The following is a 57671-nucleotide window of genomic DNA, read 5'->3' as shown; positions in this document are numbered from 1 at the left end:
GTAATGAAATTGTGGCATAGTCTTACCTTGAAGCCGTCGTTGAATTAGTTTACCTACATACTCTCCTTGTTGTTTAGCTACGGGTGCAACACCAGGTAAAGGTTTAGCATCTTGATGGGAGAAGTTGGCTAAATCTCCAATTACGAAAATGTTGTCATAACCCTCGATAGACAAGTCAGGTTCTACAATTACACGTCCGGAGAAATCGCGCTCTACACCTGTAGTTTCTGCTAAGACTTTCCCCATTGGGGAACCTTGAACACCTGCTGCCCACAAGATAGTTTTTGAGGCAATTTCTGTAAATTCATTGTCTTGCTTGAAAGTAACAATATCACCTTCAATATTTGTCACCCTGGTGTGAGTGTGGAGTTCTACACCCAACGTTTGCAAAGATACTGCTGCTGATGCAGATAATTCTGGCACCATGTGTGGGAGGATGCGAGGGCCCCCTTGTAATAGTAAAATTTTTGTTTCTGAAGTGTCGATGCTGCGGAAATCTTCTTTGAGAGTTTTGTATGCCAATTCTGCGATCGCACCTGCTAATTCTACACCAGTCGGGCCACCCCCCACAATCACAAAACTCAGCCAAGCACGGCGTTTTTCAGGATCAGTTTCTTTTTCTGCTGCTTCAAATGCGCCAAATATCCGGCGACGCATTTCTATGGCATCTTCCACAGTTTTCAAACCAGGAGCAACTTCTTCCCAGTGATCTTTACCAAAATAGGAATGGTTAGCACCTGTGGCGACAATTAAAGTATCATAAGGTACTACTTCATCGCCCAAAATAACTTGTTGCGCTTTTGGATCGATCTCATTTACTTCTCCCAACAACACCTTTGTATTCTTGCTTTTCTTAAATACAGATCGCAATGGTGCAGAGATATCAGAAGGTGATAGCGTACCTGTGGCAACTTGATATAAAAGCGGCTGAAATAGGTGAAAGTTGCGTTTATCAATGAGAGTAACATTTACATTCGCTGCATTCAGACCCTTTGCTGCATACAGTCCACCAAAACCACCACCAATAATAACAACCTGATGTGGTGCATTCTTATTAATTCCAACTGCCATAAGAAATATGCCCTTGTGTTAAGAAGCTGTAACTATTCTTAACAAAGATGTAACAGCATTATGATGTGGGTTGCTGTTTATTTAGAACAATTGAAAAAATCATAAAAGTAGCCAAAGTTAGTTCTTATATCGGTTCTCGATAAGCGTGAAGTACAATTTTGACCTCACTTCCATTCCTCTCTCCTTTTAGGAGCTACGGTGTACACACAAGTCTAATTACCCCCCTTAATCCCCCCTTGCCAAGCAAGGGGGGAAATAGAAAATCTAGTTCCCTCCCCAATGCATCGGGGAGGGTTAGGGTGGGGTAATTCGAGGACTGGTAGTGATTCGATAACTTGTGTATACACCGTAGCCTTAAAAAGGGGGGGGCAAAAAATTCTCAAAGTCCCCCTTTTTAAGGGGGATTTAGGGGGATCTTACTATGTTTTGCATTGTGTATAAAGATATGTGTAAACGGTAGCTCCCCAAGCGGGGAAACAAGAAAATCAAATCGGATTCCTATATTTACAAAAGTACAATGCTTTCCTTAAAAACATCTATATAATAAGATATTCACTATGAGCGATAACTATATTTGGAAACGTATACATACATACAGACAGCAAATCCTAAAAGAAAATAAAGAAACCTGTCGTTCGCCTATTCAAATAATAAGATACTAATAGTAATAGGAGATACAGAATATTGATTTTTAGTCTCATCTAAATCATATTTGAGTGCATCTGAGTACAGCTTAATATATTGCAAAATATCTTGATAAAATCTTAGCAAAAGCTTACGGGTAAAGTTTCTTGTAGCGTGAACAGAAATTCTTAAACCCTGCCCCAAAAATACTAGTACCCCCATCATTAAACACTAGTGCCCCTACCCCAAGATAAATTTTAAGTTTATCTAGAGTCGGGGTTTTGGCGTTTGAGTACAACCTTAATCAATCCAATAAATCCAATCAGCATTGAGTTTTGTATCGAGTTGGATGTCACCTGATATAAGCATAAAAATAGCAGATGACTCTTTTACCAGATAGACATTACCGATGCAACAGTCTTTAGACAGTATTAGCAATCCCCCAAGTACCAAAACGCAGGATTCTGCCCATACATCCATGCTGAGAAATCTTCTCTCTGGCGTTTTTTTTGAGCCATTATTGAGTGATTTTCGCATTATTTTTGAGCGCGATCCAGCCGCCCGGAATTGGCTAGAAGTGGTGTTTTGCTACCCTGGATTGCACGCGCTATCTTTGCATCGTCTTGCTCACTGGTTACATGGTCGAGGAGTCGGTTTTATTCCCCGCTTAATTTCTCACTTGGGGCGATTTTTGACCGGTATTGAAATTCACCCAGGTGCAGAGATTGGACACGGCGTGTTTATCGACCACGGAATGGGAGTAGTCATTGGCGAAACTGCGATCGTGGGCGACTACACACTGATTTACCAGGGCGTCACCCTTGGCGGAACTGGTAAAGAAACTGGTAAGCGTCATCCCACAGTGGGCAAAAATGCAGTGATTGGGGCGGGTGCGAAAGTTTTGGGTAATCTGCAAATTGGCGATCGCGTCCGTATTGGTGCAGGTTCCATTGTCTTGCAAAATGTCCCCAGTGACTCCACAGTGGTGGGAATCCCCGGCCGAATTATTTCCCGCAACGAAAGCGGCGTCAGCCTTTCTCCCTTAGAACATGGAAAGCTACCCGATGTGGAAGCAACCGTGATTCGTTCTTTGCTCTCGCGCATCGAAGAACTCGAAAAACAACTGCAAATTTTAAGAGAAGAGTCATTAGTCATTAGTCATCGGTCATTAGCAAAGGACAAATGACAAAGGACAAATGACAACTGACAAAGGACAAATGACAAATGACAAATCACGTTTTGCAGATTCCTTTGAGCGATCGCTGGCGAATCTATCACCGATTGCAAGAGTTAAAAATTAATTGCTCTTGTCCCCCTGATGGTTCTTTACGGGTGCAAGTGAACAATTTGCTCGAAGTAATTCTAATTCGCAGTACAGTTATGCAACTTCTTGCTTCTCGTCACGAATTATTAGAATGGCTAGAGCGTTGCTGGCATTACAGTGATGAGTCATGATTATTTCAAAAAGACCTAATTTAGAGATGATTAATCTTGAATTCATGACGCAAGTACTGGACTTTATCCTTTTTGTCCATAGATGCACAAAGCTCAAATAGGTTTAGAGTTTGAAGCTACTGTCCGCTAGCAGAATTTGTTGCAGACTGAGATGGATTAGATGGGGTTTAGATTTTGTTGGGTCTACTAAATCTGAAATTCCCCTGACATATAGCAACAATTAGAAAGGCGAAATTCTCAAATATAAATTGAGATTTCTGATTTTTAATTTTTTCCCAAATTAAGAAATTGAAAGTTCAATCAATTATGGCGATTCGGAACAGAGATATAAAACTACTCAATTTTTTGCACAATGAACTTGAACTTTCAAATGCCGATATTGCTGTAGCTCTGCGACACCGTGAATTAGAAAATGGCCCACTACCGATGCTCCTCTGGCAGTATGGTTTCGTTGATTTGGAGCAGCTAGGAAAAATATTTGATTGGCTAGCAGACCACAGTTAGCTAGTTTGAACCCCTTAGCTTTAAGTAGCATTATCTGCCTAAATTACACCCAAATGCACTAGAAAAGATGAGGTTACGAAGATGATTACATCCTTAATTGCTGGATTTTGTGTATTACTTTGTTCGGGATTTGCTAATAGTTATATTAGCTCATTGCTACTCGAAGACATTTCAACTGACATCGGTAAAAACGATTAGTAATTTATACATTGATTTAGTTCCTTGCCATACAGATGTGATGCTAATAATGGGGCAATAATTAAGGATCATGTATCCTACATTATGAATTGTGATATTTTTAGCATTTACCATCACGAGGGATTGTAGAGGGAAAGGATATTAAGAATACTTCCAAGAGAGGGATATTTGCAATGAATCAAATCATAATTAATGACACTACACTACGTGATGGTGAACAAGCAGCAGGTGTTGTTTTTACCCTAGAAGAAAAAGTAGCGATCGCTAAATTTCTCGATGCTATTGGTATACCGGAATTAGAAGTGGGTATACCGGCAATGGGCGACGAAGAAACCCGTGCGATCGCTGCAATTTCTGACTTGGGTTTACAAGCAAAACTCTTGGGCTGGAACCGCGCTGTCATCTCAGATATCAAGGCTTCCATCGCCTGTGGTCTGAACAGGGTGCATATTGCCATTCCCGTCTCTGGTATCCAAATTGCCACTAAATTTCATGGTCAGTGGCGAGTAAGTTTGCAAAAACTCAAAGACTCAATCCACTTCGCCCTCGATCAAGGTCTTTGGGTAGCAGTTGGTGGAGAAGATTCTTCCAGGGCTGATGAAAACTTCCTCTTAGATGTAGCACTTTATGCCCAAGAATGGGGTGCATCCCGCTTCCGCTTCTGCGACACCGTGGGAGTTCTCGACCCCTTCACCACCTACACTAAAGTCCAAAGGCTGGTTTCCGCGTTGACGATTCCCCTAGAAATCCACACGCATAATGATTTTGGTCTGGCAACTGCCAACGCTCTTGCGGGTATCAAAGCCGGAGCCTCATCAGTGAATACCACAGTCAACGGATTGGGTGAAAGGGCAGGAAATGCAGCATTAGAAGAAGTTGTCATGGCGATCAAACGCATCTACGGCGTTGATTTGGGCATTGACACACCAAGTTTGCTGGAACTGTCTCAACTAGTTGCAGCCGCATCAGGAGCCGATGTACCACCTTGGAAAGCGATCGTTGGCGAAAACACTTTTGCTCACGAATCAGGCATCCATGCTCACGGGGTATTGCAAAATCCCATTACCTACGAACCATTTGCACCCGAAGAAGTCGGTTGGGAACGGCGTTTAGTAGTAGGTAAACATTCTGGACGGCATTTGGTTGCTAACTTGCTAGAACAGCATGGAATTTTCTTGAACTCCCAAGAAACCCAATCTGTTTTAGATGCAGTACGCCATCAATCGGTACAGAAAAAACGCAGTTTGACGACAGAAGAATTGTTGAATTTGGTCAGAGAACAGAGGTACTCTCATGCAACGCGATGAATTAGAACTAAACTTGCCACCCGCTTTTGAAATTGGTGAAAAAGTCAGAGTTCGTAAACTGCTAAAAAACGATGGTACCTTTCCTGGTAAGGAAGTCGGCCAAGTTTTAGTGAACAAGGGAGATATCGGTTACATAGCGAGTATAGGCACATATTTGCAGACTTCCTATATATATGCTGTGCATTTCTTAGAGACAGGGTTTGTCGTCGGCTGCAAGAAAAAAGAACTAGAATCGGTTGAGGAATCTCATGAAAGTAATGCTACGGATGAATGATGCCGGCACTTTAGTAGTTTACGTTGCTAAAAAAGACCTGGAAGAAGAAGTCGTCAAACAAACCGATGGAAACGATGGCAAGATTCTCACCCTAGCAAATGGTTGGGAATTAGAATTTCGTGAATTGCCAGACACAGCAAATTTACCTCAAACAGTAGAAGCTAAACGCCTAGCTTAAAAAAACGGGGAGTGGGAATTTTAGATTTTAGATTTTGGATTTTGGATTAAATTTCAATCTAAAATCTAAAATTGAATTGACCCATTCCCCATGCCCAATGCCCAATGCCCAATTCCCAATAACTTTTTATCAATCATGGGTAACAAGTATTTGACGTTATCAGAATTGAACCTTGAGGGACAGTTACTAGGTTTTCTTGGTGGTGAACCAGGAAAATATAAATACTTGCAATTGGCAGTTCCATCGGGAAATGTAGACATTAAACTGCCTAAAGAGTTGCGTCGTTTAATAAGTTCATCCTTAGTTCCTGGTCAGCAACTTCGCATTTGTGGCCATAGTAAGGTAGACTCGCGCACAAGTAAAATAAAAATCAAAGCCTATCGGGTGACACCAATTGATGCGTGTCCAAAGCAAGATTTACCACCTCAACCCAAAGCGAGGATTATGGTATGTCAAAAGAGCGGTTGCCTAAAACGTGGTGGTAAAGGATTATTATCAGATTTAGAAAAAACTTTGTGCGATCGCGGTTTGTCAGACAAAGTTACTATTGAATATACTGGTTGCCAAAAATGCTGTGGCAGCGCTCCCAACTGTGTTTTGCAGCTTGGTAAAAAGAAATACAAGAATATTCATCCTGATGCGATCGCATCTTTGCTAGAAAGTCACTTAACTCAATATTAGTAAACTTCTCTAGCGATTCTTAAAATAATACACAACTTTGTAGGGGTAAAATTTTACCCCTATTTGTTGTAAGTATCGTGTAGTAATCTTGTCAAACTGCGATCGGCTAAGTTATAACTGCTGCAACGTTAGTAATACTGGATACAAACATAACTTATAAAAATTTTCAGTAGTCTTGTTCAAGCTGGATTACAACTTTCATTATTGTGTATAAATTTCCGCAAATATCTTAAATAGCTAAAAATCAATGTCTTTGTTTAGCAATTTACTCAACCTACATTCAGGAAGCAAGCCGCTTGAAGATTTTTTTACAGAGATTGTCGCTTATTTTTTATCCCTGAATAACGATATTTTAATTGATTGGCTAAAATATCACTCAATTATTAGTGATGATAATTATTCCAGCATCAAGATTTCAACCCAACAAGAACACAAAGGACTTGAAAGCCATACTGAAGATAGTAGATTAGACATTGTAGTTGAACTATCAGATGGTTTAAATACAGATGTAATATTTATTGAATCAAAAGTTGGCTCTCGTGATGGCAACCATGCGTTAAAAAAATATGCTGAAATTTTGAGTAAATTACCAAATGCCAGATATCGAATTTTAATTTACATCACCCGTGATTATGATCCAAAAGACGAAATCAAAACTCTAGCATCTAATTTAGAGGCAAAGGTAAATTTTTATCAATTGAGGTGGCATCAATTCTATGCCCATTTACAACAACACGCGACTGATATATTAGCCAAAGAAATACTAATTTTAATGAGGGGAAATGGAATGTCTGCCACAAATCAATTTTCATCAGTTGACTTATTGACAATGGTGAATTTTAACAAAACTCTCAAGCTCATGGAATCAACCCTCAATGATGAAATACAGCAGGAATTCAAACTAGCTTTTGGAGGTGTTATCAAAGGCGCAGCAAGTAGGACTCAATGGAAATGGGACGAGAGATATATTATCTACACCCACTTTTCTCCTTCAGTATGGGACTTATGGTGTGGTCTTGGATACTTCGATTTAAATCCGATTAATTTAACTGATTATCCATATTTAGGTATATTTTTGCAAGTTTCCCATAGATTTGGACAACGCACAAAAATTATTGAATCTATGCAGAAAATAATTAATGATAAGCCTAATATATGGACTCCTGTTAATTTAAAAGTTTTGCCAGCATGGTCAGGTATATTCTATCGAAAAAGTCTACAAGAATTTTTATCTGAAAAAGACCAGATATCTACTATTAAATTATTTTTCCAAGAGTCAATAAAGGAATTGAAAGCGGTTCAGGAACAATATTTTGATTTTCCTTGGAAGGGTGTAGGTATAGAAGCAACTACAGAAATAGAGAATGAAGAAGACCCAAACACCTCACTATCTCTCATCGTAGAAGTTTAATCAGTTAGAGCTATATTAAGATAAAAGTAACTCTGCATTCTCGTAGCTGTTATGAGCCTTACTACTGCTAAACGCTTTACTATAGCTGAATATCACCGTCTAGCTGAACTTGGCTTCTTTAAGGAGAATGACCGAGTTGAGCTAATTAAGGGTGAAATAATACAGATGGCAGCAAAAGGTACACCGCACTCTGTTTGTAGCACCCGCTTATATCGGGAGTTGTTCAAGCTGGTTCTAGAAGAGGCGATTCTTCGAGGACAAGAACCAATTATTATACCTGATGATAGCGAACCAGAACCCGATCTAGTCATTGTGCGAAATCGTCCTGATGACTATTTAGAAGCTCATCCTAGCCCATCTGATGTATTGTTGGTAATTGAAATTTCTAATTCTACTTTGAAATATGACCAAGATGTAAAATTATCTGTTTATGCAGAAGCTGGTATTTCCGACTATTGGATATTTAATTTAGTAGATAACCATCTAGAATATTACAGCGAACCTTATAAAGATTTACAGGGTAAATATGGTTATCGCCGCAAGTTAATTTTTCTGCAAAATGAATCAGTTAGTCTGCCATATTTTCCTGATTTAGTTCTGGATTTATCTAAAGTATTTCCAGGTTAATATATGAGAAGTTATGTCTAATGACAAGCCACTGTGGATATACGGGTATAGCTTCTATCTGCTGGAGACTTCCCAAGGATTAATAATAGAAATACCACACCCTTCAAAGTCAGAGAAATTGCGTGTTGCTATGGTTGCTGCATGAGTGTGACAAATAGCTGCAATCTGAGCATCGGCTTGGGAAATAGGATTACCATTGTGTCTTCTTTGAGACGCAATATTAGCAAAAGCTACAGCAGCAGCTTGATCAAAAGGAAGAACACGCCCAGCAAAATCTTCTGAGAACATCAGATGTGCTGCTTGACTAAGAGGATGTTTTAAAAGTCGAAGCGAGTCAAAAATTATGCCAGTCGCCTGACCATAATCCGGATCATCGCAATGTAAATAAAAGTCTCAGAGGTTTCTGGTAGTCGTTCATAATCTTTACTTAAACGCCGACACCAGTTAAGCCAACCAAAAGTTCGCTCAACAACCCAGCGCTTTGGTAAATGGACAAAACCTTTCTTTTCCAAGGGTCGAAGCACAATTTCCACAATCCAGCGAAACATATCCATCACCCAACGCATAAATTCTTCGCCTCGGTATCCTCCATCCATCCAAATAGTGTGCAACCGCTTTACCTGATTTCCCGTATCATGAACTCGTTTGAGGACTTGTTTAGCTCCTTGGCGCTCTGGAAGGCTTGCAGAGGTAACTAACACTCGTAAAACTAGTCCTAGTAAATCTACACTCAGATGTCGTTTCCGACCGTGTATTTTTTTGCCTGCATCATAACCTACCTCTTGGGATATCATGGTTGCTGTTTCCACCGATTGACTATCGACTGCTGCTTCTGACGGGCTAGGTTCACGTCCTGCTGCCACGCGAGTCCATTGGTATAATTTGTCGTGAATTTTTAACCAAGTTCCATCTTGGCTCCATCTCCAAAAATAACCATAAACAGTAGACCATGCAGGAAAATCCCCTGGTAATCCTCTCCAAGTACATCCTTCACAAAGTACGTAGAGAATAGCATTGACAACGGTGTATATAGCTATCCTACGAGGCCGACCCCCTGCTTTCGGTAAGGGAAACTCTTTTTCAATCAATTCCCACTGTTCCCAACTCAGGTTACTACGATATGCTTTAGTCATTTGCTCACAAGGTGCTGATGCTTATAATTTCAGCTTAAGCCTTGTGAGCTTTCTTACAATTGCCCCCCACTTTTAAAACATCCTCTAAGTTCATCTCGCCGTTTTCCCGCAGGGAGTAAGGCGATACCGTAGAGAATTTCTGCTTGAGTGATTGTTGTGGTAAACAGACTCATTAACGATTGTTGAGCAGCTCAACTACGAACTATTTCAGATTTTTTAGGCTTCATTAATTCTGATAAAACGTTTGTATCAAGAATAATCATTCTTCAAATGTTGATACGGTGCGAATAGGTTCTCTAGGAATTTCCGGTAATTCAAAGTTCTCCAAATTCGCAAAACGTTCCTCAAGTATATTAGCTAAGTTTAAGGAATGTTCCTGATTTTCTGTTAGAGCCATACGAATAATTTCTCTGGCTTCTTCTTCAAGGGAACGACCATGTTTTTCGGCTCGTTTTTGTAGACGATACTTGATGTCATCATCAAGGTTAGATATAGTAATATTGTTCACAATTAACTCCTAATCTTATTTTTCAAATCAATCCTTCCAGCGCGTGTTGCAAATCGTTTGTCACATCAGCAACAGCTTGTCTAGCACCTAACCGATTTTCCTTATAAGCTGGGTAACGCTCAGAAATTGATATGGGTTCACCCACAGTTATTTTAACTTTTTGCTTACCCAATTGCGGACGCTGTGCAGATTTATTTCCTTTGATTTTAGCAATCATTTGCCATAAAATTAAAGTTGTTTCAGCAAACCTTTCTACCGTTGGATTTTCACGAATATAATTACCAGAAACAGCCACGAAACTTTCTACTAAACGCATGTGCCACATCCGGGCATTGGCTTCTTCTGCAACGCGATCGCCTAAAGCTCTTTCAACCGCAGATATTCCTTTTACATCCTTAAATTCTTCTCTAAATATATAATTCCAACCTGCTTGTTCTACTCGCCGGCAACGATCGCTCAAACTACCTTTTGACTGCAAATTAAAATACTGTTCTGAGATTAACAACGCTGCATTCAACAACGCTTGTAGACGAACTGCTAACGCTTCGTTTCTATCGGGAATTTGCCCGTTGACAATCTTCGCATCTGGCAATTTTTGATGATAAAACCGCGTGTAAAATTCTTCCATTAGCAAAAGTAAATGTTCTGCCAAAGCCAACAACCGGGGATAAAGCGACTCTATAGAAGCATTTTCTGCTGAATTTACAGGTAAACCACTAGCCGCTTCCAATTCACTTAAAAGATTCGCGATCGCATCCCAAGGAGCATCAACGTAACTATATTTAATCCCAACTGGTACAATTAGAACCTGTTCGGGGCGTTCAGCTTTGTGCAAATCTTCAGCACACCAAAAGCCCAATTGGGCAATACCAGGTTCCAGGGGGCTAATATTCTCCGATAAACCATTGGTTGCACCCTCTGGCGCAGCAGCCATCGGAAATTTCCCATTAGCAAATAAGTCACGCGCCGAACGTAACCCCGTCCAGTCAGCTTTACCCCGCTGAATTGGAGTCCCACCTAAATGAGAAGCAATCCAGCCAACGTGGGAACCTGCCCAGAGAGGAATGCCGCGATCGTAGATAAAATGAGCGTGAATGGGATGTTGTAGTGTTGTACCTTGCGATCGCGCTACCTTTGGTACAAGTTGAGATAACAAGTAAGCCAAACAAAACGGATCGTCTGTTTTCGGATGGCGAAATGCCAGCATAAAACGGATCTTACCCTCCTGAAATTGCCGATAGAGATCCACCAGTACCTCTACGTTGTCTGCTTCAATTTGGGTAATAGATGTTTGCCAGTTTATCCAACTGGGTAGCAACAGATGGACGAATCGTAGAAATAAGGGGTTAAACGCCGGAGGAATAAATTCTAAGGGTGCTTGTGCTTGATAAATTACATCTGCCAAGGTAGTTTCTCCTAAAGATGCCGTGATTTCTTTTAAGCTATCTTAGCTGCTGTAAGATACCCTGACGATTGAAATTGCAGTCACATACGACAAAAAATGAAGCGTACCTACGCAGACTTATAGAGTATTTTTTACTGCGATGTAAAGTATGGGCAGATAATGGAGATTTAGCAGCACTTGCAAATCTTAATAACACGATAGACTCAAGCTAAATCCTGGTAATACATTTTCACCCGATAATTGTGTCGGCAGATTTCGCACTTCCGCATCTTGGTTTTGGCGATAAATTTCCACTTGCTGCTGTTGGGGATTTATCAACCACGCCAATTGCACCCCTGCACCTATATATTCGTGCATTTTAGAACGCAACATTTCCAAATCATCTGTTGCTGACCTTAATTCAATGACAAAATCGGGTGCAATGGGGGGAAATTTCCGTCTTTGTTCAGGTGTAAGTGCTTGCCAACGTTCTCGTTGAATCCAAGCGGCATCTGGGGAACGGTCAGCACCATTAGGTAATTTGAATATAGTAGAAGAACTGAAAGTATAACCCAGGCTAGTTTGCCGATTCCAGATTCCCAGATCGATAATTAAATCTGCTTCTCGATTGCCGCTTTCACCTCCAACGGGGGACATGATGATTAATTCTCCCTTGGCAGTGCGTTCAAATTTCAATTCGCGGTTATTTTGACATAAGTGATAAAATTGTTCGTCACTAAAGTGAACGGTGTCTAGTTTTAATGTCAAAGGACTCATAACCTAGACCTAAATTAGTTGGAAAGATTATATCACAATACAGTTCAGAATGAGCAACAAAACACTTGTAGAGACGGCGATTTATCGCGTCTCGAAAACCCAAAATTGTTGTCAGTAGCCTTTAACTGAACCGTATTGGTTTATAAACAAATTAAAGATTCTAGAAAGGGAGTAAACGATGCGACTTTCACAAATGTTATTTGTTACACTGCGGGATGATCCAGCTGATGCTGAGATTCCCAGTCATAAATTATTACTCCGTGCAGGTTACATTCGTCGCATCGGTAGCGGGATCTATGCTTATCTCCCGCTGATGTGGCGGGTATTGCAAAAAGTTTCCCAGATTGTGCGAGAAGAAATGAACGCTACAGGCGCACAAGAATGTCTCCTACCACAATTACAACCGGCTGATTTATGGAAGGAATCGGGACGCTGGGACACTTACACCAAAGCTGAGGGGATTATGTTTTCCCTAATTGACCGCCGTGAGCAACAATTAGGATTAGGCCCAACGCATGAAGAAGTAATCACAGCGATCGCTCGTGATATGATTCGCTCTTATCGCCAGCTACCGTTACATCTCTACCAAATTCAAACCAAGTTCCGCGATGAAATTCGTCCCCGCTTTGGTTTGATGCGCGGACGAGAATTTATCATGAAGGACGGCTACTCTTTCCATACCGATGAAGCCAGCCTCAAAGAAACTTACCAGGATATGTATAAAGCCTACAGCAATATGCTGCGGCGTTCCGGTTTGGCTTTTCGGGCAGTGGAAGCTGATTCTGGTGCAATTGGCGGTTCTGGTTCCACAGAATTTATGATTTTGGCGGAAGCTGGCGAAGACGAAGTTCTCTACACTGAGGATGGTAAATACGCCGCTAACGTAGAAAAGGCTGTTTCTTTACCAATTGACGCTGAAACCTCACGGTTTACAACTTACGAAAAACGGGATACACCTGGAACAGAGACGATTGAAAAGGTCTGTCAACTCCTCAACTGTTCTCCGACTCAATTGGTGAAAAACGTCCTTTATCAAACCGTTTATGATAATGGTGTAACAGTGTTAGTTCTGGTAAGCATCCGAGGCGATCAGGAAGTTAATGAAGTCAAATTGCAAAATGAATTGACTAAATTAGCTTCTGAGTATGGTGCTAAAACTATTATTAGTTTGAATGTACCAAATGTAGAAGCCCAGCAAGCATGGACAGCTAAATCTCTACCTTTAGGCTACATTGCCCCAGACATCGCAGACGAGTATATTACTGCCAATAAACAGATCCATCCCAAGTTTTTGCGCTTGGTTGATCAAACAGCTGTTGATTTAAAAAACTTTGTGACAGGGGCGAATGAAGCTGGTTATCACGTAGTTGGTGCTAATTGGGGTCAGCAATATAAGTTACCAGAACGAGTAGTAGATATTCGTAAGGCAAGATCAGGCGATCGCGCCATCCATAACCCAGACCAAACCTTACAAAGTGCCCGTGGAATTGAAGCAGGTCACATCTTCCAATTAGGCACTAAATACTCTCAAGCGATGGGAGCAACTTATACCAATGAACAGGGTGAAGAAAAGCCGTTATTTATGGGTTGTTTTGGTGTAGGCGTGTCGCGGTTAGCACAAGCTGCCGTAGAGCAATCTTACGATAAAGATGGGATTATTTGGCCAGTTGCGATCGCACCTTATCACGCGATCATCACAATTCCCAACATTAAGGATGCTCAACAAATCGAAATCGCTCAAAAACTTTACACAGAACTCAATCAAGCCGGAATTGAAACCCTACTAGATGACCGAGATGAAAGGGCTGGAGTAAAATTTAAAGATGCTGACTTGATTGGCATCCCTTATAGGATTGTAACCGGACGCGCGATCGCCAATGGCAAAGTTGAAGTTGTAGAAAGAGCAACCCGCAAATCTCAAGAAATAGTCATTGAAGAAGTGACAACTACACTCAAACAGTGGATTACTGCCGCCATTCAGGTAAAAAATTAAACGCTTAACCTACGCAGAGGACTCAATATTTTACTTTGCGTTCCTCTGCGTTGTAAATTTAATCTTCAATCATCTCCAAAAAGAATGAGATTTACATAATTTGGTAGGTGACGGATTAGAAATAGAAATCCTAAAATTGGATTAGGGACTTGCAGAATTGAAAGGCATAAAGTCTCCTCCAGGTAGTGGGAAACTCTTCAGTTATAAGTATCGTCCTTAACCAGGCTGCTCCTCACATAACTACCATATCAGCCCTAGTCAGGAAGGTTTTGAACATGAAAGACCAACAAGGATCTAATCGTATTTCTTCAGGCATAATTGCAGCCGTCTCAGCGGTGGTTGTAGCGGTAGGTGGCGGCGTGGCTTGGTTTACTTCACAATCTGGCAATACTCCCACACCGTCAAACCCCTCTGGGCGAATCGCTCAACCAGCACAGCCATCAACTAGGCAGCCAGCTAACGAGCAAACCCCTAATGTTTATTGGCTCAGATCAAATGACAAAAATGTTGCTTTGGTTCCCCAACCTGTGAAAGTAGCTTCTATACGACCAAATCAGCCTTTAGAGTCAGCTTTTCAAAGTTTGTTAGCAGGCCCAACAGAAGGAACAGATTCTACAACCATCCCCAAAGGAACCAAGCTATTGGGGTTGAAGTCAGAAAATGACGAAGTTCACGTTAATTTATCTGAAGATTTTACCAGTGGTGGTGGAAGCACATCAATGATGGGTCGCGTGGGACAAGTTGTTTACACTGCGACAAGTTTAAATCCCAAAGCCAAGGTATACATTGACGTGAACGGCAAACCGTTAGATGTTTTAGGCGGTGAGGGTGTAGAGTTACAACAACCACTAACTCGTGAAAGCTTTCAGAAAAATTATCCCCTTTAGTCATTGGTCATTAGTCATTAGTCATTGGTCATTGGTTTTTCACAAATGACAACTGACAAATGACAACTGACAAAGGACAACTGACAAAGGACAACTGACAAAGGACAAAAGACCTAACGTTTGCTATTTAACACACGAAAATTACGGGCTTGCTCCTCTAACCTTGTGGCAAGGCGATCGCAAACCCGATTACACAAATCAAAAATCATTTGATCTTCCACCCGGTAATAGGCGCAAGTTCCTTCACTGCGGCGGCTAAGGATACCTGCTTGCCACATTACCTTCAGGTGTTTTGACACATTTGCCTGAGAAGTCTGTGTTGCCTCTACCAACTCTTGCACGCATTTTTCTTCATCCCGTAATAAGTGGAGCAGCCGCAGGCGCATTGGCTCACTTAACAGACTGAAGTATTCAGCTACTTGTTGCACCACTTCGGGTGGTAAAGGCAACGTTTGTTTCATCAGGATTAACCCGCAAAGACTGAAAGTTTTAACAATTACTCACTTGATATATACATTAATACTTAATCAGGGTTAATTCGCATCAAAGGTTGGCCATATTCTACGGCGTCACCATTTTGGAGAAGAATTTCCATTACTTGTCCAGAGACTTCGGCTTCAATTTCATTCATCAGCTTCATGGCCTCAATGATACAGACTGTTTGACCTTTGCGGACGCGATCGCCCACTTCCACAAATGCTGCTTCCCCAGGTGCGGGAGCGCGATAAAACGTTCCCACCATTGGGGAAGGCACTTCTACTAATCTCTGGTCAATCGTTGAGGGAGGATTTACTGACAACTGCAATTGTGTGCTAGTACCAGTATTTTCAAACACGCGAGATGTGGACACCTCCGTTACCTGACTGGCGTTCAACTGGTTCCCCCCAGATGAACCCGATGTCAAGCCCGAACCTACCACACTGCCTAAAGTCCCTTGACCTACCGACAACATCTGATTGCTGAGGCTCACAGCCTTACGGACTGTTAGTTCAAAATCATCGCTTTTGAGCGTGACTTCTGCAATATCTGTTTGTGCGATAGTTGCCAGTAATTGGCGAATTTCATTAAAGTCCAATGGCACAGTTTTTATTACCTCGACCTATCCGTAAATGAGCATCTTAAGTGTGGCAGGGATTTAATCCCTATATAGGGATTTCAATCGGGACTTGCATCTCCGTAGAGATGAAAGTTATTCCCTGCTGATATATTTATCTTCCTGAGTGTCAACTTTGATGCGTTCTCCTTGAGAAATAAACAAAGGAACCATCACAATTGCACCAGTTTCCAGAGTTGCTGGTTTTGAGCCACCTGTGGCAGTGTCACCTTTTAAACCTGGATCTGTTTGTACAATTTCCAGAACCACAGACTTAGGCAATTCTACTCCTAGAACCTGCTCACCCCATTTAATAACTTCAGCTTCCATACCTTCCTTAAGGTACTTGACGCGATCGCCAATTTGTTCGCGGGTCAATCTGCCTTCTTCGTAGGTTTCCATATCCATAAAGACAAACTCATCGCCTTCTTTATAGGTATGCTGCATCGTACTTTTTTCTAAAGTGGCTTGCGGCACTGTTTCCCCTGCGCGGAACGTTTTTTCCATAACGCTCCCACTCTGGACATTTTTTAGCTTAGTTCGTACAAAGGCAGAACCTTTACCTGGCTTGACGTGTAGGAATTCAAGCACTCGCCATACAGACCCATCCAATACAATTGAAACACCGGGTCGAAAGTCGTTACTGGAGATCATGAAACTTTCAAATTTTTGAAGACAATCGGCATTTATTGTACCCTTCTAGGGTCGTCATTGGGCATTTGTCATTAGTTAGTTGTCATTTGTCATTAGTCACTTGTACTGAGCGACTTGCCTTGAGCGAAGTCGAAAGGAGTCGAAGTATTTGTCATTTATCCTCCGCCCTTAACGTGGGAAGATTATTTATGGGTTACGTCCAGTCAACAATTTAATGCTGCATTTGAGTTATCCCATGCTTAACTTATTAAAATCCTGGCTGAAGAACAGCCTAATGGCAATACTGCTGGTAACAATATTTTTAGGCATAACTACAGCTGGGTGGACTCCCTCCAGTAGCGCCGCACTGCCATCGGGCAATGCAATTACCGACGGTAAGGCTTTGTTGCGGTATGCACTCCCGATAGATAACAAACCTGTGCGGCAACTACAAGCCAGTTTAGAGGACATCTCTGCCCAACTGCGGGCGAATCGACGTTGGGGTGCTATTTCCAAAGACATCAGCCAAGCATCCCGCATTCTCGATAAACCTTCCCAAATCTTAACAAGCGTTCCTGAAGAACGCCAACCCCAAGCTGAAGCTTGGATTACCGAGTTGAAATCTGGGGTGGGTAAGTTACAAGAATTGGCGAACAGCAAAGATAAAGAACAAATTCTCCAAGAGAGAACTAAACTGCTAAATCTCGTTACTTTGCTAGAAGAATCAATGGTGAAACAATTCCCCTTTGAAGTGCCTACTGAGTACAGCAACCTGCCGCAACTTAAAGGTCGTGCCACTATAGAATTGAAAACTAACAAAGGCGATTTAACCTTTGTAGTAGACGGTTATAGCGCCCCTGTTACTGCTGGTAATTTTGTAGATTTGGTACAGAGGGGTTTTTATAATGGCTTAGAATTTACTCGTTCTGAAGAATCTTACTTTCTCCAAACTGGAGATCCTGCTGGAAAAGACGTAGGTTTCATTGACCCAAAAACGGGCAAATATCGCGCCATACCCTTAGAAGTCTTGGTTGAGGGCGATAAAGAACCTACTTATGGCATTACTCTAGAAGAAGCTGGTCGTTACGTTGATATGCCAGTTCTGCCTTTTTCTGCCTTTGGTGCAGTGGTAATGGCTCGTCCCGAAAGTGAAGTAAATGGTGGTTCATCACAATTTTTCTTCTTTCTGTTTGAACCAGAACTCACCCCCGCCGGACGCAACCTATTAGATGGTCGTTATGCCGTTTTTGGCTATCTCACCGAAGGCAAAGAAGTTTTGGATAAACTGAAGGCTGGTGACAAAATTGAATCGGCAACCGTGGTTAAAGGAATAGAAAATCTGGTTGAGCCGCAAGCTGCATAAGAAGAAATCAGGAGAAGAATAATTCTTGTACAGACGCGATTAATCGCGTCTCTCCTGATTCAGATTCCCGGCGGTGAATATTTGATCAACTATGATCCTTAACTCTGGAAAAATTTGTGATACTATTTGCTGGCTATCTGTAAAAACTGTTTCTTCGTAAAATCCATCTTCCAGTAGTAACACCGAAACTTTTGCTTTCAGTGGGTCTACAATCCAATATTCAGGAACCTCTAAGGCCGCATATTCCGAGCGTTTATAACGATAGTCCCGTTTCACCGACTCAGGACTAACCACTTCGACAACTAGTAACGGGGGTGACTCAAATACTGCTGAGACATTTAATAATTCTCTGGCTTGCTCCAGTGTCACAACACACAAATCAGTCAACCTAGATTTATTTCTACCCGTTCTCACCCCACTTTCCCGAAAACACAGCCAAGTAAAGTTACAACGTTTGATTTCTGCATCTAGTAATTGCTCAAGAAATTTGGCAATCAGGAAATGTTCAATAGTAGGTGGATTCATTAGTTCTAGCTTCCCATCCACCAGTTCATAATGAAAATCGCTACCATCATCATAGGTTAAGTACTCCTCAAACGTAATGCTGGTTACTGGTGTTTTTACCATTCCAACTGACTCCTAGACGATACCCTTATCTTAAACAGTAAAGTAAATCATCAGTTTTCTTCGTAATTTTGCAACACGGAAAACCGATTGTGAACAGTGAGTTATCTTCTCAACAAGTAAAAGAGATTGGCGAACAAGGCCTTTTAGAAAGATTACAGCGCTTCTGTCCACCAGAAATTATCGGCGATGATGCCGCAGTACTTGAGACTGCACCAGGACAATCTTTGGTAGTGACTACAGATGTACTCGTTGATGGTGTGCATTTTAGTAACCTCACCACTTCCCCAGAAGATGCAGGTTGGCGAGCTGCTGCTGCCAATTTATCAGATTTAGCAGCAATGGGCGCTTCCCCACTGGGAATCACTGTCGGGTTAGGACTACCCAGTGAACTTAGGGTTAGTTGGGTAGAACGCTTGTATCAGGGAATGACAGAATGCCTGCAAAAATACAATACTCCAATTGTCGGGGGTGATGTCGTGCGATCGCCTGTAACTACCCTGGCAATTACTGCTTTTGGTCAAGTTAACCCCAGTCAAATTATCCGCCGTTCTGCTGCTGTTGTAGGAGATGCGATCGTCGTTACAGGCGTTCATGGAGCCTCCCACGCTGGCTTAGAACTCCTCTTGCATCCCGAATTAGCACAAGACCTCAATGACGTGGAAAAGACGGCTTTAATCCACGCACACCAACGCCCACAGCCACGATTAGATATCTTACCAATCCTCTGGAAAATTTTAGCATCCCCATGCCCCATGCCCATTGCTGGTATGGATAGCAGCGATGGTTTGGCAGATGCGATTATCCAAATCTGCCGCGCTAGTGGCGTTGGCGCTGTCTTAGAACGCAGACAAATTCCCGTACCAAAAACTTTTAACCATTGGTTGCCACCAGAGCAAGCGCTAAAATATGCTCTATACGGTGGCGAAGACTTTGAATTAGTGCTGTGCTTACCACAAGAATTAGCATCAGCCTTAGTGCAACATCTTGGAGAAGGTGCTGCGATCGTAGGCAAGATTACAGCCGGATCAAGAGTACTATTATACGACGAACAAAAAAAATTCCCTGACCAAGTTCTAAATCTTAGTCAGGGATATCAACATTTTCGTCAATAGTCCTACTCCTGCGGGTACTCCGCTGGAGAACTCGTAGAGTAGCCGCTAGCGCGTCTATGTCATTTTTATAATGACCAATGACCAATGACAAATGACAAATGCAAATGATGAATTATTGCCACTTCTGGGCTACTAATTCTGCCAAATCCAAGACTCGTTGGCTGTAACCCCACTCGTTGTCATACCACGCCATAACTTTTACTAAGTCATTGCCCATAACTAAAGTCAAGCTGGAATCGACAATCGAAGAAGCATCGCTACCTTGATAATCAGACGATACCAGTTCTAGTTCGCTATAGTCCAAAATGCCTTTCAATGGGCCTTCAGCAGCATCCTTGAGAGCTTGGTTAACTTCTTCAGTAATAGTACGCTTCTCAACCTGAACTACGAAATCTACCATTGAGACGTTCGGGGTTGGTACGCGCAAGGCAACGCCATTTAGCTTGCCTTTCAGGTCTGGGATAACCAGTGCTACTGCTTTTGCTGCACCAGTAGAGGTGGGTACAATGTTTATCGCTGCTGCCCTCGCCCGTCGCAAATCCCGGTGAGAAGCGTCTAGCAAGCGTTGATCACCTGTATAGCTGTGGGTGGTGGTCATCGTACCTTTAATGATGCCGAACTTATCATTCAACACCTTGGCGATTGGTGCCAAGCAGTTGGTAGTACAGCTAGCGTTACTGATAATGTGGTGTTTGTTGTGGTCATAGTCATGATGATTCACACCAACCACAAAAGTACCATCCTCGTTTTTACCAGGAGCGGTAATCAGAACTTTCTTGGCTCCAGCATTTACGTGCTTGAGCGCTCCTTCTTTGCTAGTAAATACCCCGGTTGCTTCGATAATTAGGTCAATTCCCCAATCTTTCCAGGGCAAGTTTTCTGGGTTGCGATCGGATACGCACTTAATGGTCTTACCGTTAACGATGATAGAGTTATCATCGGCACTAATCTCAGCACCCTTGATCTTCCCTAGCATTGAGTCATACTTGAGCAGGTGAGCATTGGTTCTAGGGTCTGAAGTGTCATTAATAGCAACAAGATCGATTTGACTGTTCTCTCTACCCACCCAGCAACGCGCAAAGTTACGTCCAATTCGCCCGAAACCGTTGATTGCAACTCTAATCACAGTGTCTTGCCCTCTGTATTTATGCTTATATGTTGATATCGTTGACCCCAATCATATCGCAAAGGGGGGGGGCACTTTTAACCATAAAGTGTTAGATCAATAAAAAAACACATAATTTATTCAGATTTGTTCGAGTAGAGATTGTTGTTAGTAATATATGATCTTACCGGTTCCGGGACTAAATAACGAATTGACTGGCGTTCGCGGCAAAATTTGCGAATTAGACTTGACGAAACTCCTACTAAAGGTATATTCAAGAGTTGCCAGTGAATGGTATGTAACTGCTCCCTGAGTTGTTGCTCCACTTGCTTGCAGATTAATTTGCTTTGAGTTATAGTCTCACCACCTAGCAGTCGGGGTGCGATTAACCAATCACACATTTGTGCTAGTTCGTGTCCACGGTACCAACGGGGTAAGGTTTGGAAAGTATCCAAGCCAACAATCCAGTACCAGTGAGTATTTGGGTAACAAGCAGATAAGTCAATCAGGGTGTTAATGGCATAGGAAGTCCCAGAGCGATTTGTCTCCACTAGTGAGACAGCAAACCCTGGGTTATCTTTTGTAGCTAATTGCAGCATTTGCACACGATGCTCAAACAAAGCTGCTTCTTTGTGAGGAGGATTTAGGGATGGCACCCAAATTACCTTTTCAAGGGATACTTGATGCAAAGCTGTCTCGGCTATGAGCAGGTGTCCCCAATGAATTGGATCAAATGTGCCACCAAAAATTGCGAGTTGCTGCATCCAGTTATGCCTGGGTTTTATGCAATTGAAAAATAGTTTCATTACCAATGTACTATTGTACTCAATTCACGCCTAGACTTGATGCAATTTCAAATCAGTTTCACTAAACAATGTATTATGTAGCCAATTCCAGTAAGGTAGCCAAAAATATGTATTTGACATTACAAGAATTTCTTTCCCGATGCGGCCAAAATTTTCAGAATAATCTTAAGAACAGTTTAGAAATAGCAAAAACCTCTAACCAAGGTAAAATCATTCTGAACAAGGAAAACCAGAGCGGAAAAGTCATCTGGGCATCAAATATAAACATGATATAGGGGCAGTTACGGTAAAAATCAAATTCCTGTTATGATACGCGTGTCATTTGTGATTATGGTGTGGTGTGGTGTAAGAGGAGTAATAAATGACTAATTCTGTAGATTTTAGTGGTAGACCATTTCATTTCATTGGCATCGGTGGTATAGGTATGTCTGCTCTGGCATACGTTCTCGCAAAGCGCCAATTTCCAGTATCAGGTTCGGATCTTCGTCCAAACCATATTACGCATAAGTTGGAATCTATCGGTGCTCATATTTTTGGTAAACAAGAGGCAAGCAATCTCGAATTCTTTCGCCCTCAGGTATTGGCGAATACAGTAGTATTAAATTCACAAGAACAATTACCTGCTGATACTAAGTCAAAACTGCCTCAAGTCATTTGTTCAACAGCAATAAACACTAATAATTTAGAATACAAAGCAGCACTAGAATTAGGCTGTCCAGTTTTACATCGTTCAGATGTGTTAGCCGCCTTAATTGCCGATTACCATAGTATTGCAGTGGCAGGAACACACGGCAAAACGACAACCAGTAGCATGATTGGCTATATGCTTCTGGAAGCTGGTCTAGACCCAACGATTTTAGTGGGTGGCGAAGTCAATGCTTGGGAAGGCAATGCTAGATTGGGACAAAGCCAATATTTGGTAGCCGAAGCAGATGAATCTGATGGTTCCTTGGTAAAACACGCTCCAGAGATTGGCATCATCACCAATATTGAACTCGATCATCCTGACCATTACGATACATTAGAAGAAGTTATTGACACCTTCCAAACATTTGCCAAGGGTTGTAAAACGTTGATAGGTAGCATTGACTGTGCTACAGTGCGCGATCGCTTACAACCCACAATTACCTACAGCTTACATTCAGATACCGACGCTGACTACACCGTTACTAATATCGATTATCGTGCTGATGGCACCACAGCTTTAGTTTGGGAAAGAGGCAAAGCTTTGGGCGTGTTGAAGTTGCGCTTGCTTAGTCGGCACAATCTCAGTAATGCCCTAGCAGCGGTGGCTGTTGGTCGGGTATTAGGCTTAGAATTTGGAGAAATTGCCAAAGGTATCGCCACCTTTGAAGGAGCAAGACGCCGCTTTGAATTCCGAGGTGAAGTCAATGGCATTACCTTCATCGATGACTATGCTCATCACCCCAGCGAGATTCGCGTTACTCTCGCCGCAGCACGTTTACAGGCAAGACCAGGGCAAAGAGTAGTTGCTATCTTTCAACCCCATCGCTATAGCCGGACACTGACCTTTTTAGAAGAATTTGCCGAGTCTTTTACCCATGCTGATTTGGTTGTACTGACTGATATTTACAGTGCAGGCGAACCCAATTTAGGGCAAATTAGTGGTGAGCATCTAACGGCGGAAATTGCTAAACAGCATTCGCAGGTAATTTATCAACCAACTTTACCCTCAGTATGTGAATACTTACTACAAACACTACGCCCAGGAGATTTGGCGTTGTTTTTGGGGGCTGGGAATTTGAATCAGGTGATTCCTGAAGTAATTACGACACTTTGTGAGCCTGCTAAAGCTACATCCTAAATGGAGACTTTGCGAAATTTTATTTCTGAGTAAAGTACCCCTTTAGCAACGGTTTCATTTGTGAACTCTATTACCGTATCTTTGCGGTAAATAAATGTAAAAATTTTACCAAAAAAAGTAAAGATGACCATTTCCCAGGCAGTTGGAAACGTCTGCAAAGTTTCTGCTTTGAATACAAAGAAACACCAAACAGCTAATTCAGTGGACAGTGAAGTAATTTACTTACCCAGTACTGATTGTGCGATTAAGTCCCAGGCTTCTTTGTCAGCGTTTACTTCCTATAGAGTTGGAGGAGCAGCTGACTTGTACGTTTCTCCCCGAAACTTAGAAGCACTACAAGCAAGTCTGAAATACGCAAAAGAACGTGATTTAAAAGTGACAACACTGGGAGCAGGTTCTAACCTGTTGGTGAGTGATGGCGGTATATCAGGCTTAGTCATTGCTACTCGTCATCTCCGCTTTAGCAACTTTGACCCCCAAACAGGTCAATTAACCGTTGCTGCCGGAGAATCAATTCCCAGCTTGGCATGGGCAGCAGCAGAGCTAGGGTGGCAAGGATTGGAGTGGGCTGTTGGTATACCGGGAACAGCTGGAGGTGCCGTAGTGATGAATGCAGGGGCACATAATAGTTGTATCGCAGATATGTTAGTTAGTGCCGAGGTACTTTCACCCGATGGTACGCTAGAAACTCTTACCCCTGAACAGTTAGGTTATAGTTATCGGACTTCATTATTGCAAGGTGGTGATCGCATAGTTACCCAAGCTACCTTACAACTTGCGCCAGGTGCAGACCCAGCAAAAGTTGTAGCAATCACCAAAGAACACAAAAAGCATCGGTTAAGCACCCAACCATACAACTTCCCCAGTTGTGGTAGTGTGTTCCGCAATCCTAAACCTTACAGTGCTGGCTGGTTAATTGAACAAACTGGTCTGAAAGGCTACCAAATTGGTGGAGCACAAGTAGCATTACTCCATGCTAATTTTATCGTTAACCGAGGTGGGGCAAAAGCTAGTGATATCTTCTGTCTCATTCGCCACATCCAACATCAAGTACAAGAACGTTGGTCTATTAATTTAGAGCCAGAAGTAAAAATGCTCGGAGAGTTTCAAGGTGCTTGTGGATAAAGAATGGGGAGTGGAGAATGGGGAATGGGGAATGGGGAATGGGGAGATGAATTAATAACCAATATGCAATGCCCAATGCCCAATGCCCAATTCCCTAATCCCTACTCCCGATGATCATGACGCATTAATTATTGGTAAAAAAAGAGTCAAATTACTTACCGCATCTATAATTGAATTTGATTTGTTATTCAACGCACACGCGTACAAATAATTATGACAGGAAAAGGACAGGGATTTGGCTTTGGCTTAGGAAAAATGAAGGAACTGGCCGAAGCTTTTAAGAAAGCACAGCAAGTTCAAGAAGGCGCAAAGCGACTCCAAGAAGAATTGGAGCAAATGGAGATTCTAGGAGAATCTGGCGGCGGTCTAGTGAAGGTAATTGTCAGTGGCAACCAAGAACCCAAGCGGGTAGAAATTTCTCCAGATGCTTTGGGAGAAGGTGCAGAAGTACTTTCCGATCTCGTCACAGTGGCAATGAAAGAAGCCTACAACAAGTCCACAGCAACCATGCGGGAACGTATGGAAGAATTAACCAGTGGGTTGGAGTTACCTGGATTTTAGTCATTGGTCATTAGTCATTGGTGAGCCAGTGCGGTCTTGGGGGTTTCCCCCATGAGCAACTGGTGAACCCGAAGGGTCATTGGTCATTCGACAAAGGACAAATGACTATTGACAAAGGACAAATAATATCTATGCCTTACAAGTTGCTGTTTGTCTGCTTAGGTAATATCTGCCGATCTCCATCGGCAGAAAACATCATGAATCATCTAATTGAGCAGGCTGGCTTGAGCGATGGCATCCTCTGTGACTCTGCTGGTACATCTAGCTATCACGTTGGTAGCCCACCTGACAGACGTATGAGTGCTGCGGCTGCTACTAAATTGGGAATTAAACTGCGTGGCCAAGCACGACAGTTTCTAAGGTCAGATTTTCAAGAGTTTGATTTGATTTTGGCGATGGATCAAGAAAATTATGAGAACATCCTCACTCTTGATCAAACCAAGCAATATCACCATAAAGTGCGTTTGATGTGCGAGTTTTGCTCTCGACACACTCTAAAGGAAGTTCCAGATCCCTATTACGGTGGTCAAGAGGGATTTAATCAGGTTATTGATTTACTAATCGATGCTTGTGAAGGTCTGCTAACAAAAGTTAAAAGTGAGGAGTTATGAGTTAGGAGTTTTAATTCCTCACTCCTCACTTTTAACTCCTAACTTTTATTCCACCAAACCATGCTTCATCGCAAAACGCACTAATTCCGCTCGGTTGCTGGTTGAGGTTTTTCTCAATAAACTGCTAACGTACTTTTCCACTGTGCGAGGACTCAAGTGTAGCTGATGACCCATATCGGCATTAGAAAGACCATGAGTCAATAACTCTAGGACTTCTTGTTCTCTATGAGTTAGGGCTGAGTGCAGATGGGATTTCTGAATTTGAGTGGACAGAGAATTATGGGCATCCCCCGTTTTTGTTGAGGTGGGAATGCCCAAGCTCTCTTTATGAGAAAAGCGATACTCTGATTGAATGATTTGCGATCGCTCCAAAAGATTACGAATTGCTGCTGCTAACTCTTCCAGTTCAAAAGGCTTGGGTAAATATAAATCGCACCCTGACTGGTAGCCCATAATTCTTTCCTGAGTCTTAGTGCGTGCCGTTAATAAAATTACAGGCAATAAACGAAACACTGGCTGTTGACGCACCCGGCGCACCAGTTCATAGCCATTCATCTGTGGCATGACGATATCCGTGACAATCAAATCAGGATGATAGTCATCTACCATAACTAAAGCCTCTCGACCGTCATTAGCCGTGATCACCGAGTAGCCAGACAGTTCAAGATAGTCGCTAACAGACAAACGAGTGCCCAAATCATCATCCACTACAAGGATCGTCAAGGGCATGGATAGTACACCCCTAGCATTTTTTTACTCAGAAATTTACTTCTACGTGCTCCATCAGTGAACACAGATAATAATAGTGTTCTTATGTTTCATACTATGACAGGATTACCAGCTAAGGACTGCCTTCAGGGTTTATTTATAAAGAAAATCTTAAATCTTTAGGATGAGTTAACGAAGTCTAGCTCACCTTTGACTCCCTCTGCTTGAGAGGCATAGAGAGCTTTGTAATTTGTAACAACTCATCAATAAGGCATAGTAAATGCTTATCATAGTATAAATTATTAACTTAATCAATATTGCCAAAAAACTCTTAATTGTGAACTTAGAAAAGCTAAATTAGTGATATACAGTTCATAATTTATAGCGGTTCTAAGATACACCCTATAATTCACAAGCCAATCCAAATAACTTTTTAGGTACATTTAAAGCACACAAAATTATCAATGAGCGACAAGAACGACGGTTACAAAGTTATTAGCGACAACCGCCAAGCCCGTTATTTGTATGAAATTCTAGAAACTTACGAAGCTGGAATTGAGTTGACAGGAACCGAGGTTAAGTCCATTCGTGCGGGTAAAGTCAATCTCCAAGATGGCTATGCTTTGCTTCGCAATGGCGAAGCATGGTTGATCAATATTCATATCTCGCCTTACAACGCTAGTGGACAGTATTTCAATCATGAGCCACGGCGTACACGCAAGCTACTATTGCATCGTCAAGAACTCCGTAAGCTAATTGGCAAAGTAGAACAGCAGGGTTTAACTTTAATCCCTTTGAAAATGTATCTCAAACGAGGCTGGGTAAAAGTGAGTATAGCCCTTGGCAAAGGTAAAAAGCTCCACGATAAGCGAGAAGACTTGAAACGACGCCAAGACCAGCGTGACATTCAACGGGCAATGAAAAGCTATTAACGATTAGTGTAAGCAAACTACCACACCAGAGGGAGAAACAGATTAGCTGTCAAAGTATGTTGTCTATCCATAGCGTTAGTTGTGAAAATGTCTAGTTTATAGCCGCAGATTGATTTTGTTAAGGTTAGAACTCGATACAGTTGTGAGTAACTTCGGATGGCATCAGGAATTTTCACAACTTATGAAAAGTAATTTCATTAAAGCTATTGGCGCTGGCGTTCTCACCTTGAGTATGGGAATTTTACCCTTAACTCTATCTGCACAAGCTCAGACAACTAATGATCCCGGAGTCAATACTGCTCCAACAACGACCACTTCTGATCGCAACGATTTTGATTGGGGTTGGCTAGGATTAATTGGTCTATTCGGTCTAGCCGGTTTGGCTGGCAAAAAGCGCGATAACGAACCGACCGCTTATCGCGATCCTAATGCGCCAAGTGCCACTACCTATAGAGACTAATAGCATTTTAGATTTTGGATTTTAGATTTTGGATTGGGAATCCTCTATTGCATCTGGATTTTGTGAATCTATCTGTCGGAATAATTTTAAAAATTGGTGCAAGCAACTCAAAATGACCTTTGGCAAGTTGCTATCTGTCTACAAAATTCCAAAATGTGAGTTGTCAGTTGTGATCAGGAAAACAACTGACAATTTACTAGTGATTAGTTTACTGTTGGTTCTGAGTGAGATGAATTTGTCTGGTTTTGAGCTAAAGGTGTCCAGTAGCTAGCAATTAAGGCAACGATGAGCCACCAGAGGGTATTGACTTCAGGCCGATACCAGACAGTATCTACGGTTCCGTGAGCTAGCATACCCAACAAAGTAGCGATCGCTCCAATTAACCAAAATCCCTCTACACTTCTGATTCGTCGCAGTCGTTGGATTTGTAGAAATGCCGTATTAAATGTGACAATTATTAGCCAGAGAAAGCAGCCTAAACCAACAAAGCCAGTTTCTACAGCCACCTCAAAGAAAATCGAATAGGCACTCAGAGCAGTGTAACGAGGGCGTTGGTAGAGAGGATAAACTTTATTAAAAGAGTTGTGGCCGGGGCCAATGCCGAAAATCGGGCGATCGCGAATCATCTCAAAGACCGCATCCCACACATTTCGGCGAAAATTATTACTGCTATCTTTGCGATCGGCAAAAATGCTGAACACTCGCAGGCGCACTGGCTCTACAAATATCACTGCTAGCAGCAATACGCCGATCAAACCTCCCAAGACAATCGGCAGCGACCAAGTACGCCAAAAAGGAGGCATTTCGACGCTTTTCCAATAAACTAGCAATGCCATCACAGCTAAAAATGCTACTACTAGTCCAATCCAACCACCACGACTAAAAGTGAGGATTAGGGAGGCAGTATTGACAATTAGCATTGTTAATGCTAGAGCTTTTTTAAGCCAGCTCTGCCATGCAAAAATTGCCACTAAGCTAAAAATTACTGCTGGTAAGAGATATCCAGCCAATAAGTTGGGATTGCCTAAATAACTATAGACCCTTGTAGTCTTAGATAGAGGAGATTCTGGGTCAACCCAAGTTGCTAGTGCTGTGGCTCCAAAAAACCATTGCCGTAACCCATATACACTAACAATTAACGATACATGTAGATAAAGGATGATAATCCAAGACCGGAGGCGAGGCGACCTTAATACCCTGGCACAAAGGGTAAATAGTAGCAAATACAAGGTCAAGGTTCCTAAGTCGTTAAGTGCCGCCTTTTTCACAGGGGATAATGCTGTTGCAATTGCGGCAACTCCCCAGTAGAGCAATACCAGCAGGTGAATGGGAGTGACTGACGAGACATTTGCTGGTATGACTTCATCAGATAAAGTCAACAGTAGCCAAAATCCTGCACAAGCTACCAGCAACAAACCCACCAACGTACTCGAAGCAAAAGGTGCAAGGGCATATATTAAGCTGAGTAAAGCCGCTGCGATCGCATCTCCCCACTGGAGCAAAATGCTGGTTTGCCGCCAAGAACTCAACAGTCCCACCAGAGAGCGGTGTACGTAACTGGTAGCAAGATATTCTTTGAGCGGTAAAGATGATAAAGTAAATCGTTGCCAGACTAAATTCATAAAAAACATTGAGATCAATTAGCCTGCCGACGCAGAACTTGGAATTGATCATAATGCTTATAGCTATAAAAAGGTAATAACGGAGATTGCACATCGCATGATGGCGCTCTTATTCCTAGCCATCAGCTAATACAAAGTTAAGATAGTCTTTCATGTACTTAGTACAGCTTTACGTAAAATTATGGTGAATTGAGGGTTGAAATTTAAACGCATAGGTAAGCGCAGAAGCACGCAGAGAATTCGCTACGAATTAATTAAATAATAGAGATAGGACTCATATTTACATCTTTCCCAGTCTCCAATCCCCAATCCCCAAGATTAAACATCGCTAATTGCTTGTGAAGGAGTTGCTAGTTGCAGTGGCAAAGAAAGCACATAACGATATCCTGATTCTGGTGAACCTTGAATCAAAATGTGTCCACCATGCAATTCTGCCAATTGACAACTTAGTAATAGACCCAAGCTTTCACGAGAAAGACTTCCATGTGATTTAGCTAAATTTATACCTGAACTACTAGCAAAGAAATTTGAGTGGGAATCACTCAATTTTTTTGAATTGTCTACTGCCACTGATAAATTATCTAGTTGCTCCTGGTTTTCTGCATGAGTATTGTAAGTTGCTACCTCACCTGTCAGTTCCAGCAGTGACAAAGAATTGAGACGGAAGTAAGGATCAACCTCAGTTATGCCGTCCCCTAGCCAGGGATGGGAAACCCAAATAGTAATGTTGAGCGTATCTTCCTTATAAGAAACATGAATGCGAACAATGCTACCTGTAGCCGCAAGTTGAATCACACTGAAAACCAGGTGATACAGCATTTGCCGCACCTTGTCTTTATCTAAAGGCCAAATGCGATTGCGTCCTGGTTCTATAGACAGGCGAATATCTTGCTCGCGGCGATTCGCTACTTCTTCTAGGGTATTGATAGCTTGTTGGCATAGCATTTCAATATCCACAGGAGCTAGATTTAGCACAGTTGAGTTTTCATCTATAGCTCCTAGTTCGGTAATTTCGTTTACTAGGGAAAGTAAGTACCGACCACTGTGTTGGATAATTTCTAAATATTCTCTCTGCTTAGTCGTCAAAGGCCCATAAATCTCACGTCCTAAAACACTAGCCATACCGAGTACAGATGTTAAGGGTGTGCGTAACTCCTGAGTTAGCTGACCTAAAAGTTCCAGTTTCAGTTGCTTGGTAGAAACAGAGTCGCTATCTTTGGTGGGTGTGGTGATTTTAATCTCTGTGTTAAGTTCGTCATTGAGTGAAAATATAGGAGCATTTTTGGGAGTGTTTGATTCGAGTTTCCCTTGCAAAAGTCGGTTACGTTCAAATTCACTCATGCTCCAACGAGCTATGATTTGTAAAAACTCAATGTCTCTGGTTGTAAAGTTGCGCGGTACTAAATCCATCACCGCCAATGCACCCAAACAATGTCCCTCAGCATCAATCAGTGGCGCTCCTAAGTAAGCACGAATACCATAATCTTGCACCAACTTGCTGCTAGAAAGTACGGGATCTGTAATTTTATGCGTATCATTAATTACAAATATTTGATAGCTATCTACTACCTGAGTGCAGAAGGATTCTCGGCGTGACAGTTGGCGGCTTTGTGCCAAATGATTCATTAATCCCAGCCTAGATAAGCCGACCGCCGACTTGAACCAGTGCCGTTCTTGATCCACAAATCCCAATATGGAAATTGGTGCTTCCAAAAAATGGGCAGCAGTCTGTGTAGCTTCTTCAAAAACTGGAATCGTTTCTGGTTGCCGCAAACCTAAATCTGACAAAGCTTTGAGGCGTTGTTGTTCTCTTGATTCATGAGAATCCCAACCATCCTTTAGGGCAAATAATTTGTTTTCAGGCTCTATCATTGCCACTGCTACCTTAATAATTTCTCGATACTGTAATTGATATAAGCCCTATTACTGGGTTATCAATTGCTATTTTTAAGCATTCCCTAATTTTGCCTCTGACAAACAAATTTGGGGCAAAAATTTTTTATTCCTTCCACTAAGCCGACAATGTGGTATCTACCAGTTACGATTTACTGGTGCTGAATGTTCTTTATTTACCACTGGTGTAGTCTTTATTGCTTGAGATTTTGCAATCAGACTGCGTTAGATTTGGATTCAGCTAGGGTAACCTAACGCTAAGGATAGAATACAAAGTGACTGTCATTATTTATGTATATAAGAGAAAATTTTTTACTGGTATGTTTAAAGTAAATTTACTTAATATAACTACTGTGTTAGTGTAACTATTGATAGCAATTTTTACTGATGACAGATAGTACCCAGGGCTAACAATCCTAGTAAAGGATGACGTAAATAGACCAACCAATATCCCTATGAGTAAGCAAGCTACAAAATTTGTGAAAAGCTTAATTTATCAGCTTTTTGAGTTTTGAAAGAAGTCGGAGGGGCAGCTGCAAAGAAGTCTAATGGCAACTTCGGACAATCAACAGAACAGGGTGTGGTTTTGAATTACCCATAACGTACTCGAAAGTTGATATAAGTCTCCATCCAATAGATTAAACCTATTACAATTTCCCGCCAAAAATTGTGTTGGCTTTTCTATTTTTTGCATACGAGGAAATATTTTTAAGGACAACTGGTAATGAATAAAATGACTATTAGAGTTCCTTTCGTAGACCTGAAATTACAACACGAACCAATTCAAATGCAATTGCAAGATGCAATCCAATCTGTATTGGAACAGGGAGATTTTATTTTAGGACAAGCACTCTCAGATTTTGAAGCCGCATTTGCAAGAGTGTCTGGGACAGAATATGGAGTTGGTGTTGCATCAGGAACAGATGCGATCGCTCTCGGATTGCAAGCGTGTAATATTGGTGCTGGCGATGAAGTGATTTTACCCGCAAATACTTTTGTCGCAACCTTGATTGGGGTAATCCGCGCTGGTGCCAAGCCAATTCTGGTAGATTGCGATCGCCAAACAGCTTTAATTGACTTAGAAGCCGCAGCAAAGGCAATTACACCTCAGACTAAAGCAATTATTCCTGTACATCTCTATGGTCAGATGGTATCACCACGCGATCTAGTGAACTTTGCCGATACCTACAGACTACTAGTTTTTGAAGATGCAGCCCAAGCACACCTTGCCCAAAGAGACGGATATCAAGCTGGTTCAGTAGGAATAGCAGCAGCTTTCAGTTTCTATCCCAGCAAAAATTTGGGCGCATTTGGGGATGGGGGAATGTTGCTGACACGAGATTCAGATGTAGCCCAGAAGATGGTGCGTTTGCGAAATTATGGTGCATCGCAAAAGTATTTTCATACTGAACCAGGTACAAATAGCCGGTTGGATACTTTACAAGCAGCGATTTTGCACAAAAAACTACCATATTTGCCACAGTGGAATCGCGATCGCCTGACTATTGCCCAGCAGTATGATAAAGAACTAGCACCCTTGGCAACTGCTGGCATTATCCCTATGGAAAACCAAAGTGATACAGGACACGTTTATCATCTTTATGTCATTAAAGTTGATGATTCTTGCCCTATAGAACGCCAGCAACTCCAGGAAAAACTCACAGCAGCGGGAATTCAAACTGGCATTCACTACCCAATTCCTTGTCATCTCCAGCCAGCATTCACCAACTTAGGCTATCAGCCTGGAGATTTTCCCCAAGCAGAAAAACTGTCAAAACAAATATTATCATTACCGATGTATCCTGGTTTGAGTAGTAGCCAAGTTAAAGAAGTTGTAGCAGCGATCGCCAATGCAGTCTCAACAAGTTATCAGGTAGATAATCTATCTCCTGCTGACCTGGGCAGCGTGGTAGCCTGAAATTAATTCATACTTAATTTGTCCTTTGTCCTTTGTCATTTATCCTTTGCAAATGACCAATGACTAATGACTAATGACCAATGACCAATGACTAATACTGAAAATCATGGCACTCCGGCAACAGGTTAAAAACATAAACGCATCAGGCTTGTTAAATCTAGCTGTATTAGGCGTTTTGCTGCTGCTTTATGCTCCTATATTGCTACACTGGTTGGATGGTTGGCTGCACAAAAATATTAGTACAGAACACGAATATTTCAGCCACGGGATTATTGGTCTACCATTTGCGGCTTATCTGGGTTGGATGAACCGGAAAAAGTGGAAACGTTTGCCAGATACCATCCATCCTTTGGGCGCTGTTTTCTTACTATTAGGGGCAGTTTTTTATCTTAGTGGTGTTACAGAGTGGGTTAACCTTTCCTTGCCCGTTATATTGGTGGGATTATGCTTGTGGTTTAAGGGAATATCAGGTTTGCGATCGCAAGGATTTCCCCTGCTACTAGTATTTTTGGCAACCCCAACAGCAATGCCTTATCTGATTGCTCCCTATACCTTGCCTCTCCAAAGCTTCATCGCTGGTACAGCAGGTTTCATACTGAATCAATTTGGTATGGAAGTAACCGTAGATGAGATAAATCTCTACGTAGGAGGACGGATTGTGGAAGTTGCCCCCTATTGTGCGGGGCTAAAAATGTTGTTTACGACTCTCTATGTCGGCTTAATGCTGCTGTATTGGACAGATGCTTTGTCTTCACGGCGCACAACTATATCGTTTTTAACTGTTGCTGCGATCGTTAGTACTACTGCCAATATCATTCGTAATACTTTACTCACTTTCTTTCATGGCACAGGTCAAGAAGGAGCTTTTAAATGGCTGCATGACGGATGGGGCGGTGATCTCTACTCTGCTTGTATGCTGGTGTCATTAGTGCCCTTACTGAATTGGATTAATAGCTATTTTTCAGCATCTCTAGAAACTCAGCAAGAAGCAGAAAGTTAAAATCTGGGCATGGGGCATGGGGCATGGGGCATTGGTTCTTCTCCCCTTGCTTCCCCTGTCCCTCATCTCCCCATAAGTCCTAAATATTACTGAACTCACAATGTTATTTTATAAAGTAAAATTTTGCCTAAGTACTGCAAATTTTACTGATGACTTCCTTCTCCAAGTTTTTTAAAGAAAACCAATTGAGTCAAGTAGCAGCACTTTTGTTATTGCTAGTGCTGCTGGCAATTGGAGGGGTTCCCGGATACCTGACAGGACAATGGCAATGGAAACAGCCGCCCCCTGTTACTACCCTCAACGAGTTAAGACAGATCCGCAAGACTGGGTTAGCCCTTCCTGCTTGGCAAACTACTGAACAAGCAGAACAGCAAATTGGCGAACATAAATGGTCTTTGCAGGTAATAAAAAAAGAAGGTTCCGAATCCCAGGCAATCCTGCTTTTATTGCCCCAAAATGGGCCTATGGATCAACCAGAGGTAGAGTGGACAGACGTTAACGGCTGGGGAAGGTCACGCTGGGGAAAGTGGGATGTAGCTCAATCTCGTTCTGCTGAATTTACTGTGAAACCACCTGCAAAGTTGGCATCTAATCTCAAAACTCAAGTAAAAGCTAGGTTCTTTCGCGCCTCCACACCACAGCAAACCTTCGCTGTCTTGCAATGGTACGCTATGCCAGATGGCGGAAATCCATCACCTTTCCACTGGTTTTTGGCGGATCAATTGGCACAATGGCATCAGCAACGCATTCCTTGGGTGGGTGTAAGCATTCTAATTCCAATGGAACCTTTAGGGGAGGTAGAAACATCTTGGCCTTTAGCCCAGTCGATTGGGGAAACGGTACAAGCTGCATTGATGGCAGGCCCTTTGTAGAGTCTGTTATCCATGCCTTTGGGCAAAAATTTATCAAAAGCATCTCTATAATTACGTTCATCCTAAAACTCAGTTAAAAGATGTTGACAATATGAAGTTAGAAATTAAATTTAGCAAAATTATTCTCCTTCTCTTAGTAAATACTTGTAGATAAAAGAGACATTTAGGACATTTTTAGAGTAGAATAACCACTCGGCGCGACTAATTTCTATATCAGTATTTTCTGCACCGATGTTTATAGATGCCAGTTATTATATGCGTGGATTCAGCGCCTTGTGTTGTGCCAGTCTTCAAGTAGGAGTTTTTTTAACAACACCTATCCAACTTGTTGTTGCCCAGCCCTTTCCACCTCAAGGACAATCACCAAGGCAACCCCCCTCGCCTGTTCCAGGTACTGAATTTGTACCTCCAGGTGCAAATGACGAAATTTCCCCCCAACTTAGCCGCTACCTCTTGGGGCCAGGAGATATAATTGGCGTTGTGCTTCAGCGTCCTCCTGGCCCATACCGCTTAGGGATAGGAGATGGAATTAGCGTTTCGGTTCAGCGCTTTCCAGATTTAAGTTTTCAAGCTTTAATCAACCCAGAAGGCAATATTGTAGTGCCATTACTGGGAACAGTTTTCTTACAAGGTTTAACTTTGCAAGAAGCTCAAGAAAAAATTCGCTTGGGTTTAAATCGTTATGTGGTTGATCCAGTAATAGTTTTAGCCTTAGCAACGCAGCGTCAAGACTTCGGTTTTCAAGCTGTAATTAGTCCAGAAGGCAACATTGTAGTGCCGCAAGTGGGAACGGTATCATTACAAGGTTTAACCCTGGAAGAAGCTCAAGAAAAAATTCGCTTGGGTTTGAGTCGCTTTTTCCCAGATCCAATCGTGGTAGTATCCTTGGCAGGGACGCGACCAGTCCAAGTTACCATTAGTGGGGAAATATTTAGACCAGGAATTTATCCGATTAATTCAACAACACCCCGTGTTGCTGATGCTTTGCTAATATCTGGTGGTTCAACGTTGAATGCAGACCTGCGACAAGTGCAAATACGTCGGAAGCTAATGGATGGTTCTGTGATTTCACAAACTATTGACTTATACGCAGCGCTGCAAAATGGTGGTTCAATCCCTAATTTACGCTTACAAGACGGAGATGCAATCCTCGTGCCGCGTCGTGAAGTTGGTAATGATGACGGTTATGACCGGAATTTGGTAGCACGTTCATCCTTGGCTGTGCCACAAATTAGAGTCAGGGTTTTAAACTATGCTGCGGGAGGTATTTCCATTCAAGCGTTGCCTAACGGCAGTACATTTGTAGATGCTTTAGGAGGAGTAAATCTCGACACTGCTAATCTTCGAGATATCGCTCTGGTTCGCTTTGATCCTGAACGAGGTAAAGCTGTTACTCAGAAACTTGATGCTAAAAAAGCTCTGGGCGGTGATGCATCCCAAAATGTAGCGCTTCAAGATAATGATGTTCTTGTTGTTGGTCGGAACCTCATCGGTAGAATTACTAATTTCCTGACTACCATTACCCAACCTTTCTTTAATGTTCAATCCTTTCTCCGATTTTTTGACAACTTCGGTGGTGGTGGTTCAAATTAGTGAGTCTCACTTTTTTGCTGATTGTTGCTAGATGAACAGAGATAATTGTGATGAGAGAGATAGAGAAGATAATGGTGAAAAATAACAAATCAAAATTGACAGCTGATAACTAAATAACTGACAACTGATTACTGATTCTATATGCCCCTGCCATGACCCCACCAATTGTTAAGCGCTATCTTATTGCTTTTGATAAGTACAAGTGGATTGGACTAGCTAGTTTTGCTTTAGTTGTAGCAGGGTCAACTGTGGTGGCTATGCAACCAGAGCCACCTACTAGCTATATAGCATCTGCTGCACTTACTTATAGTGGTCCACCAGTTTCTTTCTCTGCAACTGGTAGTGAAATCCAACAGCAAGGAAAAGAACTGAATGAGGAAGTTTTACTCTCAAACCAAATAATTGCAGCAGTGGCAGAAAAAGTTGGTGTCAAACCGCAAAAGCTCGGTGCCAGTGTTGTCCTTTCTGTACCTAAAAAAAATCCTAGGAGTGGAGAATTAGAATCTAGTATCTTGGAATTGAAATATGTCGATGGTGATGCCAAACGAGCTATCCAGGTCTTGACAGAATTGATGCAAGCAATGGTCAAGTTGAGTAGTGATATCAATACTGGGCGATTACAAGCAATTATTGAAAAGATTAACGATCGCACACCACAAACTAAACGGGAACTGCAAGTTGCTGAACAGAAGTTGGAACAGTACGATCGCATAGAGCGCACAGCAATATTAGCAGCCGAGAATGGCAGCTTGTTAAGCGCTATTACTGCCAGCCAAAATCTCCAACGGCAAATTCAATTAACTATTTCTGGAGTTGATGGGCAACTTCGTAGTTTACAAAATAAGTTAGGCTTAACAGTCGGACAGGCTTATATTTCTTCTGCTTTGAGTGCTGATCCCATAATTGGTAACTTGCGAGCGCAAATTTATCAAAGTGAGTCACAAATCGCCGTGCTCAGAAAAGATTTGCGGCCGGAACACCCAACGATGGTTCAGTTGCTACGTCAGAAACAAGCTGCGGAAGAATTGCTGCAACAACGTGCCTCTGAGGTATTAGGTGGTGATGGTACGGCCGCTCCGCTTCAGGGTAGTGTTGCAGGTATTCGCACCCAAAGCAGCTTAGATCCAGCCCGCCAGCAATTAGCAAACCAAATGGTGTCTTTGCAAACCCAACGAGAGACGCTACAACAACAACTAACTCAAGAAATCCAACAAGAAGCGCGACTACGGCAAGAGTATTCTCTGATACCCAATAAGCAATTAGAGCGATCGCGTTTAGAACAGGAGGTTGCGCTCAAAAAAGCTATCTATGATCAAATGCAGGTGAAATTAACCGATGCTAAAACCGCAGAGGCAGAAACTACCAGCAGTCTCAGCATTGCCAGACGCCCCACTGTTACTGTCGATCTAAAACCTCCGAAGAGTGTGCCTATTACCCTTGCTGTGGGTGTTTTCTTGGGTCTGGTAATTGGTGGCGGGGTGATATTTTTGTTGGGAGCGCTGGAAGGAACTTTCAAAACCAGAGAGGATATCCGCCAGAGTCTCAAGCAACGGGAAGTGGCAGTGTTGGGAGAATTGCCTTTAATGCCAGTTGATGATTTGGATCAAGATGCTGTGCCGGTGTTATTTTCCCAAGATTCTCCTTATTTAGAATTTTATGAGAAATTCCGTAGTAATCTGCGCCGGATTGGTGGTAAAAACTTAAAGGTGGTGTTGGTTACTAGCACCAGTAGCCTAGAGGGTAAAACAACAAGTGCATATAACTTGGGTGTAGCTTCAGCCCGCGCTGGTAAAAGAACCTTAATTATCGAAACAGATTTGCGATCGCCTTCCCGTTGTACATCCCTGAATGTAATTCCTGATCCTGAAGCAACTATTGAACCCCTGCGTTATTACGCTAACTTGAGTGAATGTATTCGTTTAGTGCCTGATGTAGAAAATTTATACATTGTCCCCAGCCCCGGCCCTGTACGGCAATCCGCTGCTATTCTTGAATCTAGCGAAATGCGGCGGCTGATGGAGGATGTGCGGGAACGTTTTGATTTAGTGATTTTAGATACTAGCCCTCTCAGCATATCTAATGACCCTTTGTTAATCCAGCCCTACAGCGATGGGATCGTACTAGTAGCGCGACCACACTATACACAAGAGAATATGCTAGGTGAGGCTATTGATCAATTAGTGGAAGCTGAACTAGGGTTATTGGGAGCAATTATTAATGGTGCTGATATCACCGTTTCTGCACCTGAACCAGTTGTACCATCATCAACATCATCAACATTTACATCTGAGGTGGAAGAATCTGAAGAAGTTTCAGCGAGTGCCAACAAAAACTAATAGTTTCCAAATATGGAAATTTTAACGCAGAGGGACGCATTCGCGTTAGCGCAGAGGATACGCAGAGCTTTGATAGGCATTACGAGTTTTAGGAAATGCTGTACTTAGTCGCGCCTAAACAAGCCAAATAGGGGAGCGAGAATCACTCCAAAAACAAAACCACCAATGTGCGCCCAGTACGCAACTCCACCGGTTTGCACAGCCATATTAGCCGCTGTTTGCAGAGTAGCAAGACCAGATATTACATTTTGCACAACAAAAAGTCCAATGATTACTAGTGCTGGAACTCTGATTGTGGTGATGAAAATCCCCAAAAAAACTAAAGTCATGACTTTAGCATGGGGAAAGCGGATAATGTACGCACCCAAAACCCCAGAAATTGCACCACTTGCCCCCAAGGAAGGAATCTCAGAATTCATGCCAATAAACCATTGGCACAAGGCAGCTAAAGCACCACACGCCAAATAAAAAATCAGATATTTTAAATGACCCAATCGATCTTCAATATTGTTGCCAAAAACCCAGAGAAACACCATATTTGAGATTAAGTGCCACCAACCACCGTGTAAAAATTGCGACGTAAATAACGTTATCCATTCTTCACCCAAATTGGTGGTTAATTCTTGAGGTACTACCGCATATTGATTGAAAAACTGACTCAATTGTGCATTTGACAGGCTCACCTCGTGAAGGAAAACTAAAATATTCATGCCAATTAACCCGTAGGTGAAATACGGGGTGATTCGCGTCGGATTTTCATCGTAGAGGGGAAACACAGGTGTTTTTCCTAAATTATTGACTAACTGCAATATAGCTTGTAAGGCTAGCAGTTGCGAAGGCTAGGCAATTTCACCTATTAAAATTAATCAGTATGATTGAGGGACACGGTATAACATGAAGAGTTACTTATACCAAGATTCTTTCAGGGATTTATCGCTAAATAAACCCAACAGGGGGCCGAGAATTGCCCCAAAGATAAATCCGCCCGCATGGGCCCAGTAGGCGATACCGCCGCTTTCCATGCCGATGTTGGTACGTGTTTCAAAACTAGCAAGTCCGTAAAAGGCTTGTTCGAGAAACCAGAATCCTAAAAAGAAATAGGCGGGAACGCGGAAAGTCGGGAAGAAAAATCCTAAAGGTACAACGCCTAGAACTTCGGCGTTAGGGAAGCGGAGAATATATGCACCCATGACACCTGCGATCGCACCACTCGCACCCAAAGATGGAATGCTAGAATCTTGAGCGAAGAACCACTGAGTTAAGGATGCCAAAACACCGCAAGATAAATAAAACAGTAAATATTTGGCATGACCTAACTTATCTTCAACGTTGTTGCCAAAAATCCAAAGAAATAACATATTGCCACCTAAGTGCAACAATCCCCCATGCAAAAATTGTGAAGTAATCAAAGTTGCCCACTCTGGTACTGGTTGATGTACAGAGATACCAGCAAAGCTTAAGGAGAGTTCTCGTGGAACTACAGCCGCAAGGTGTAAAAAACCATTTAATGCTTGTGGGGGAAGACTTGCTTCATAAAGAAAAGCGAGGACGTTGGCAGCAATCAGTCCATAAGTTACATAAGGGGTGATTTTGGTCGGATTATTATCGCTAATTGGAACCACGGGCGTTTTTCCTGATTTGTTAAGACAGCGATTCTAGAATACTGAATTTTGCAAGTATTTTCTTCTACCTCGTGGATAAATCTCGCTTTTAAACTTAAAAACCGAAAGCCAAAAATCCACCATCGACGGTGATACATTGTCCAGTGATGAAAGATGCCGCAGGCATACAAAGAAATGCTACTAAACCCGCTACTTCTTCTGGTTGACCAACCCTTCCCATAGGTGTTTGTGATAGAACTAATTTGAGAAAATCTTGATTATCGAGTACAGATTCGGTTAGAGGCGTGCGAATAGCCCAAGGTGCTACGGTATTTACCCTAATATGATCGGAAGCCCATTCAACTGATAGCGATCGCGTCAGTTGATTTATAGCCGCTTTAGTCATACCATAAGGAGCGCCTGTACGGTTCGAGACTAAACCCGCCACCGAACTTATATTTACAATGCTGCTATTTTCCCCATTTTGCAGCAGAGGGTAAAACAGACGGCACATCTCAAAAATTGATATCTGGTTTGTCTGGATGATGAACTCATATTCAGCAGTCGTGTAGTCTACTACTTTTTTGCTGATATTGGTTCCCACATTATTCACCAGGATGTCTAATTTATCCCAGGTTTTGCCAACCTGCTCAAAAATGGCTTGTCGCCCATCAGGGGTTGCAACATCTGCGGTAATCCCATAAGCAGGTAAGCCTGATTGTTGCCAGGTAATTAATTGTTGTTCAACATCTTGAGAATTCCGTGCCACAATTGTGACTTCCGCACCTAGAGATAAAAACTCATTGGCAACAGCTAGTCCAATGCCTTTGGTAGCACCTGTAATCAGTGCTTTCTTTCCTGTCAGTGTCCAGCGTAGACGTAGCCCCTCGTAGGCATCGCTCATTTGTAATTCTGCGGATTTTTTATTTTCAAGCCATCAATAACCTAATAGTTTATCTTGCAGGTGTCCGATGCGATCGCTTTTTATAGTAATGTAGGCGATCGCAACCCCTAAACTATTCACTGCATCTGATTCCAATTCAATAGCTGACCAAACTCATGTTTTTTTCAAATTCTCTGCAAAATCAACTCCAGCGCTGGAACGAAACCATTCGCAATCAGCCGAAAAATCCCAATGCTTACATTCGCCGAGGCATGGTTAACTTTCAACTAGCCAAGATTGATGAATCTATTCAAGATTTCGACACAGCAGAGCAATTGGATACTAGTATTAAACCCTACCTCTGGCAACGGGGATTATCGTACTATTATGCAGAAAGATTTGCTGAGGGCGCTGAACAATTTGAAATAGATTTGACAGTGAATGCTCAAGATGTAGAAGAAACAGTATGGCGATATCTCTGCATAGCTCGTTCGTTAGGTGTTGAAGAGGCACGTAATTCTTTACTAACTGTAAAAAATGATCCTCGACGTATTATGCAGTGCGTATATGATTTATATGCAGGAAATTGTATACCAGATGATGTTTTAACTGTTGGTAAATCAGAAGGAATAAAGGGAAATTTTTACAGTCATCTTTACTTGGGATTATATTACGAAGTCGAGAATAATATTGGTTTAGCTCAGGAATATATAGTTAAAGCTGCTGATAATTTCAAAATTGATGATTATATGTGGTGTCTGGCATGGGTACATAAGAAGCTACGAGGATGGCCTTGATTTGCTCAGAGGATGTTTTAAAAGTCCTATTGTAGGTATCAAAAGGTTGATTGTTGTCAGTGATATTTCCCTCATCACAAACCTCGCAGCCATTATTCAGCTAGACCTGTTGCAGCAACTCTATGGAAGCATCGCTAGAATTAAGTACTATTGAGCAAAGACATCTTTAATTAGATATCTAATCGTCAAGTTCTCCAATTTAGCAGCAATTTGAGAGACATTATCTTGACCTTTTTTCCAATGCATACCATCGTTGTAAATTATGCCTAATAAATAATATGCCTCAGGCACAATCACTCCAATACTTTCCGCAAAGTCTAATTTCTTTGATGTTGTATGAGTATCAAGAAATATTGTTTTACTATTCATGTCCACGATTTTTCCATATATCAATTTTTCAATTCTTTTTCTAATTGTGCAACAAACTGCAAAAGGATCATAATCAGCTTTTCGATTTAAATACTTACGCATTTCTGTATCTATGAAACCGTCAAAATTATATCCTTCACCCCAAGTTTCTTTCAAAGATAGTGCCCTAAACTCCAGTCTTTTATTAATGCAAGAAGTATGAAAGTGAAAAAGATACTTTGAAACATCATCTTGTATTGAAGGATGTTCTCGGTTAATTAATAGCTTCACTAAGTGTTGGTTGACCTTTAATTCCCGCCTATCTAAATAATAAATTTTTTGTTTACTAAAAGTAAAGTTTCTAAAATAGTCTGGATTTAGATGCGTCAAAATAAGAGGATAAATTCTCCTCCCTGTCATACTATATTCTTCAATAAATTGGGTAATATAATACTGGACGGCAATCAGACTTGCATCATCCAAGTAATCAAAAACTTCATCGATTACCAGGATATTGCTATGTTTTTTAAGCCTCCTTTTTGCCTGCTGTAAAAGTGCTACAAAAGTGAGAATATCTCTTTCACCATTAGAAATATAATGAAATTCCGGAAATTCAACTATTAGTTGCTTCCCTGATTCCTTAATGCGAATATCTCTCCACGTAGAGTTAAAGGCTTTCAATGTGGACTTGTAATTTTCTTTGTCTAGTTCATAGATTTTATATTTACACGCTTTTTCAAAGTCAGATATGCTATCATTATACAGATTAATTATTTGAATTCCAGCTAAAAAATACTCTGCTTTTAAATTAAAAAAATTAAACTCGTAAAGAATCTGAGCTAAATCACTCAGGCAGTCTATATTATTTAGACTATCTATTTTATTTCTTTCTATCCATTCAATCAAGTTAGAAGAGGTTCCTGACTCCTGATTAACTTCGTTGACAAATTCACTAATCTTACGTTGAATTTGGCTTTCAAGAGCATTGGTTAAAATTGTGATATTTTCATTTATTTTTTTAATTAATTTTGAATTAGAAAGTAAAAATTTAATATTTGGTAGCACCTTGTTGTTTAGTCCAAATATTTTTTGTTGAGACTTAAAAGAGTATTGAAATTTAACTTTTTCTGGAATTTCATCAATTAATATGACTGGGTTTATCGTCATTTCAGAACCATAATTCACTCCAGTACCTTTGGCATCTATTTGGCTGTTAATTACAAAGCAATCGAACTGATCTTTTATAGTGTTGATTGACTCATCAGCTTCTAAGTCAACAATTGTGTTGTCAGGCTTCTGGTATTTTATAAACAGTCTTGGTCGGTTTGCAGTGTCATTTTTGTAAAGTGAGTATCCACTGAGGACTAATCCATTTGCTTGTAATAAATTAAATGCAGCAGCAAAAGAGCTTTTTCCAAACCCATTTGGAGCAACTAAAATACTTGGCTTGTTAGGTAAAATATCTAAGTTAAAAGAATATTTTTTTATGCCTTTGACATTTTCTATTTCAATTACCTTAAGTGTCATTTTCCTACATATCTGCTGAAGAGAAAATTTTAATCGATCATCTATTCAATTATCAGTGGTTTCGCTTTCCAATTGTACTTGTCGATACAAATGGGCGATCGCAATTTCCACATCTACAGATTCCAGCCGCAATATATCGCCCAAATTATACTCCGACAGCACCCATTTCCCCTGTTCGTTGCGCCGAAATACTTCTACAATCGGTTGAGCTACTTGTACTAAGACATATTCTTGCAAGGTTGGAGATTGGCGATATTTAGCAAACTTTTTTCCCCTATCGGCTGCTTCAGTTGAAGGTGATAGAACTTCGATAATTAAGCAGGGAAATTGTACTAATTGTGGATCGGTATCTCGCTCATCGCAAGTCACCACCACATCTGGATAAAAATACTTTTGCCCCGGTTCTACCTGCACCTTTACATCTACAATGTATACTTCACAGGTGCGTAGGCGTAGCCCGTCGTAGACATCGGCTAAGGCATCATCTAAGAGCTTAAAGAAATTTCCAGAAACCCGATTATGGTTGCGTGTAGCACCGCTCATCATCACAACTTCGCCATCCCAATACTCGTAGCGTTCCTCTTGGGTAGGTTCCCAAACCAGGTATTCTTCTGCACTCATCAAAATGTTGTCGGGTAAAGCAACCATTGGCACGATCCCTTAATGATTCACTTGATTTAGGATAGCGAAAAAATGGCGTTCTCTTTTAGTATGACTAGAAAAACGTTCGTGCACTCACTAACGTTTTTCTAAATTACGAATTATTTAGATTTTTCGCAATAATTCCCGAATAGCGATCGCACAATCAGGGAAAGCTAAAGGTGAAATCGTCACATCCTCTGCAAGTATGCTCTCGCTGTGATAACCATCTGGACTAGGGAGACGATACATATACAACTTGCGTCCATTGACATCTAAAATCCAATACTCAATAATACCTGACTTAGAGTAGGCCATCGCTTTGACTTCGCGATCGTATTTGAGACTGGAATCAGCTATTTCAATCAGTAAAAATACTTCGGAAGCATTGGGATGGTGATCCTCATAATCTAATGGATTCAGCTTCACCACTGAAATATCTGGTTCTGGTTCCGAATAATCATCAAGTTGCACTGGCGACTGGATTCTTAATAAAACTTTGTCACCCAAACGTTGACGTAACAACCTTTCTGTGCGGGTAATTGCTGATTCGTGAGCAGTACCTTTTGCTGACATTCTAATGATTTGTCCCGCGATTAATTCTAAGCGTTCTTCAGGATGAAAAATTCCCGTTTCCGCCATTTGGTGATATTCTTGAACACTAATTAGGCGAATATTGGTGAGCATAAAATTCACGTTAACGTCCTAGCATTTTATCCCGCAGATGTTTAATGCGATCGCGCAATTTCCCCGCCTCTTCAAATTCTAGTTTCTTCGCCGCCTCTTTCATCTGTGCTTCCAACAAAGTAATCAACCCTGGAATCTGTTCTAATGGCAGTTCATCTAGATGTTCATCTACAACTTTCAAGTCTGTTGCATTCAACCGCCGAGATACATCTAAAAAAGCCAAAATCGCATTACTTGATTTTTTCACTATTGGTTGCGGTGTAATCCCATGCAATCGATTATGTGCCGTTTGAATCCCCCGCCGCCTGTCTGTTTCATCAATAGCTTTAATCATGCTACCTGTCATATTATCGGCATACAAAATCGCTTGTCCCTGGACGTGACGCGCGGCTCTACCAATAGTTTGAATTAAGGAACGCTCGGTTCTTAAGAAACCTTCTTTATCTGCATCCATAATTGCTACTAAGGAAACTTCGGGTAAATCTAAACCTTCCCGCAGCAAATTCACACCAACTAAAACATCAAATTTTCCTTCGCGCAAGTTCTGCAAAATTTCAATGCGCTCAATAGAAGTAATCTCGGAATGTAAATACCGTACCCTGATACCGTGGTCTTGCAAATATTCGGTTAAATCTTCCGCCATCCGCTTGGTTAATGTGGTAATTAACACTCGTTCATGGCGATCGGCTCTATCTTTAATTTCTCCCAATAAATCATCAATTTGTCCTTCGGTAGGACGCACAGAAATTTCTGGATCAACTACTCCAGTTGGTCGAATCACTTGCTCAATTACATTATCTTCTGAAACTTCTATTTCCCAATTTCCAGGAGTTGCGGAAACAAAAATACACTGATTCACCTTTTGCCAAAATTCTTCTGCTTTTAATGGACGGTTATCAGCAGCGCTAGGAAGACGAAATCCATGTTCAATTAAAACTTTTTTTCTCGCTTGATCGCCGTTATACATCCCGCGAATTTGGGGTACAGTAACGTGAGATTCATCAATAATTAATAGCCAATCTTTGGGAAAATAATCAATTAAACATTCTGGTGATTCTCCAGCTTGTCTTCCTGCTAAGTGGCGGGAATAGTTCTCGACACCGTTGCAATAACCGACTTCGCGCAGCATTTCTAGGTCATAGCGTGTACGTTGATCTATGCGTTGCGCTTCTAATAGTTTCCCAGCTTGTTCTAAGTCTAGTTTTTGCTGTTTTAATTCGGCGGCGATGTCATTACAAGCTACTTCTAACCGTTCTTCTGGGGTGACGAAGTGACGCGCAGGGTAGACATTCACTGCTTCCAAACTCTTGAGTATTTCCCCTGTCACCGGGTCAATGTACCGAATCGCGTCTATTTCATCACCAAAGAATTCTACACGAATAATCCGGTCTTCATAAGCTGGGCCAATTTCTAAGACATCACCTCGGACGCGAAATTTTCCCCGACCCATTTCGATGTCGTTACGGCTGTATTGAACATTTGCCAAATCTCGTAAAATTTGGCGTTGATTTACTTCCATACCTATCTGAAGAGGGATGGCAGCTTTCAGATATTCTGCCGGCATTCCCAAACCGTAGATGCAACTGATGGAAGCAACGACAATGACATCACGGCGTTCAAACAGCGATCGCGTCGCTGAATGCCGCAACATATCTATTTCATCATTAATCGCTGCTGTTTTTTCAATATAAGTATCGGTAACAGGAATATACGCTTCTGGCTGATAGTAATCGTAGTAGCTGACAAAATACTCGACTGCGTTGTTGGGAAAGAAATCTCGTAACTCGTTACAAAGCTGTGCAGCGAGGGTTTTGTTATGGGCCAGAACTAAAGTCGGCTTGCCAATTTTCTCAATAACTGCTGCTACCGAAAATGTCTTGCCTGTTCCAGTGGCTCCTAGTAAAGTTTGATAACGATTGCCTGATTGGATACTAGCAGTTAGTTGTGCGATCGCTTGTGGTTGATCGCCTGTGGGACTAAAGGGAGCTTGAAGACAAAATTCTGTCATACAGTTTTGCTGAAAATACCCTATCTCATGGTGACGATTCCGCCCTGTATCCATTGTAGCTGGCTTCTTAGACCAAAATAAATGGTAATAATTTTTTACAAAACTTATTAATTAAAATTTACTTATGTATCAGTTTTAAAGATACTTATATCTATGTGAGGTTTTTTAAGGTTAAACTCTTAATGTATATGGGAAAAAATTTCATCTTTCCTTAATTATTGTAAAATCCAATTAACAAACTAGAGGTTTTCGTTTATGACTATTAGCAACGCTGGCAAAGCAACCAGTTCTCGGCAAAAGCCTGCCAAGTCTCCAGGGGAAGGTACAGAGGAAGTTGAAAATCAACAAGACCAGAGCTTGAATGCAGATAAAGTCGAGGAAGTTACTGAACTGCCAGTGGGAGCTTCTGGAACACTCGCCATTTCTGGAATTCGTCCAATAGGCGCTAGCGACTTAGAAGTTGCTGAACACCTCTCAATTGCTGGGGTGCGTCCCGTTAGCACTAGTACCTTGGAAGTAGTTGAAACCTATAACTCAATGGGTATTCGTCCAATTGGTGCTAATACATTCCAAGTTGTTGAAAGTATCAACCTCTCTGGGATTCGTCCAATTGGCTCAAGTTTATTGGTAATTGATGAAAGCTATTCCACCTTCGGTAATCGTCCAATAGCATCAAATGAGATTGACAATTCTGAAAGCCTAATGGGTTTTCTAGATTAGAAAAAAATATCACCATATACTTTATTAACCCAGTTTCCATGCGAAACTGGTTTTTTTATTTAAACAGTCAAAAGTAGAAATTACTAGATTTGCATTTGTTCTATGTCTTTTAGCATAGGTAACTAAACTATTCTTACTTTATTTTATATTCAGTCAACAGCCAGAACACTTACTACAACTACCTTTCTTAATTACGAATTACGAATTACGAATTACAAATTATTTAATATGCCTTGTGGTGGAAGGCTTTAGCAAAATAATTAAGCTACTGTGTAATAGTAATCACAAAAGATTTCAAAGTTAGTTATAGCTTTGAAATGAATTTTTTACAAAATCAGGAGTACAAAATGAGTATTGAAGATCGCGCTAAAGCTGCTGCTAAAAATGTTGAAGGTAAAGCCCAAGAAGCATTAGGAAATATCACTGGAGATCCAGAAGATAAAGCTAAAGGTAAAGCCAAGCAAGCTGAAAGCGAAGTACGTCACGGAATTGAAGACGTAAAAGATAATGTCAAGAAAAACATTGACTAGCAATTCATAACCTTTTTGCAGCTAGGGATATCAATGGGATGGATTCCATTTTGCCAAAAGGTATGGAGTGTTAGAAAATCAATGTTATACACCTTTATTCTCTTTTTAGGAAGTGTAGAAAAATAAAGGAATAGCTTGATTTTTTGAACTTTTGTAGAGGCGTGATTAATTACGTCTCTACAATTATTATTATTACAAAATTAAGACTGTACGAACTCAGATCCCCCAGATCCCTTCAAAAATGAGCTTTAGAAAATCCTCACTTTTTAATTTTAAGCTTCTAAAAGTTAGATAATCTATTTCTATAAATTCAAAACTTATAAATTCAATTAGTTTAATTTGGCAAGCTAAGTAGATTGGCAAAATAAAACCGTACTATCTAAAGATTGGGATGGGCATTGCCCGCCTTTATTTTTTACCTACTATTCAGTAGAGATTATGTATAATACATTATTTATATTAGCGTGAGTTCCACGAGTTTGATTTGACCCCTCTCCAAACCTTTCCCCGAAGCAGAGAGGCTTAAGAAGCTAATTTTTGCGTTGCTCCTCTTTTTGCGCTTTGGAGAGAGAACCGGGGAAAGGGAGGTCTGTTGAATTCACGCTAGATTATTTATTTTTAATCAAATAAAATTCACGTAAATCTTACATACTTACATATATGTTTTTTCCTTAAAGTGTAAAATTACTTTATTATTTATAGCTTTTAGCTGCATTTTAAAATATTTTCATCAAAAAAATATCTTAAAGTTTTCATAAATATAGGTAATGATTTGTTGAAAATATATTCTTGTGTAGCGATATTAAGTTGGAGATTTACGAAAAAATACGTAATTCTTCCTAAGAATATCAAATACCCATAATAAGTGTCATGAATAGATTTCAGGTAAGACAGAAGTTACAGAAATATTTGCCTGCTGACATACGCAAAGCTACTTTGAGTACATTTGCAGTGCTTGGTGTCAGTTTTGGGTTTGCTGCCTTAAGTTCGCCAGCATCCGCAGCTTTGTTGTTTCGTGAGAGCTTCGACAATGCGGCACTTTCCATAGATGCTTTTGGTAGCACCAGTAACAATGGCACATTGCAAACAGACGTACCTGTAGGTGCAACTGTTCTCAAAGCATACCTTTATGCCTCTTCTGTTTGGGAGGATTATAATGGCCCTGTAAGTGATGTCAAACTGAACGGTAATTTGTTGAAGGTTGCTGATGCCTTTGTACTCGCGCCTAACGAAAACCCAGCAACTACTGTACGTTGGGATGTTACCAGCCTTCTTAGCTCTTTAGGAGGTTTGCAAAACCATACTATTGAAGAGCTAGGAGACAATGACGGTGAAACTTTAGTTGTGTCTTATCAAGATGCCACAACCGCCGGTTTGTCGTCTTTTATCTTAGACGGCGAGCTATCCCCCACAGGAGACACAACCAGGTTGAATTTTGATCAACCTTATAGCGGTGGCGACTTTATAGTATCTTTTGCCGATACCTATAGCATTCAGCCAAGTGGTCAATTGACTATTGTGGACGTGACAACAGACTCTACTAGCTCTCGACGCTTAACTAGCTCTGCTGGTGGTCAGGATGATGGAGAAGGAGCTAATGGTGCTCTAATCACTGCTGGCGGTATTGGTGATAGTTTGACTAACCCAGATCCGTTTGCCTCTGATTCTGGCGGTTTTAGGACTGATGATGAACTTTATAATCTAGCTCTTGGTAATAGCGCTGATCCTAATCCTTTTATCCAGGCAGGTGATACGTTCGTCGAGTTAAATACTGTAAACCCAAGTAATGATGATAATGTGTATAGTCTGTTTATTACCAGCAAATTCAAAACTAAAGTGTCTGTACCCGAACCTTTAACTACATTGGGTTTATTAATGGTCGGTGGTTTTGGTCTAGCTTTCTGCCGCAAGTACAAGCAGCAACGAAAAGATACGGCAAGAGCTTAGGTCAACAACTTCTAAATAGGTACGATAGAGCGTGTTAAGTGTGTAGTTAAAAATTTATAATTTCACACTTAACATTCTGTTTAATGTATTCTTTGGTAAAAGATGGTGCAATATTACCTAAAAATTAGTTTAATTTTTGCTCCTGCACCAATACCTGCCTTTTTAATGGGAATAATCTACGCTGGTCGTAGCTGCGGCAACTTTCGCCTGAAAATTATTCGAAATCTCAAAAAATTGTAGTAACATACCACAGGCATTAACTATCTTCAGCGACATCTGATTGTTAGCGCTCTTAAATTTACAATTGATGGGAATATACCGTGAGCCTAACTCTTTATCTCCTCCGTCACGGACAGACAGAATGTAGTCGCAATAATTCCTTTTGCGGTTCTATAGACTCAGAACTTACCCCAGAAGGGTTGGAGATGGCAAAGGCTTTTGCTGATGCATATAGTTCTATGGATTGGACAGCAATATTTTGTAGTCCAATGCGGCGGACTGTATTGACAGCAAAACCCTTATGTGAAGCAATAGGGATGGAACCACAACTTAGGGATGGTTTAAAGGAAATCAACTATGGCAAGTGGGAAGGAAAAACGCCAGAAATAATTAGCCGTGAATATCACGATGATTATATTCGCTGGTCAGCAGATCCGGCTTGGAATGCTCCTACTGGTGGAGAAATGGCGGTTACAATTGCTTCTCGTGCCTTGTAGGTAATTGAAGAAATTAAACAAAGTTACAGTAATGGTAATGTTTTAGTTGTTGCACACAAGGCAACCATCAGAATTCTTCTGTGTAGTTTTCTGGGGGTTGACGTGGGACGCTTCCGTTTTCGTTTGGGATGTCCTGTTGCTTCGGTCAATATTGTAGAATTTAGCTCACATGGGCCGTTGTTAAAGGTTTTGGCAGACCGTAGTCATTTGGATGAGCGGTTGCTAAATTTACCAGGGACGTGAAGGAGTCACTTGTATCGCATTGCTTTCGTTAGGGCAGCATTTTATAAATTGAAAGCTACAGGCATTGATTTCATACCTCGCAAGGATGGGTTTTGATGCCATTCAATTCGATCTGTATCCAAGTGGAGATTACTAAGGCGGCGCACAATGGTGTCGATGGCAATTTGTGCTTCAAGTCTGCCAAGAGATGCACCTAGGCAAAAGTGGGTTCCTTTTCCAAATGCTAAGTGTGGGTTTTCAGCGCGTGTAATGTCTAATTTGTCGGGGTCTAAAAATTGCTCAGGGTCGCGGTTGGCAGCACCAATTACCAGAAATAGGCGTTGCCCTTGGCTAATTTGTTTGCCATCAATTTCGAGATCGGTAACTGCTATGCGGGCTTGACGTTGTACTGGGCTGTCATAGCGCAAAAACTCTTCTACAGTAGTTGTAATTAGCGAGGGGTCATCCTTTAACTTTTGCATTTGACTAGGATTTTTGAGTAAAGCAAGTAAGCCGTTAGCAATCAAGTTGGTGGTAGTTTCATGACCCGCAAAAGTTAAGAAAACGCAATTGGATAAAATTTCGTCGTCATCGAGAGAATTTCCCTTTTCTTGTGCAAAAATGAGGCTACTCATGAGATCATTTTGAGGATTCTGACGACGTTCTTCAAGGATGCGGCGGAAGTATTCGGTCATTTCGATAATACTTTGTTGAGCGGTGGTCAAAATTTCTGGCTTCATGCGGAACATACCAAAAAATCTTGCCAAATCGCTAGACCATTTCTTAAACTGTTCGCGGTCTTCGGACTTTGCGCCCAGCATTTGGGCGATGACGATCGCGGGCATTGGATAAGCTAAATCATGAATAATATTCATGTTACCCTGCTCATAGACACCATCAATTAGTTCGTCTACTAGCGTCTGAATTTGCTCTGCCATGCTGCCAATGATACTAGGAGTGAATGCCTTGTTAAATAACGGACGCAGACGTGTGTGTTCTGGAGGGTCGCAAAATAGAATCCATTTTGATAGAGTTTCCAGAAGGGGAAGTATCTTCTGTTGCTCTGATTCTGGTATTTTACTAATAGGTGGACGCTTGGACGAAATCCGTTTATCTTGCATAGCTGCGGCAACGTCCTTATAGCGCATTAGATACCAGCCCCCAAAAAAATCACTCCAGTAAACAGGATCTTCTAATAAAATACGGCGGTAGGTAGGATAGGGATTGTCCAGTACTTCCGGGGCAGATAGATTGTATCGGTCTTGTTCTAGATTACTGGGTGACGACATGAGTTAAAAACGATTAAGGATATAACTCAATAATTCTATATGTGGTGGCATCCCCGATCAAAAGTAAGATTCAGATTGCTTCGTATGTACTGCGAAATACTAGCTCAAATAACTGCAACTGCTTCCCTTACGAAAATAATTGGTATGATTTGGGTTTGTGTGGATTTTGATTCATAATTTATTCAAATTTTTATGCAGCCAGTTATTGAAACAATTTTATTACGTCAAATGGCTTCAGGCGATCGCCTATCCTTACAACTATACAAATTTATTGGCGCTCAATCTGGTAAAAAGGTATACATTCAATCTAATCTGCACGGTGCAGAAATTGCTGGTAATGCCGTTATTCACCAGCTAATTGAGTTTTTATTAACCATAAATGATACAGATTTAACTGGAGAAATCTGGCTGGTTCCCGTTTGTAATCCAATGGGGACAAATGAACGCGCTCATCATTTTTCTCCTGGACGTTACTGCATTTACGAAGCTAAAGATTGGAATAGGATATTTTGGGACTACGAGAAAGAAGCTGATGATTTAGTAGCTTTTACTAAATCTCAACTTCATAGTGATCTAGAGGTCGTTCGACAAAATTATCTAACTATAATTAAGCAAAATTTTGCAAAAATTTTAGAAAAAATTAATTCTTCTAATGGTGTTCCCTACACTGAGCTTTTTGCCTACAAGCTACAAAATCTGAGTTTAGATGCAGATTACTTAATTGATTTACATAGTTCTACAAATCAAGCTTTAGATTACGTTTATTACTTCCAAAATCGAGAAAACAGTGCAAAATACTTCGGGTTTGATTTTGGAATTTTACTTGATAAATACGATGGTGATGCTTTTGATGAAGCTTTTATCAAACCTTGGTTAGCACTGGAAGCTTGTTTTAGAGAGTTTGGTAGAGAAATTAAGTTTGATGTGGAAGCTTGGACACTGGAATTAGGAACAGGAATGCAAATAAACCCTGATTCAGTCGCTAAAGGTATACGGGGTGTGAAAAACTATTTATTACAAAAAGGTGTACTACAAGTTTCTAATTTACCAGAAGATGCAAAAACTCATGAGATGACTTTCGCATCTAGCAGCAACCGGAAAAAATATTATGCGATCGCAGGTGGTATGATTCAATCCAGAATAGAATTAGGTACTAAAGTCAAAGCTGGAGACAAACTCTATCAAATTCTCAGTTTTAATAAAGAAGGTCAACTACCTAGTGTAATTGATGTCTGCGCTCAACAAGATGGATTAGTTTATGATGTCGCAACCAACCAAGCTGTGAATGAAGGCGAGTTTGTATTGGGAATTGTTAGTTAGGGGATAGCAAATATATCAAGTGTAGAGACGGCGATTCATCGCGTCTCCTGCCTTAACCGAACAGCATTGAAACTGGCCTTGACAAAAAGGCACATCAATGGGTGAAAAAATTGAAATATTATCGATGGGAAACGGAGGTTTTTCTGTTGAATTTGGTGGCAATTTCCTGGAATTGGAGTTTATGCGTAAGTATATAAATATATCCTGGTATTTACGTTGAGCTAACTTGTGTATGGCAGTCATCACGATTCGGGAACAGCAGCCAACAGAAAACGGTTTTGCCGCAAGTTTGATTTTTGATGGTGGCGAATACCCAATCAATATTACTGACCCTTTTACACCGAAGGAAGAACAGCAACTCGAATGGTATTTTGAGGAATGGCTGACTTACCCAATGTTAGACGGGAAGAAAGCGGAAGCGGCGAAAACGAGTGTTGCTAGTTATGGGGAAAGTTTATTTAACCAGGTTTTCAAGGCTGATATTGATGCTTATAGCCATTATCGCCAACTGCGGGGAAATCTGAAGCAGGTAAAAATTGAGATAGTAGGTAATAGTCCCGAATTTCACGCGCTGCACTGGGAAGCTATGCGGGATAAGGATTGGCCGCGACCTTTGAGTGTGGATTGCGTAATGATACGCAAGCGCCTTGATAAAGCCGCATCAGTGGCGGCAAATATGGCAGAATCGGCGGTAATTAACTTGTTGGTGGTCATTGCTCGACCGGATGAGGAGCATGATGTGGGTTATCGTACCATTGCTCGTCCGTTGATTGAGGTGATTCAAAAGAGTCACTTGCCTGTAAATATTGACTTATTGCGTCCGGGTACTTATGAAAGTTTAGAACGGCATTTAGAGGCCAAGGGGGCGGGATATTATCATATCATCCATTTTGATTGTCACGGGGCGTTGATGGGTTATGCAGATATTCAGGAAGGGGTGAAACGCAACCGATATACCTATCAAGCTAGGTGGGGACGGGAAGATATTCAACCATATCAGGGGGTAAAGGCATTTTTGTTTTTGGATGGGGAAAGTAAGGGAAAAGCTGATCCCATAGAGGCGGGGGAATTAGCGAATTTGTTGACGGGGAAGGGGATTCCCGTTTGTATTCTCAATGCTTGTCAGTCGGGGAAGCAGGTAAGAGGAGCAGGGGAGGCAGGGGAGGCAGGGGAGGCAGGGGAGGCAAGGGAGACGAGTTTGGGTAGTCGGTTGATGACTGCGGGAATGCAAATGGTAGTGGCAATGGGCTATTCGGTGACGGTTTCGGCTGCGCGGTTGATGATGGAACAGGTTTATCAAAACTTGTTTGGGGGGAAGGAGATAAGCGAAGCGATTCGGTTGGGGAGAAGGGAGTTATTTAATAATAAGACGCGCAAGGCTTATTTTAATACCGATATTGATTTGGAAGATTGGCTTTTGCCTGTGGTTTATAGTAACCAATGGGTGAATTTGAATTTGCGTAAATTTAGAGCAGAGGAAGAAGAAGAGTATTTTGAGAAGTTGGGTAACTTATATCAATATACGCCGCCAGAATATGGATTTATCGGGCGAGATTTGGAGATTTTGAAGATTGAGAAGGCTTTGTTTTGTCATAATATTTTGCTGTTGCAGGGAATGGGAGGAACGGGAAAAACTACGCTGTTAACTTATTTGCGTAGTTGGTGGCAGACGACGAACTTTGCACCGGAGATATTTTATTTTGGTTATGATGAACAAGCTTGGACGCTGACACAGATTTTGTTTGACATTGGCAAGCGGGTATATAAAAAGTTTGAGTTTGCGAATTTTCAAGCGATGAATTTAACTGTACAGATGCAGAAATTACTGGCTAAATTACGGTCAGAATCTCATATTTTAATGTTGGATAATTTGGAGTCGGTGACGGGACAAGCTTTAGCGATTCAAAATACCTTAGCGTCAGCCGAGCAAAAGCAATTGCAAGATTTTTTGACGCGGTTGGTAGGGGGAGAAACGCGGGTAATTTTAGGTTCTCGTAGTGATGAAAGTTGGTTGCAAGGAGCTTTTAAACAGAATATTTATCAGTTGCGGGGATTGGATGCGGAAGCGAGGACGGAGTTATCTAATAAGATTTTAGAACGGAATGTGGGGGATAAAAGGAAGATAGGTAAGATTCGGGAAGAGGAAGATTTTCAGAAATTGATGAAGGTGTTAGCGGGGTATCCGTTAGCAATGGAAGTAGTGTTAGCGAATTTGAAAAATCTGTCATCCCAGGAAATTTTGGCAAAATTAGCAGCAGCAGATATTAATTTAGATACGGGAAGTGGGGATAAAACCCAGAGTATTCTCAAATGTGTGGAATATTCTCATAGTAATTTGTCGCCGGATGCTCAAAAATTATTATTGTGTTTAGCTCCTTTTAGTGGGTTTATTGATAGGAGCGATATTGCTAATTATGCCAAGCAATTACAGAAGTTAGAGGCGTTTCAGGATTATGATTTTGATAAGTTTGATGGGGCAATTCAAGAAGCAATAAATTGGGGCTTGCTCTCGCTTATCAATGAAGAGATTCCTCAATTATTACAAATTCAACCTGTTTTTCCCTTCTTTCTCAAAGCAAAATTAGCAGAAATAGATGCAGCTACCCGCGAAGCCTTGCAGGAGGGTTTTAAAAGCCACTATATCGGTTTAGCTCGTTCCTACAATCGCTATATGGAATCGAAGGAACCGCAAGAACGGCAGATTGGGATTTTTTTCTGTCGGCTGGAGTATGAAAATTTATATAATACCTTGCAAATTTGTTTAGAGAAACAAGAAACTATTGATATTTTCTTTTGCTTGTTTCAATACTTTTATATAAATAATGATATTCCAAGTAGTTTGAAACTGTCGGAATTTGTCTGTAACGCACAAGTCGCTTATCCACCAGAAATTAGAACAGATAGGATAGGTTTGCATATTGTGGCGGCACTCGATCGCCTTGCTATGGGTTATTTCCAAACACAAAATTATCCCCAAGCCCAAGAATCCTATTTGCGGGTTATCGAATTATCCCAACAACTCCAAGGTGTAGAAGCAACACAAATCAAGTCTTTGTTAGCAAGCACTTACCACCAGTTGGGATACGTTGCCCAACAGTTGCGCCAATACGACCAGGCACGGGATTATTATCAACAAGCCCTGGAAATCAATATCGAATTTGGCGATCGCTATAGTTGTGCTAGGACTTACCACCAGTTGGGAAGCGTTGCCGAAGAGTTGCGCCAAAAAG

52 protein-coding genes and 3 pseudogenes (1 of these 55 running past the window's edge) are annotated in these 57671 nt (G+C 41.3%); 31 read left to right on the top strand and 24 right to left on the bottom strand.

Translation table 11 applies throughout. From position 1 onward, the window contains the following. Positions 1-1071 carry the 5' portion of an NAD(P)/FAD-dependent oxidoreductase gene (locus tag RRG12_RS23225; protein WP_420760825.1) on the bottom strand. 276 nt of this gene lie to the left of the window's left edge, so the window shows 1071 of its 1347 coding nt (coding positions 1-1071); its start codon is at positions 1069-1071; its stop codon lies off the left edge, out of view. A 1033-nt stretch (positions 1072-2104) separates the two neighbouring features. Between RRG12_RS23225 and cysE the strand changes: the two genes are divergently transcribed. From cysE to RRG12_RS23180, 9 genes are all read left to right on the top strand, one after another. After that, complete coding sequence (gene cysE, locus RRG12_RS23220) at positions 2105-2881, top strand: serine O-acetyltransferase (protein WP_420760824.1); 777 nt, start codon at positions 2105-2107, stop codon at positions 2879-2881. 38 nt (positions 2882-2919) lie between these two features. Next, positions 2920-3150, top strand: a complete 231-nt coding sequence (locus RRG12_RS23215) for an Asr1405/Asl0597 family protein (protein ID WP_292816153.1) — start codon at positions 2920-2922, stop codon at positions 3148-3150. A 306-nt stretch (positions 3151-3456) separates the two neighbouring features. Continuing rightward, the gene (locus RRG12_RS23210) at positions 3457-3654 is read left to right on the top strand and encodes a DUF2949 domain-containing protein (RefSeq protein WP_069070443.1); all 198 of its coding nucleotides are present in this window, start codon (positions 3457-3459) and stop codon (positions 3652-3654) included. A gap of 371 nt (positions 3655-4025) precedes the next feature. Beyond that, positions 4026-5159 carry a homocitrate synthase gene (gene nifV, locus RRG12_RS23205; protein ID WP_420760823.1) on the top strand — a complete coding sequence of 378 codons (1134 nt, stop codon included), beginning with the start codon at positions 4026-4028 and terminating at the stop codon, positions 5157-5159. Then, positions 5146-5433 carry a nitrogen fixation protein NifZ gene (locus RRG12_RS23200; protein WP_069070441.1) on the top strand — a complete coding sequence of 96 codons (288 nt, stop codon included), beginning with the start codon at positions 5146-5148 and terminating at the stop codon, positions 5431-5433. Before nifV ends, RRG12_RS23200 begins: the two co-directional genes overlap by 14 nt. Next, on the top strand, positions 5408-5611 hold the full coding sequence (nifT, locus tag RRG12_RS23195) for a putative nitrogen fixation protein NifT (RefSeq protein ID WP_069070440.1): 204 nt from the start codon (positions 5408-5410) through the stop codon (positions 5609-5611). The genes RRG12_RS23200 and nifT overlap by 26 nt, the downstream gene beginning before the upstream one ends. A 135-nt stretch (positions 5612-5746) precedes the next feature. Next, on the top strand, positions 5747-6292 hold the full coding sequence (locus RRG12_RS23190) for a (2Fe-2S) ferredoxin domain-containing protein (RefSeq protein WP_420760834.1): 546 nt from the start codon (positions 5747-5749) through the stop codon (positions 6290-6292). A 247-nt stretch (positions 6293-6539) separates the two neighbouring features. After that, entirely contained in the window at positions 6540-7703 is a 1164-nt protein-coding gene (locus RRG12_RS23185) for a PD-(D/E)XK nuclease family protein (protein ID WP_420760822.1), read from the top strand. 51 nt (positions 7704-7754) lie between these two features. Continuing rightward, positions 7755-8330 (top strand): Uma2 family endonuclease, encoded by a 576-nt coding sequence (locus RRG12_RS23180; protein WP_420760821.1) that lies wholly within the window; start codon positions 7755-7757, stop codon positions 8328-8330. Positions 8331-8384: 54 nt separating this feature from the next. On the opposite strand, the pseudogene RRG12_RS23175 reads toward RRG12_RS23180, so the two are convergent. The 6 genes and pseudogenes from RRG12_RS23175 to RRG12_RS23150 form a co-directional block, all read right to left on the bottom strand. Beyond that, positions 8385-8648, bottom strand: a pseudogene (locus tag RRG12_RS23175) (VapC toxin family PIN domain ribonuclease); the annotation flags it as partial. Positions 8649-8671: 23 nt separating this feature from the next. Continuing rightward, the gene (locus RRG12_RS23170) at positions 8672-9463 is read right to left on the bottom strand and encodes an IS5 family transposase (protein WP_069074889.1); all 792 of its coding nucleotides are present in this window, start codon (positions 9461-9463) and stop codon (positions 8672-8674) included. 86 nt (positions 9464-9549) lie between these two features. Next, positions 9550-9726 (bottom strand): annotated as a pseudogene (locus tag RRG12_RS23165) (VapC toxin family PIN domain ribonuclease); the annotation flags it as partial. Beyond that, positions 9723-9971: a FitA-like ribbon-helix-helix domain-containing protein gene (locus RRG12_RS23160; RefSeq protein WP_420760820.1), complete on the bottom strand. Its 249-nt coding sequence runs from the start codon at positions 9969-9971 to the stop codon at positions 9723-9725. The pseudogene RRG12_RS23165 and the gene RRG12_RS23160, both read right to left, overlap by 4 nt. Before the next feature lie 22 nt (positions 9972-9993). Beyond that, a complete protein-coding gene (locus RRG12_RS23155) occupies positions 9994-11376 on the bottom strand; it encodes a 1-acyl-sn-glycerol-3-phosphate acyltransferase (protein ID WP_420760819.1) in 1383 nt (460 codons plus the stop codon). Between the two features lie 186 nt (positions 11377-11562). Beyond that, positions 11563-12132: a Uma2 family endonuclease gene (locus RRG12_RS23150; protein ID WP_069070433.1), complete on the bottom strand. Its 570-nt coding sequence runs from the start codon at positions 12130-12132 to the stop codon at positions 11563-11565. Positions 12133-12310: 178 nt separating this feature from the next. Between RRG12_RS23150 and RRG12_RS23145 the strand changes: the two genes are divergently transcribed. Then, positions 12311-14125 carry a proline--tRNA ligase gene (locus tag RRG12_RS23145; RefSeq protein WP_420760818.1) on the top strand — a complete coding sequence of 605 codons (1815 nt, stop codon included), beginning with the start codon at positions 12311-12313 and terminating at the stop codon, positions 14123-14125. A gap of 275 nt (positions 14126-14400) precedes the next feature. After that, a complete protein-coding gene (locus RRG12_RS23140) occupies positions 14401-15012 on the top strand; it encodes a GerMN domain-containing protein (RefSeq protein WP_420760817.1) in 612 nt (203 codons plus the stop codon). Positions 15013-15125: 113 nt separating this feature from the next. Here RRG12_RS23140 and RRG12_RS23135 read toward each other — a convergent pair whose 3' ends face one another. From RRG12_RS23135 to efp, 3 genes are all read right to left on the bottom strand, one after another. Further along, positions 15126-15473 carry an ArsR/SmtB family transcription factor gene (locus tag RRG12_RS23135; protein WP_190893788.1) on the bottom strand — a complete coding sequence of 116 codons (348 nt, stop codon included), beginning with the start codon at positions 15471-15473 and terminating at the stop codon, positions 15126-15128. Positions 15474-15535: 62 nt separating this feature from the next. Next, entirely contained in the window at positions 15536-16093 is a 558-nt protein-coding gene (gene accB / locus RRG12_RS23130; protein ID WP_420760816.1) for an acetyl-CoA carboxylase biotin carboxyl carrier protein, read from the bottom strand. Between the two features lie 108 nt (positions 16094-16201). Then, complete coding sequence (efp, locus tag RRG12_RS23125; RefSeq protein WP_069070428.1) at positions 16202-16759, bottom strand: elongation factor P; 558 nt, start codon at positions 16757-16759, stop codon at positions 16202-16204. A gap of 235 nt (positions 16760-16994) precedes the next feature. On the opposite strand from efp, the gene RRG12_RS23120 reads away from it, so the two are divergent. Next, entirely contained in the window at positions 16995-18101 is a 1107-nt protein-coding gene (locus RRG12_RS23120) for a peptidylprolyl isomerase (RefSeq protein ID WP_420760815.1), read from the top strand. 39 nt (positions 18102-18140) lie between these two features. Here RRG12_RS23120 and RRG12_RS23115 read toward each other — a convergent pair whose 3' ends face one another. Further along, the gene (locus tag RRG12_RS23115; RefSeq protein ID WP_420760814.1) at positions 18141-18728 is read right to left on the bottom strand and encodes a Uma2 family endonuclease; all 588 of its coding nucleotides are present in this window, start codon (positions 18726-18728) and stop codon (positions 18141-18143) included. A gap of 89 nt (positions 18729-18817) precedes the next feature. Between RRG12_RS23115 and thiL the strand changes: the two genes are divergently transcribed. Next, positions 18818-19840, top strand: a complete 1023-nt coding sequence (thiL, locus tag RRG12_RS23110) for a thiamine-phosphate kinase (protein WP_420760813.1) — start codon at positions 18818-18820, stop codon at positions 19838-19840. Between the two features lie 112 nt (positions 19841-19952). Here the strand turns inward: thiL and RRG12_RS23105 are convergent, their stop codons facing one another. Together RRG12_RS23105 and nadD are read right to left on the bottom strand one after the other, a co-directional pair. Continuing rightward, on the bottom strand, positions 19953-20966 hold the full coding sequence (locus tag RRG12_RS23105; protein WP_069070425.1) for a type I glyceraldehyde-3-phosphate dehydrogenase: 1014 nt from the start codon (positions 20964-20966) through the stop codon (positions 19953-19955). Positions 20967-21082: 116 nt separating this feature from the next. Then, positions 21083-21709 (bottom strand): nicotinate (nicotinamide) nucleotide adenylyltransferase, encoded by a 627-nt coding sequence (gene nadD / locus RRG12_RS23100; RefSeq protein WP_420760812.1) that lies wholly within the window; start codon positions 21707-21709, stop codon positions 21083-21085. A 403-nt stretch (positions 21710-22112) separates the two neighbouring features. Between nadD and murC the strand changes: the two genes are divergently transcribed. From murC to RRG12_RS23080, 4 genes are all read left to right on the top strand, one after another. Further along, complete coding sequence (gene murC / locus RRG12_RS23095; RefSeq protein WP_420760811.1) at positions 22113-23576, top strand: UDP-N-acetylmuramate--L-alanine ligase; 1464 nt, start codon at positions 22113-22115, stop codon at positions 23574-23576. A gap of 123 nt (positions 23577-23699) precedes the next feature. Next, complete coding sequence (gene murB / locus RRG12_RS23090; RefSeq protein ID WP_069070421.1) at positions 23700-24701, top strand: UDP-N-acetylmuramate dehydrogenase; 1002 nt, start codon at positions 23700-23702, stop codon at positions 24699-24701. A 213-nt stretch (positions 24702-24914) separates the two neighbouring features. Continuing rightward, on the top strand, positions 24915-25262 hold the full coding sequence (locus RRG12_RS23085; protein WP_069070420.1) for a YbaB/EbfC family nucleoid-associated protein: 348 nt from the start codon (positions 24915-24917) through the stop codon (positions 25260-25262). A 131-nt stretch (positions 25263-25393) separates the two neighbouring features. Beyond that, positions 25394-25873 (top strand): low molecular weight protein-tyrosine-phosphatase, encoded by a 480-nt coding sequence (locus RRG12_RS23080; RefSeq protein ID WP_084227103.1) that lies wholly within the window; start codon positions 25394-25396, stop codon positions 25871-25873. A gap of 45 nt (positions 25874-25918) precedes the next feature. Here RRG12_RS23080 and RRG12_RS23075 read toward each other — a convergent pair whose 3' ends face one another. Next, positions 25919-26602, bottom strand: coding sequence for a response regulator transcription factor (locus RRG12_RS23075; protein WP_069070418.1), 684 nt, complete (start codon positions 26600-26602; stop codon positions 25919-25921). Between the two features lie 443 nt (positions 26603-27045). On the opposite strand from RRG12_RS23075, the gene smpB reads away from it, so the two are divergent. After that, positions 27046-27513 (top strand): SsrA-binding protein SmpB, encoded by a 468-nt coding sequence (gene smpB, locus RRG12_RS23070; protein WP_069070417.1) that lies wholly within the window; start codon positions 27046-27048, stop codon positions 27511-27513. A 181-nt stretch (positions 27514-27694) separates the two neighbouring features. Continuing rightward, positions 27695-27973, top strand: coding sequence for a WGxxGxxG family protein (locus RRG12_RS23065; protein ID WP_069070416.1), 279 nt, complete (start codon positions 27695-27697; stop codon positions 27971-27973). Positions 27974-28176: 203 nt separating this feature from the next. Here the strand turns inward: RRG12_RS23065 and RRG12_RS23060 are convergent, their stop codons facing one another. Both RRG12_RS23060 and RRG12_RS23055 read right to left on the bottom strand, forming a co-directional pair. Then, positions 28177-29595 carry an IctB family putative bicarbonate transporter gene (locus RRG12_RS23060; protein ID WP_069070450.1) on the bottom strand — a complete coding sequence of 473 codons (1419 nt, stop codon included), beginning with the start codon at positions 29593-29595 and terminating at the stop codon, positions 28177-28179. A gap of 318 nt (positions 29596-29913) precedes the next feature. Beyond that, positions 29914-31467 carry a GAF domain-containing sensor histidine kinase gene (locus RRG12_RS23055; protein ID WP_069070415.1) on the bottom strand — a complete coding sequence of 518 codons (1554 nt, stop codon included), beginning with the start codon at positions 31465-31467 and terminating at the stop codon, positions 29914-29916. Between the two features lie 745 nt (positions 31468-32212). On the opposite strand from RRG12_RS23055, the gene RRG12_RS23050 reads away from it, so the two are divergent. The 5 genes from RRG12_RS23050 to RRG12_RS23030 all read left to right on the top strand — a co-directional run bounded on the left by RRG12_RS23050 (position 32213) and on the right by RRG12_RS23030 (position 39207). After that, positions 32213-33406 (top strand): DegT/DnrJ/EryC1/StrS family aminotransferase, encoded by a 1194-nt coding sequence (locus RRG12_RS23050; protein ID WP_420760810.1) that lies wholly within the window; start codon positions 32213-32215, stop codon positions 33404-33406. Positions 33407-33512: 106 nt separating this feature from the next. Further along, the gene (crtB, locus tag RRG12_RS23045; RefSeq protein WP_420760809.1) at positions 33513-34406 is read left to right on the top strand and encodes a cyanoexosortase B; all 894 of its coding nucleotides are present in this window, start codon (positions 33513-33515) and stop codon (positions 34404-34406) included. Between the two features lie 149 nt (positions 34407-34555). Further along, positions 34556-35278: a cyanoexosortase B system-associated protein gene (locus tag RRG12_RS23040; RefSeq protein ID WP_069070412.1), complete on the top strand. Its 723-nt coding sequence runs from the start codon at positions 34556-34558 to the stop codon at positions 35276-35278. 255 nt (positions 35279-35533) lie between these two features. Beyond that, complete coding sequence (locus RRG12_RS23035) at positions 35534-36871, top strand: polysaccharide biosynthesis/export family protein (protein ID WP_370684443.1); 1338 nt, start codon at positions 35534-35536, stop codon at positions 36869-36871. A 152-nt stretch (positions 36872-37023) separates the two neighbouring features. Beyond that, positions 37024-39207 (top strand): GumC family protein, encoded by a 2184-nt coding sequence (locus RRG12_RS23030; protein ID WP_420760808.1) that lies wholly within the window; start codon positions 37024-37026, stop codon positions 39205-39207. Between the two features lie 104 nt (positions 39208-39311). Here the strand turns inward: RRG12_RS23030 and RRG12_RS23025 are convergent, their stop codons facing one another. The 3 genes from RRG12_RS23025 to RRG12_RS23015 form a co-directional block, all read right to left on the bottom strand. Then, on the bottom strand, positions 39312-39983 hold the full coding sequence (locus tag RRG12_RS23025) for a rhomboid family intramembrane serine protease (RefSeq protein WP_069070409.1): 672 nt from the start codon (positions 39981-39983) through the stop codon (positions 39312-39314). A gap of 126 nt (positions 39984-40109) precedes the next feature. Further along, positions 40110-40829 carry a rhomboid family intramembrane serine protease gene (locus RRG12_RS23020; protein ID WP_420760807.1) on the bottom strand — a complete coding sequence of 240 codons (720 nt, stop codon included), beginning with the start codon at positions 40827-40829 and terminating at the stop codon, positions 40110-40112. 94 nt (positions 40830-40923) lie between these two features. Beyond that, positions 40924-41712: an SDR family oxidoreductase gene (locus RRG12_RS23015; RefSeq protein WP_420760806.1), complete on the bottom strand. Its 789-nt coding sequence runs from the start codon at positions 41710-41712 to the stop codon at positions 40924-40926. Between the two features lie 155 nt (positions 41713-41867). Between RRG12_RS23015 and RRG12_RS23010 the strand changes: the two genes are divergently transcribed. Beyond that, on the top strand, positions 41868-42488 hold the full coding sequence (locus RRG12_RS23010) for a tetratricopeptide repeat protein (RefSeq protein ID WP_420760805.1): 621 nt from the start codon (positions 41868-41870) through the stop codon (positions 42486-42488). A gap of 147 nt (positions 42489-42635) precedes the next feature. Here the strand turns inward: RRG12_RS23010 and RRG12_RS23005 are convergent, their stop codons facing one another. From RRG12_RS23005 to uvrB, 4 genes are all read right to left on the bottom strand, one after another. After that, positions 42636-44363, bottom strand: coding sequence for a hypothetical protein (locus tag RRG12_RS23005; RefSeq protein WP_420760804.1), 1728 nt, complete (start codon positions 44361-44363; stop codon positions 42636-42638). A gap of 45 nt (positions 44364-44408) precedes the next feature. Further along, positions 44409-45011, bottom strand: coding sequence for a Uma2 family endonuclease (locus RRG12_RS23000; protein ID WP_420760803.1), 603 nt, complete (start codon positions 45009-45011; stop codon positions 44409-44411). Positions 45012-45128: 117 nt separating this feature from the next. Then, the gene (locus RRG12_RS22995) at positions 45129-45689 is read right to left on the bottom strand and encodes a Uma2 family endonuclease (RefSeq protein WP_420760802.1); all 561 of its coding nucleotides are present in this window, start codon (positions 45687-45689) and stop codon (positions 45129-45131) included. 10 nt (positions 45690-45699) lie between these two features. Then, entirely contained in the window at positions 45700-47697 is a 1998-nt protein-coding gene (gene uvrB, locus RRG12_RS22990) for an excinuclease ABC subunit UvrB (RefSeq protein ID WP_069070401.1), read from the bottom strand. 255 nt (positions 47698-47952) lie between these two features. Here uvrB and RRG12_RS22985 point away from each other — a divergent pair, with 255 nt between their 5' ends. From RRG12_RS22985 to RRG12_RS22970, 4 genes and pseudogenes are all read left to right on the top strand, one after another. Further along, positions 47953-48417: a hypothetical protein gene (locus RRG12_RS22985; RefSeq protein ID WP_069070400.1), complete on the top strand. Its 465-nt coding sequence runs from the start codon at positions 47953-47955 to the stop codon at positions 48415-48417. A 347-nt stretch (positions 48418-48764) separates the two neighbouring features. Continuing rightward, positions 48765-48947, top strand: coding sequence for a CsbD family protein (locus RRG12_RS22980; RefSeq protein WP_069070399.1), 183 nt, complete (start codon positions 48765-48767; stop codon positions 48945-48947). A gap of 870 nt (positions 48948-49817) precedes the next feature. Beyond that, entirely contained in the window at positions 49818-50894 is a 1077-nt protein-coding gene (locus tag RRG12_RS22975; protein WP_420760801.1) for a PEP-CTERM sorting domain-containing protein, read from the top strand. A 320-nt stretch (positions 50895-51214) separates the two neighbouring features. Next, positions 51215-51853: pseudogene (locus tag RRG12_RS22970) on the top strand (histidine phosphatase family protein). Between the two features lie 41 nt (positions 51854-51894). Here RRG12_RS22970 and RRG12_RS22965 read toward each other — a convergent pair. Further along, positions 51895-53121 (bottom strand): cytochrome P450, encoded by a 1227-nt coding sequence (locus tag RRG12_RS22965; RefSeq protein WP_420760800.1) that lies wholly within the window; start codon positions 53119-53121, stop codon positions 51895-51897. A 192-nt stretch (positions 53122-53313) separates the two neighbouring features. On the opposite strand from RRG12_RS22965, the gene RRG12_RS22960 reads away from it, so the two are divergent. Then, positions 53314-54441, top strand: coding sequence for a succinylglutamate desuccinylase/aspartoacylase family protein (locus tag RRG12_RS22960; RefSeq protein WP_420760799.1), 1128 nt, complete (start codon positions 53314-53316; stop codon positions 54439-54441). A 232-nt stretch (positions 54442-54673) separates the two neighbouring features. Continuing rightward, positions 54674-57671: CHAT domain-containing protein (locus RRG12_RS22955; RefSeq protein WP_420760798.1), on the top strand; the 2998-nt coding region annotated here is incomplete at its 3' end.

The organism is Nostoc sp. CALU 546, assembly GCF_048836525.1.
Note: the sequence above shows the minus strand (reverse complement) of the source record. Positions and strands in the feature narration are given on the sequence as shown.

Bases quoted from the DNA above. Each gene is read 5' to 3' on its own strand.
- cysE (WP_420760824.1), top strand. From the start codon at position 2,105: ATGCAACAGTCTTTAGACAGTATTAGCAATCCCCCAAGTACCAAAACG.
- RRG12_RS23215 (WP_292816153.1), top strand. From the start codon at position 2,920: ATGACAAATCACGTTTTGCAGATTCCTTTGAGCGATCGCTGGCGAATC.
- RRG12_RS23210 (WP_069070443.1), top strand. From the start codon at position 3,457: ATGGCGATTCGGAACAGAGATATAAAACTACTCAATTTTTTGCACAAT.
- nifV (WP_420760823.1), top strand. From the start codon at position 4,026: ATGAATCAAATCATAATTAATGACACTACACTACGTGATGGTGAACAA.
- RRG12_RS23200 (WP_069070441.1), top strand. From the start codon at position 5,146: ATGCAACGCGATGAATTAGAACTAAACTTGCCACCCGCTTTTGAAATT.
- nifT (WP_069070440.1), top strand. From the start codon at position 5,408: ATGAAAGTAATGCTACGGATGAATGATGCCGGCACTTTAGTAGTTTAC.
- RRG12_RS23190 (WP_420760834.1), top strand. From the start codon at position 5,747: ATGGGTAACAAGTATTTGACGTTATCAGAATTGAACCTTGAGGGACAG.
- RRG12_RS23185 (WP_420760822.1), top strand. From the start codon at position 6,540: ATGTCTTTGTTTAGCAATTTACTCAACCTACATTCAGGAAGCAAGCCG.
- RRG12_RS23180 (WP_420760821.1), top strand. From the start codon at position 7,755: ATGAGCCTTACTACTGCTAAACGCTTTACTATAGCTGAATATCACCGT.
- RRG12_RS23170 (WP_069074889.1), bottom strand. From the start codon at position 9,463: ATGACTAAAGCATATCGTAGTAACCTGAGTTGGGAACAGTGGGAATTG.
- RRG12_RS23150 (WP_069070433.1), bottom strand. From the start codon at position 12,132: ATGAGTCCTTTGACATTAAAACTAGACACCGTTCACTTTAGTGACGAA.
- RRG12_RS23145 (WP_420760818.1), top strand. From the start codon at position 12,311: ATGCGACTTTCACAAATGTTATTTGTTACACTGCGGGATGATCCAGCT.
- RRG12_RS23140 (WP_420760817.1), top strand. From the start codon at position 14,401: ATGAAAGACCAACAAGGATCTAATCGTATTTCTTCAGGCATAATTGCA.
- RRG12_RS23135 (WP_190893788.1), bottom strand. From the start codon at position 15,473: ATGAAACAAACGTTGCCTTTACCACCCGAAGTGGTGCAACAAGTAGCT.
- efp (WP_069070428.1), bottom strand. From the start codon at position 16,759: ATGATCTCCAGTAACGACTTTCGACCCGGTGTTTCAATTGTATTGGAT.
- RRG12_RS23120 (WP_420760815.1), top strand. From the start codon at position 16,995: ATGCTTAACTTATTAAAATCCTGGCTGAAGAACAGCCTAATGGCAATA.
- RRG12_RS23115 (WP_420760814.1), bottom strand. From the start codon at position 18,728: ATGGTAAAAACACCAGTAACCAGCATTACGTTTGAGGAGTACTTAACC.
- nadD (WP_420760812.1), bottom strand. From the start codon at position 21,709: ATGCAGCAACTCGCAATTTTTGGTGGCACATTTGATCCAATTCATTGG.
- murC (WP_420760811.1), top strand. From the start codon at position 22,113: ATGACTAATTCTGTAGATTTTAGTGGTAGACCATTTCATTTCATTGGC.
- murB (WP_069070421.1), top strand. From the start codon at position 23,700: ATGACCATTTCCCAGGCAGTTGGAAACGTCTGCAAAGTTTCTGCTTTG.
- RRG12_RS23085 (WP_069070420.1), top strand. From the start codon at position 24,915: ATGACAGGAAAAGGACAGGGATTTGGCTTTGGCTTAGGAAAAATGAAG.
- RRG12_RS23080 (WP_084227103.1), top strand. From the start codon at position 25,394: ATGCCTTACAAGTTGCTGTTTGTCTGCTTAGGTAATATCTGCCGATCT.
- RRG12_RS23075 (WP_069070418.1), bottom strand. From the start codon at position 26,602: ATGCCCTTGACGATCCTTGTAGTGGATGATGATTTGGGCACTCGTTTG.
- smpB (WP_069070417.1), top strand. From the start codon at position 27,046: ATGAGCGACAAGAACGACGGTTACAAAGTTATTAGCGACAACCGCCAA.
- RRG12_RS23065 (WP_069070416.1), top strand. From the start codon at position 27,695: ATGAAAAGTAATTTCATTAAAGCTATTGGCGCTGGCGTTCTCACCTTG.
- RRG12_RS23060 (WP_069070450.1), bottom strand. From the start codon at position 29,595: ATGAATTTAGTCTGGCAACGATTTACTTTATCATCTTTACCGCTCAAA.
- RRG12_RS23055 (WP_069070415.1), bottom strand. From the start codon at position 31,467: ATGATAGAGCCTGAAAACAAATTATTTGCCCTAAAGGATGGTTGGGAT.
- RRG12_RS23050 (WP_420760810.1), top strand. From the start codon at position 32,213: ATGAATAAAATGACTATTAGAGTTCCTTTCGTAGACCTGAAATTACAA.
- crtB (WP_420760809.1), top strand. From the start codon at position 33,513: ATGGCACTCCGGCAACAGGTTAAAAACATAAACGCATCAGGCTTGTTA.
- RRG12_RS23040 (WP_069070412.1), top strand. From the start codon at position 34,556: ATGACTTCCTTCTCCAAGTTTTTTAAAGAAAACCAATTGAGTCAAGTA.
- RRG12_RS23035 (WP_370684443.1), top strand. From the start codon at position 35,534: ATGCGTGGATTCAGCGCCTTGTGTTGTGCCAGTCTTCAAGTAGGAGTT.
- RRG12_RS23030 (WP_420760808.1), top strand. From the start codon at position 37,024: ATGACCCCACCAATTGTTAAGCGCTATCTTATTGCTTTTGATAAGTAC.
- RRG12_RS23015 (WP_420760806.1), bottom strand. From the start codon at position 41,712: ATGAGCGATGCCTACGAGGGGCTACGTCTACGCTGGACACTGACAGGA.
- RRG12_RS23010 (WP_420760805.1), top strand. From the start codon at position 41,868: ATGTTTTTTTCAAATTCTCTGCAAAATCAACTCCAGCGCTGGAACGAA.
- RRG12_RS23005 (WP_420760804.1), bottom strand. From the start codon at position 44,363: ATGACACTTAAGGTAATTGAAATAGAAAATGTCAAAGGCATAAAAAAA.
- RRG12_RS23000 (WP_420760803.1), bottom strand. From the start codon at position 45,011: ATGGTTGCTTTACCCGACAACATTTTGATGAGTGCAGAAGAATACCTG.
- RRG12_RS22995 (WP_420760802.1), bottom strand. From the start codon at position 45,689: ATGCTCACCAATATTCGCCTAATTAGTGTTCAAGAATATCACCAAATG.
- uvrB (WP_069070401.1), bottom strand. From the start codon at position 47,697: ATGACAGAATTTTGTCTTCAAGCTCCCTTTAGTCCCACAGGCGATCAA.
- RRG12_RS22985 (WP_069070400.1), top strand. From the start codon at position 47,953: ATGACTATTAGCAACGCTGGCAAAGCAACCAGTTCTCGGCAAAAGCCT.
- RRG12_RS22980 (WP_069070399.1), top strand. From the start codon at position 48,765: ATGAGTATTGAAGATCGCGCTAAAGCTGCTGCTAAAAATGTTGAAGGT.
- RRG12_RS22975 (WP_420760801.1), top strand. From the start codon at position 49,818: ATGAATAGATTTCAGGTAAGACAGAAGTTACAGAAATATTTGCCTGCT.
- RRG12_RS22965 (WP_420760800.1), bottom strand. From the start codon at position 53,121: ATGTCGTCACCCAGTAATCTAGAACAAGACCGATACAATCTATCTGCC.
- RRG12_RS22960 (WP_420760799.1), top strand. From the start codon at position 53,314: ATGCAGCCAGTTATTGAAACAATTTTATTACGTCAAATGGCTTCAGGC.